Source organism: Paraburkholderia sp. LEh10 (assembly GCF_017814945.1).
Classification (GTDB): Bacteria; Pseudomonadota; Gammaproteobacteria; order Burkholderiales; family Burkholderiaceae; genus Paraburkholderia.
This window is the reverse complement of the sequence record NZ_JAGIPX010000064.1, coordinates 1-45058: the sequence shown is the minus strand read 5'-3', so window position 1 is coordinate 45058 and position 45058 is coordinate 1. Positions and strand designations below refer to the sequence as shown.

At 60.8% G+C, this 45058-nt stretch carries 38 protein-coding genes and 3 pseudogenes; 12 read left to right on the top strand and 29 right to left on the bottom strand.

Annotation, left to right across the window (positions count from 1 at the left end; genetic code table 11):
* The 11 genes from J8I87_RS35095 to J8I87_RS35045 all read right to left on the bottom strand — a co-directional run.
* On the bottom strand, nt 1-773 hold a 773-nt coding region (locus J8I87_RS35095; protein ID WP_209936890.1), incomplete at its 3' end, for a glutamine synthetase beta-grasp domain-containing protein.
* Nucleotides 774-775: 2 nt separating this feature from the next.
* Nucleotides 776-2401 (bottom strand): glutaminase A, encoded by a 1626-nt coding sequence (gene glsA / locus J8I87_RS35090; protein ID WP_209936889.1) that lies wholly within the window; start codon nt 2399-2401, stop codon nt 776-778.
* 11 nt (nt 2402-2412) lie between these two features.
* Complete coding sequence (locus J8I87_RS35085; RefSeq protein ID WP_280923130.1) at nt 2413-3771, bottom strand: ammonium transporter; 1359 nt, start codon at nt 3769-3771, stop codon at nt 2413-2415.
* Between the two features lie 45 nt (nt 3772-3816).
* Nucleotides 3817-4152, bottom strand: a complete 336-nt coding sequence (locus J8I87_RS35080; protein ID WP_209936888.1) for a P-II family nitrogen regulator — start codon at nt 4150-4152, stop codon at nt 3817-3819.
* Between the two features lie 544 nt (nt 4153-4696).
* Nucleotides 4697-5980, bottom strand: coding sequence for a phthiocerol/phthiodiolone dimycocerosyl transferase family protein (locus J8I87_RS35075; RefSeq protein WP_209936887.1), 1284 nt, complete (start codon nt 5978-5980; stop codon nt 4697-4699).
* A 258-nt stretch (nt 5981-6238) separates the two neighbouring features.
* A complete protein-coding gene (locus tag J8I87_RS45825; protein ID WP_209936892.1) occupies nt 6239-6424 on the bottom strand; it encodes a DUF3563 family protein in 186 nt (61 codons plus the stop codon).
* Between the two features lie 326 nt (nt 6425-6750).
* Nucleotides 6751-7422, bottom strand: coding sequence for an SDR family NAD(P)-dependent oxidoreductase (locus J8I87_RS35065; RefSeq protein WP_280923129.1), 672 nt, complete (start codon nt 7420-7422; stop codon nt 6751-6753).
* 60 nt (nt 7423-7482) lie between these two features.
* Nucleotides 7483-7665, bottom strand: a complete 183-nt coding sequence (locus tag J8I87_RS35060; protein ID WP_209936884.1) for a hypothetical protein — start codon at nt 7663-7665, stop codon at nt 7483-7485.
* Between the two features lie 242 nt (nt 7666-7907).
* Nucleotides 7908-8393 (bottom strand): hypothetical protein, encoded by a 486-nt coding sequence (locus J8I87_RS35055; RefSeq protein ID WP_209936883.1) that lies wholly within the window; start codon nt 8391-8393, stop codon nt 7908-7910.
* Nucleotides 8394-8493: 100 nt separating this feature from the next.
* Nucleotides 8494-9492 carry a TcdA/TcdB catalytic glycosyltransferase domain-containing protein gene (locus J8I87_RS35050; protein WP_209936882.1) on the bottom strand — a complete coding sequence of 333 codons (999 nt, stop codon included), beginning with the start codon at nt 9490-9492 and terminating at the stop codon, nt 8494-8496.
* Nucleotides 9493-9556: 64 nt separating this feature from the next.
* Entirely contained in the window at nt 9557-9865 is a 309-nt protein-coding gene (locus tag J8I87_RS35045) for a hypothetical protein (protein WP_313067797.1), read from the bottom strand.
* Nucleotides 9866-10544: 679 nt separating this feature from the next.
* Between J8I87_RS35045 and J8I87_RS35040 the strand changes: the two genes are divergently transcribed.
* A complete protein-coding gene (locus J8I87_RS35040) occupies nt 10545-11198 on the top strand; it encodes a hypothetical protein (protein WP_209936881.1) in 654 nt (217 codons plus the stop codon).
* Nucleotides 11199-11280: 82 nt separating this feature from the next.
* On the opposite strand, the pseudogene J8I87_RS46445 reads toward J8I87_RS35040, so the two are convergent.
* The 5 genes and pseudogenes from J8I87_RS46445 to J8I87_RS35015 all read right to left on the bottom strand — a co-directional run.
* Nucleotides 11281-11441: pseudogene (locus tag J8I87_RS46445) on the bottom strand (transglycosylase SLT domain-containing protein); the annotation flags it as partial.
* A 126-nt stretch (nt 11442-11567) separates the two neighbouring features.
* The gene (locus J8I87_RS35030) at nt 11568-12029 is read right to left on the bottom strand and encodes a cupin domain-containing protein (protein WP_209936880.1); all 462 of its coding nucleotides are present in this window, start codon (nt 12027-12029) and stop codon (nt 11568-11570) included.
* Nucleotides 12030-13017: 988 nt separating this feature from the next.
* A complete protein-coding gene (locus tag J8I87_RS35025) occupies nt 13018-13551 on the bottom strand; it encodes an RNA polymerase sigma factor (RefSeq protein WP_209936891.1) in 534 nt (177 codons plus the stop codon).
* 241 nt (nt 13552-13792) lie between these two features.
* Nucleotides 13793-14488 (bottom strand): NADPH-dependent F420 reductase, encoded by a 696-nt coding sequence (locus J8I87_RS35020; RefSeq protein WP_209936879.1) that lies wholly within the window; start codon nt 14486-14488, stop codon nt 13793-13795.
* A 45-nt stretch (nt 14489-14533) separates the two neighbouring features.
* Nucleotides 14534-15328 (bottom strand): SDR family NAD(P)-dependent oxidoreductase, encoded by a 795-nt coding sequence (locus J8I87_RS35015; RefSeq protein WP_209936877.1) that lies wholly within the window; start codon nt 15326-15328, stop codon nt 14534-14536.
* A gap of 183 nt (nt 15329-15511) precedes the next feature.
* On the opposite strand from J8I87_RS35015, the gene J8I87_RS35010 reads away from it, so the two are divergent.
* Complete coding sequence (locus tag J8I87_RS35010) at nt 15512-16414, top strand: LysR family transcriptional regulator (RefSeq protein WP_209936876.1); 903 nt, start codon at nt 15512-15514, stop codon at nt 16412-16414.
* Nucleotides 16415-16940: 526 nt separating this feature from the next.
* Here J8I87_RS35010 and J8I87_RS35005 read toward each other — a convergent pair.
* Both J8I87_RS35005 and J8I87_RS35000 read right to left on the bottom strand, forming a co-directional pair.
* On the bottom strand, nt 16941-18041 hold the full coding sequence (locus tag J8I87_RS35005; RefSeq protein WP_209936875.1) for a nitronate monooxygenase family protein: 1101 nt from the start codon (nt 18039-18041) through the stop codon (nt 16941-16943).
* Nucleotides 18042-18953: 912 nt separating this feature from the next.
* Nucleotides 18954-19709 carry an IclR family transcriptional regulator gene (locus J8I87_RS35000; protein ID WP_209936874.1) on the bottom strand — a complete coding sequence of 252 codons (756 nt, stop codon included), beginning with the start codon at nt 19707-19709 and terminating at the stop codon, nt 18954-18956.
* 146 nt (nt 19710-19855) lie between these two features.
* Here J8I87_RS35000 and J8I87_RS34995 point away from each other — a divergent pair, with 146 nt between their 5' ends.
* Complete coding sequence (locus J8I87_RS34995; protein WP_209936873.1) at nt 19856-21547, top strand: GMC family oxidoreductase; 1692 nt, start codon at nt 19856-19858, stop codon at nt 21545-21547.
* Nucleotides 21548-21904: 357 nt separating this feature from the next.
* Complete coding sequence (locus J8I87_RS34990) at nt 21905-22510, top strand: RNA polymerase sigma factor (RefSeq protein WP_209936872.1); 606 nt, start codon at nt 21905-21907, stop codon at nt 22508-22510.
* 98 nt (nt 22511-22608) lie between these two features.
* Here J8I87_RS34990 and J8I87_RS34985 read toward each other — a convergent pair whose 3' ends face one another.
* Nucleotides 22609-23406, bottom strand: coding sequence for an alpha/beta hydrolase (locus J8I87_RS34985; protein WP_209936871.1), 798 nt, complete (start codon nt 23404-23406; stop codon nt 22609-22611).
* A 224-nt stretch (nt 23407-23630) separates the two neighbouring features.
* Nucleotides 23631-23957 (bottom strand): hypothetical protein, encoded by a 327-nt coding sequence (locus tag J8I87_RS34980; RefSeq protein WP_209936869.1) that lies wholly within the window; start codon nt 23955-23957, stop codon nt 23631-23633.
* Between the two features lie 512 nt (nt 23958-24469).
* Between J8I87_RS34980 and J8I87_RS34975 the strand changes: the two genes are divergently transcribed.
* From J8I87_RS34975 to J8I87_RS34955, 5 genes are all read left to right on the top strand, one after another.
* Complete coding sequence (locus J8I87_RS34975) at nt 24470-25048, top strand: elongation factor P (protein WP_209936868.1); 579 nt, start codon at nt 24470-24472, stop codon at nt 25046-25048.
* Nucleotides 25049-25182: 134 nt separating this feature from the next.
* On the top strand, nt 25183-26199 hold the full coding sequence (locus tag J8I87_RS34970; protein WP_209936867.1) for a TGS domain-containing protein: 1017 nt from the start codon (nt 25183-25185) through the stop codon (nt 26197-26199).
* A 375-nt stretch (nt 26200-26574) separates the two neighbouring features.
* Complete coding sequence (locus tag J8I87_RS34965) at nt 26575-27831, top strand: polyhydroxyalkanoate depolymerase (protein ID WP_209936866.1); 1257 nt, start codon at nt 26575-26577, stop codon at nt 27829-27831.
* Between the two features lie 441 nt (nt 27832-28272).
* Nucleotides 28273-29436 carry a substrate-binding domain-containing protein gene (locus J8I87_RS34960; protein WP_209936865.1) on the top strand — a complete coding sequence of 388 codons (1164 nt, stop codon included), beginning with the start codon at nt 28273-28275 and terminating at the stop codon, nt 29434-29436.
* Nucleotides 29433-32240, top strand: a complete 2808-nt coding sequence (locus tag J8I87_RS34955) for an ATP-binding protein (protein WP_209936864.1) — start codon at nt 29433-29435, stop codon at nt 32238-32240. Before J8I87_RS34960 ends, J8I87_RS34955 begins: the two co-directional genes overlap by 4 nt.
* 136 nt (nt 32241-32376) lie before the next feature.
* Here the strand turns inward: J8I87_RS34955 and J8I87_RS46440 are convergent.
* Nucleotides 32377-32748, bottom strand: a pseudogene (locus J8I87_RS46440) (hypothetical protein); the annotation flags it as partial.
* Nucleotides 32749-32934: 186 nt separating this feature from the next.
* On the opposite strand from J8I87_RS46440, the gene J8I87_RS46435 reads away from it, so the two are divergent.
* Nucleotides 32935-33909 carry an NAD-dependent epimerase/dehydratase family protein gene (locus J8I87_RS46435; RefSeq protein ID WP_409518863.1) on the top strand — a complete coding sequence of 325 codons (975 nt, stop codon included), beginning with the start codon at nt 32935-32937 and terminating at the stop codon, nt 33907-33909.
* 434 nt (nt 33910-34343) lie between these two features.
* On the opposite strand, the gene J8I87_RS34945 is transcribed toward J8I87_RS46435, so the two are convergent.
* Genes J8I87_RS34945 through J8I87_RS34915 form a run of 7 tightly spaced genes read right to left on the bottom strand, consistent with a single transcriptional unit; the run spans nt 34344 to nt 41133 of the window.
* Nucleotides 34344-35390, bottom strand: coding sequence for an ABC transporter substrate-binding protein (locus J8I87_RS34945; RefSeq protein WP_209936861.1), 1047 nt, complete (start codon nt 35388-35390; stop codon nt 34344-34346).
* 20 nt (nt 35391-35410) lie between these two features.
* The gene (locus tag J8I87_RS34940) at nt 35411-36538 is read right to left on the bottom strand and encodes an FAD-binding oxidoreductase (protein WP_209936860.1); all 1128 of its coding nucleotides are present in this window, start codon (nt 36536-36538) and stop codon (nt 35411-35413) included.
* Nucleotides 36531-37973 carry an NAD(P)/FAD-dependent oxidoreductase gene (locus J8I87_RS34935; protein WP_209936859.1) on the bottom strand — a complete coding sequence of 481 codons (1443 nt, stop codon included), beginning with the start codon at nt 37971-37973 and terminating at the stop codon, nt 36531-36533. Before J8I87_RS34935 ends, J8I87_RS34940 begins: the two co-directional genes overlap by 8 nt.
* Complete coding sequence (locus tag J8I87_RS34930; RefSeq protein ID WP_245254374.1) at nt 37970-38287, bottom strand: (2Fe-2S)-binding protein; 318 nt, start codon at nt 38285-38287, stop codon at nt 37970-37972. The genes J8I87_RS34935 and J8I87_RS34930 overlap by 4 nt, the downstream gene beginning before the upstream one ends.
* Before the next feature lie 23 nt (nt 38288-38310).
* Nucleotides 38311-39105, bottom strand: coding sequence for an ABC transporter permease (locus tag J8I87_RS34925; RefSeq protein WP_209936857.1), 795 nt, complete (start codon nt 39103-39105; stop codon nt 38311-38313).
* 38 nt (nt 39106-39143) lie between these two features.
* Nucleotides 39144-40049 (bottom strand): ABC transporter permease, encoded by a 906-nt coding sequence (locus J8I87_RS34920; protein ID WP_209936855.1) that lies wholly within the window; start codon nt 40047-40049, stop codon nt 39144-39146.
* Nucleotides 40042-41133, bottom strand: coding sequence for an ABC transporter ATP-binding protein (locus tag J8I87_RS34915; RefSeq protein ID WP_209936854.1), 1092 nt, complete (start codon nt 41131-41133; stop codon nt 40042-40044). The genes J8I87_RS34920 and J8I87_RS34915 overlap by 8 nt, the downstream gene beginning before the upstream one ends.
* A 301-nt stretch (nt 41134-41434) precedes the next feature.
* Here J8I87_RS34915 and J8I87_RS34910 point away from each other — a divergent pair, with 301 nt between their 5' ends.
* The gene (locus tag J8I87_RS34910; RefSeq protein ID WP_209936853.1) at nt 41435-42295 is read left to right on the top strand and encodes an IclR family transcriptional regulator; all 861 of its coding nucleotides are present in this window, start codon (nt 41435-41437) and stop codon (nt 42293-42295) included.
* A gap of 36 nt (nt 42296-42331) precedes the next feature.
* On the opposite strand, the gene J8I87_RS34905 is transcribed toward J8I87_RS34910, so the two are convergent.
* Nucleotides 42332-43573, bottom strand: a complete 1242-nt coding sequence (locus tag J8I87_RS34905) for a cystathionine gamma-synthase family protein (protein WP_209936852.1) — start codon at nt 43571-43573, stop codon at nt 42332-42334.
* 1225 nt (nt 43574-44798) lie between these two features.
* Here J8I87_RS34905 and J8I87_RS34900 point away from each other — a divergent pair.
* Nucleotides 44799-45058: pseudogene (locus J8I87_RS34900) on the top strand (hypothetical protein); the annotation flags it as partial.

The window sequence follows — 45058 nt, the reverse complement described above, 5'->3', positions numbered from 1 at the left end:
TTCGGCATGAACGTCGCCGTCTTGCCGTACGTGTGCGCGACGTTGTGGATGATGTACTTCAGTTGCTGCGTCCAGTCGGCGCGCTGAACCAGCGTCGAGAATTTCGTGCCGATTTCGTTCTGGCCCTGGCCCGCCACTTCGTGGTGGTGAACCTCAACAGGAATGCCGATCTGTTCGAGCAGCAAGCAAATCTCCGAACGGATGTCCTGGAACTTGTCGACAGGTGCGACGGGGAAATAGCCGCCCTTCGTGCCCGGACGGTGACCCGTGTTGCCGCCTTCGAATTCCTTGCCCGACGACCACGGTGCTTCTTCCGAACCGATCTTGACGAAGCAGCCCGACTGGTCCGTGTTCCACTGGACCGAGTCGAAAATGAAGAATTCCGGCTCCGGGCCGAAGAAGGCCGTATCGCCGAGACCCGTGCTCTTCAGGTAGGCTTCGGCGCGCTTCGCGAGCGAGCGCGGGTCGCGCTCGTAGCCCTTGCCGTCAGCCGGTTCGACGACGTCGCAGGTCAGCACCAGGGTCGACTCTCCATAGAACGGATCGATGAAGGCGGTGTTCGCGTCCGGCACGAGCAGCATGTCTGACGCCTCGATGCCCTTCCAGCCGGCAATTGAGGAACCGTCAAAGGCATGGCCGCTCCTGAACTTCTCTTCGTCGAACGCCGACACCGGCACCGAAACGTGTTGCTCCTTGCCGCGTGTGTCTGTAAAGCGGAGATCGATGAAATTTATCTTGTCATCGGTGATCCATTTCATAACCGACGAGATCATGACTATCCTTGAATGTGTTCAAAAATCTCCGCTACGGCGAGATGCCCGCTGCGCTGGGCGTCGTCGAACGGAGTGTTTCCCCATCTGTCTTTTGCGTCGCGTTTCCCGCCGTTCTGCAAGATGTATTGCACCGAAGCAGCCTGGCCCTCGGACGCCGCGAGATGCAGTGCGGTTCGCCCGTCGTAATCGGCGCCGTTGATATCGACACCCGATGCGATGAGTCTTTGGATTTCTTTCGTGTCCCCCTTCGCCGCCGCCCAGCACAAGTCCACGACTCGTGCGTTCCTGACCGATACCTTGCGGCGAGTCGGATCTACTTTTTCCCCCTCAGCGCCCGTCACAATGTCGAAGTTGTGAAACGAATATTTCGACATCAGCAACTTGCAAAACTCGATGCCTCTGACACTATTGCCATGCTCGTCAAGTGGCGGCGACCAGACGCAAAAGCCCAGAACTTCGGGAACCACAACCATGATTCCGCCGCCGACGCCCGATTTCGCCGGCACACCGATCAAGAACGCGAACTCGCCGGAAAAGTCATACATGCCGCACGAATGCATGAGCGAGAGGCAGTTCTTGACCGTTTCGATCGAAAACACCCGCTCATTCGTCAGCGGGTTGACGCCGCCGTTGGCAAGGGTGGCGGCAGCAATGGCCATCGATTCGCATGTCATTTCCACCGAGCAGCACTGGAAATAGAAGTCCAGCGTTGCCGAGATACCCGTGTTCTTCGGGAACGCCGCGTTCTCCCGAAGGAAATACGCCAGTGCGAAATTCCGGTCCGCCGAATCCCGTTCCGAAAGGAATACGGTGTTATTGAACGAAACGTCGCCATCGGCCGTCAGGCGCTTCCAGGTCTCGAGCACATGCGCGAACCGCTCCGACGCGGACTTTTCGCTTTTGATCAGCGAGCAACTGACGATGGCGCCCGCATTGATCATTGGATTGTGCGGGCGCCGTTTTGGGTCCAGCGTGATGGCATTGAAGGAGTGACCGCTCGGCTCACGGCCGATGTGTGCGTGCAATGCCTGCGGCCCCACTTCCTCGGAGGCAAGGCAATAGCTCACTGTCTTCGAAATGGACTGGATGCTGAACGGATCCTTCGCATCGCCGTAGTGCACGCGTTGCCCGTCGACGCTGCATATGCCGAGTCCGAACTTTTCGGCGGGGACACTTGCCAGCTCGGGGATATAGGCCGCGACTTTCCCGTCGACCACGTTCGCCGCTTCCTGAAAGATGAGTGCGATCGACCTGCAGAATTCGTCCCAATCCGGAATCACGAGTGAGTCCTCTGCCACACGACGGATAAGGCTGGGGTTGAGGGCAAACAGTTCGTTGAATTCGCTAGAGGTTGCGATGGATCGTGCGTTCTTGTCCTGACCCATGCGATCGAATATTTCCCTCGCGCGCGGGTCATCGCTCAAAATACCTGCGGCGCGCAATCGTTCCGTAAGACCTTGGACGGGTAGCTCGGTCTGCCCCGCTTCCAGAAAGAGCTTGTAGAGCCCATGGTCCGGTGATTCCGTCAACTTTCGTGACGGTTGCGACGCTTGCGACGCGGGGTCCGGACCAGGATCGGATTCAGGTCGCTGTGACCGCCGACTGGCAACGATGGATGCTTTGTTCATGGCTGGCTCCATCAAACGACGTGTTCGCCGTGAAGCGCAATATCGATCCCTTTGCGTTCCTCTTCCTCCGTAACACGTAGGCCCACGACCATGTCGACGATCTTCAACAGGATGAAGCTCACGCAGCCGCTGTAGACCAATGTGAATAGTATGCCCTTCGACTGCAGCAGCAGGCTGCCGTCCGCGCCGCCGATGTCCTTGACGGCGAACACACCCGTCAGGATCGCGCCGACGATACCGCCGATGCAGTGCACGCCGAACGGGTCGAGCGAATCGTCGTAGCCCATCTTGTGCTTGAGCCACGTGGCCGACCAGAAGCACACCACGCCCGCGATCAGGCCGATGGCGAGCGCGCCGCCCACGCCGACGAAGCCCGAAGCCGGCGTAATGGCAACCAGACCTGCCAGAGCGCCCGACACGATGCCGAGCACCGAAGGCTTACCCTTCGCGATCCATTCGGCAAACATCCAGCCCAGTGCGGCCATGGCCGTTGCAACCTGCGTCGTCATCATCGCGAAACCGGCACGGCCGTCAGCGGCCACTGCCGAACCCGCGTTGAAGCCGAACCAGCCAACCCACAACATCGACGCACCGATCATCGTCAGCACGAGGTTGTGCGGCGCCATCGAGTCCTTGCCGTAGCCGGTACGCTTGCCGAGCACCAGACAGCAGACGAGGCCCGCGATACCCGCGTTGATGTGCACCACCGTGCCGCCCGCGAAGTCGAGGATGCCCGCGCTAGCCAGCCAGCCCGTCGGTTCCCAGACCATGTGCGCGATCGGCGAATAGACGATGATCGACCACAGCGTCATGAAGATCAGCATTGCGGAAAACTTCATGCGGTCCGCGAACGCGCCGGTAATCAGCGCCGGCGTGATGATCGCGAACGTCATCTGGTAGACGAAGTAGACCGATTCCGGGATGGTCGGCGCAAGGTGGCTGACGGTGAGCGTCGTCGCCTTGTCGCCCTTGATATAGGCCATGCCGTGCAGCATCACGCGCGAGAAGCCGCCGACGAACGAGCCGCCTGGCGTGAACGCGAGACTGTAGCCGATCACCGTCCAGATCACCGTCACGATGCAGGTGATCGCGAAGCTCTGCATGACGGTGGCAAGCACGTTCTTCTTGCGAACCATGCCGGCGTAGAAGAGCGCGAGACCGGGGATCGTCATGAACAGCACGAGGGCCGTCGAGGTCAGCATCCAGGCGGCATCGCCCGAGCTGAGCTTCGACGAATCGACGGAAAACGGTGCAGTCGACGCGGCGGGTGGCGCGGCCGCAACGGCCGCAGTGACCGGTGCAGCGGAAGTTTGCGCTCCGGCATCCGAAAACAGGCAATACGCCAGGATAACGAACGACAGGAACACCATCACATCCAGAAGCTTCTTTGCGAACATAGGTACCATCATTTCTCTTTATCCTTCAGTAACGAGTTCAGAGTTTCTGATCCGGACGCCACGGATCACATCCGAAACCAAAATGGAAATGCCGTCCGGCGCGGCCTTGTTGCATACTGCCAAAATCGCCCCAACGATTTCATCGACGATCGTCGCACTGACAACCGTCTCGAGCCTGATCTCCAACGCGTTCTCGAAGACGCACGCTCGCGAACGATCAAACTCCGGGTCCATCTCATCAAGTGACCGTTGTCTCGCTGGGGAAATCGTCATTCCCTTGATACCGATCGGTAAAAGCGTGTCGCGAAGATCGTCCAGCACGTGCTCCGGGATCGTGGCGGTAACGAGTTTCATGAGGTCGTGCCTCAGAGCCGCGCGGCCATTGCTGAATTCCTGTCATCAAGTCTGATTCGACACATGGCTGACCATCTCGCGCGCTTGTAATAGATCGGACGGCATCGGGCATCCATCTCTGCTGCGCGCGAATCGCGGCCAATCGGTGGCCTGCAAATGTGTGCCTCTTTGGCACTCTTGGCAGACTCACTAACAAAACAGTCGATCCCGCGAGTTATTCCATGGTCGAAGCCAAAGATCGACTCTTGGCGAATGGCCGGTACGCTTATCTACGGGTCAATGTCATGCAACCAGAGCGCGGCGTTGTATGCCGCCGACCCGATCATCAAGAACGCCCGAATACGAGCATGACTCCAGGGAAATTCGCCATGCCGATGTCCACTTCTCCGGCTTACCGTGATGGATATGGAAGAAGCACACCCCCAAACTCATCAGACGATGCACAAGTCGACCGGAAAATGGCAATGTGAGGAAGCCACTCAGCGAGCAGAAGTACTACCCGCCACGTCAGATGCTTACCGCTGGCAGGGTTTCGCGGGCGCGTCTAACAGCGCTTCGCCAAAGCAACCCAGAATTCGGCCAGCATCTCCTCGAGCAACCCCTCGACCGGCTCAAAGCTCGTATGGAGCAGGTGCAGTTGGTTATTAAATGTCACGGCACCGACTACTTGCTCCCCAACGACGCCCATACTGACAGCGGGCCCCCACAGTGACTCCAGTTTCAGTGGACCATACTGACGCGGAAGATTGACGACGCCCAGATTCGTCACAACGGCGTCCCTCGGAAACTTGTCGAGAAACAGCGCGCGGGCTTCGTCAGGTTCGCTAATGTTGGCGGCCATGCCGTCTGCGCCAAGCACCATTCCCGCCAGCACCTCGGGCGACTGAATACTCACGAACGCTTGGCCAAGATGACGTGCTCGCGCCCATAGGTTTGCATCGCGGGGACCGTCGTCCACGAGAACGACACCGCCTGTACAAAGGCCAAGATGATCGCTGTCATCAAGCAGCCGTCGCCGCAGGTCGACAGGCGATACGATGCGCATGTATTCCCGATCGACCCCTGGCGCCAGATGTTTCGATGCCATCGCGAGACACGCAGCCAGTGCCGAGTGCACGGTGGTGCCCTCCGCCCGGGCGCGGTTGCGCAAGTCGAGCGTCATGCTTGCCGTCAGAGCTATAGCATCGACAAGTGGCGTTGATCCATCAGCATACCGAAATTTGTTCTCTGCCCACTTCGCCACAGGCGCTTGGTGACTCGCCCATTCTAGTGTCGGCGATTGTGCAAGCATTGGTCCATACCTGCGTCCGATAAGGCGCTTAACCGCGGCGGTCTCCTGGCTCCGCACGAGTTTTTTCCCGGACAGCGCCCGCATTAGATCGCCGAGCAAATACGTTAGAGACAGACCGTCGGCGATAGAATGATGGGCGACAAGAATGATGATCGCGCGGTGCGTCTCGTGAAGTAACGTCGCGCGAAGAAGTGGTGGCTGAAGGTCATCAAATGGAAGCACGATCTGCCCGGCAGCTTCCGCGGTCCAGGCCAAGGGATCATAGGGGACGACGTTCAAGGGAATGGATTTCTGCGGCGCCTGCCGGAAGGCGGGGACGCCATAGATTTCCTGTTCAATTCGTGACCAGATCAGGGGTGAATGCCGCGCAACCCTGTCCAGACTGTCTTGCCATTGATCGACGCTCGTCGGACCAGTGATCTCGCCGACCACCGCGAAGTGATTCGGGTGCTTTTGATTAAGAAGAAAGAATAACTTTTCAAACCCGCCCAATGCACGTTCAGCGCGCTGGGTGAATGACTCTATCATTATGCTCATATCGGTTATACCTTTAGCGTTGGTTGGCCGCGGCGAGCCTCGCCTCGATCCAGCAGAACTGCACGGATCGTGGATGACACTCGGAGGCAACATTGGCACGAAGTATCCGGCTCAAAAACTGTCAATTCCTTCGTAGAACACGCCACTGCATATAAATATTCACCATTGTGTTTTAACGTTGGTCACTGGTTAATGCGACGTTCATTTCCGTGGGGTTTGCGATGTACCTGAAGAATGAAAGAGATGCTATTTTTAGTTTTACCCAATTGGTTTCTCTGCGCGGAATCCGATTGGTGTATAGGTATCCTGAGACGCGGGAATGCAACCCGGGTAGCCGTGGCGCTCGATCGAGCGCATGCGGCGTTCGAGTTCTCCCATATCCCTGCTCGATGCAAGATAGGCCTCCCGGCGACTACGCTCGGTCTTTTCAAACAACTCACCAATTTTCCTGCCAAGACTTGCAAGATTTACTCCATAACGTTGTATTCCTAAATATTACAAATATGATGATCCATACTGTCGCGATGATCTGATCCATCGTTTCACTGCTGTTTTTCTCAATAGAACAGCCGGGGGGCGTGAGTTATTCCACGCCATTGCCGGAAGTGTAAAATCTTCGTTTGATCATGCAATGGCTGTGCGCAAACGCAGCTCATGGAGGCGGCACCCGGTTGTCCTCATACGCATGCGTCCATGCAACAGCCCGGCCCGGCGCGTGACGGAAGACTTGCTCGCCAGATGCTATTTCGTGGCGACGACGTGTGTCGTTTTCATCGCGAAAGAGCATCGGCGAGACCGGCCACGTGCAACACGACGTCGACGATCCGCTGGATGGTCAGGTCCGGGGTCGTTCCGGCCGTCCCCGTGGTTTGCCGCGAAATGAAAGTCTCCGGTGCAATCAGGTTCACCATCACGTTGCACGGTGCGAGGTCGGCGGCCAGTGCACGCGTAGCATGGTCGACGCCTCCGGCCAGCAGCGAAGGAAGCTGCGTTGTGACCTGCTCTCTTCCCTGCATCGCGACGCTGGCCGTCACGCTGACAATGTGCCCGCACCGTCTCGCAGACATATACCGGGCAGCGTGCCGCGAGAGGTATACGAAACCTCGCAACGGTGCGGCGACCATGTATTCAAGGTCTTCATTCGAATAGTCGGCCAGCGGCTTCGCAACAACGCCACTCAAGTTGTTGATTAACACATCGACCCTGCCGAAGCGCTCGATTGCAGTATCGAACAACGTCCGGGTCGCCGCGGGCTTCGCGATGTCGCCCACGACGAACGCAAACTGGCCAGGATGGCCAAGCCTTGCGGATACCCGCATGCGCTCCGGAGTGAGCGCACTGCCCACGACATTGTGTCCGTGCATGAGACATGCGTGCGCGATCGAAAAGCCGATCGCGCTCGATACCTCCGTCACAATGACAGTCCGTTCTCTTGTGTGCATCGCATCTGAACCGATCGCCTTGCCGTCCGTGCCAATTGCTGCGCCCTTGTTGTTGCGCCTTTATTGCTGGGCCGATTTGGCGGCCGCCTTCGAATTGGCGGCGTCGGCCAGTACTTCTTTGTACGTGAACTGGGGATTCGAATGCTCGAATCCATCGATCAACTTGGTCACGAGCTTCACCACATTCGTATCACTCAATGTCGACAGAGTGGAAAATCCATCGTTGCTTTCGTCCGCCGGCATAGCTCCATCTCCCGGCGCGATGGGTGCGCCCCTCGAAAAACAGAACAGCCGGCCCCCGCTATCTATTCCTTCGCAAATCGAGGCTGATGCTTTGACATCGGCCGCATATCAGGCCTTCAGAAGATCTTTCCAATCGGCGAATTTGCTCGGGACATAGCTCACCTTGCCCCAGCTTCCTAAGATCCGCGCGAATCCCGAGTAGCCATTTCCGCACGAGACCGGTCAGCTCGGCCTTGACGAACTTATCCAGTTCGACGCAGCGCGCGCGGGCATCCTCGGTCTTCGGCGTACCGGCCCCGCTCGAGCCCTCCCTTGATATACGTCGCCTGAGCGAGCGGAGGATCGGAACCCTTGTTGACCAGTTGCCGCCAAGCGTCCATCGGGTCGGTCGCGCCAGTGCCTGTCGCCCACGCCATCACGGCGGCACCGAATTTGACGGCCTCTTCGCCGAATTTCGTCGAATTGGCATCGTTCGCGACCAGCGGATGGTCGTCTTGCGTGTCATGCATCAAGCCGATATTGACGTGATCCCGGATTTCCTTGAAGAACGTGTACAAGTATTCGAACCTCACCTTGAGGTTGGCATCGGCTTTTGTGATGTCGCCGCCACTGCCGCCGACCGCATCGAGCTCCCGCCCGCGTTGCGGATCGTCAAGCACGACAATTTCCCGGTAGATATTGGAGATGACTTTGTCGAACGCGTTGAAGACATGATTGCCTTTGGCCATGGTGTGTTCCGTTCAGATTGCCCGGTCGATGTAAAGCGCCGTTCAACGTGCCGGCGCTCGGGATTGAACGATCCGGTCGAGCGATAGATGAGATGAGCACTCAGAGCCAATCGTGAAAATAGCTATCCCTGACCTTGTGCATGGGGAAGTACCAGTTATCTCGCATGAACAGCCTGTTTTGCAGTTTCTGATCCGACGCCTCAGAACGGGCCTGCTCCATGAACATCCGGTTGCGGATCGCGTTGAACCCCGAACTCTCGGCTGCGGCTGTGGGCCCCGTCATTCTGATTGTGGAGCCGCGGAAATCATTCATGTATTCAGTTCGCAGATCGTCGCTCGTCTTGAGCGATTTGAATTTGCTGTGTATGAGCGATTTGTAGGACTTCAAACCACGGCTACCAACGTGGCCCGCAATGATGGAATTGCTGATCGGTGGTGGCTCGTCGCCTGTGATGTTGTTTGCCCACCAGACCGGATTCAGCCAGTCGCTCTCGCCCACGCCGTTACGCCAGGCGAAGTTTACGGCGGAGAAGCGCGGGTAAGACTGGTGGCAAATGATTTCGCCCAGGGGACTGACGCAACTGACGTCGGTATCGACATAGATACCGCCGTATTGAAGAAGAATTTCGACGCGCAGGATGTCGCTGGCTGAACCGAAGTTGGCTCCTCGATTGACCAGTTCCATTCGGTAAATAGCGGAATTCTTACCCATCTTCAGATCGCGTTGCACCTCGCGCAGTTTGAGCTTATGAGCCTTGCAGAAGTCCATGATCGAATTGATGTGCTTGACCCGCAGTCCTTGCAATGCCTCTCCACGCATGTTGAGGTACTTGTCCAGATATCTGATCGTTGCTGAATCGCCCCCATCTGCTCCCAAGCGCCCGGCCACTTCACTCCATTGCTGCGCAGAAACGTTGGCATTGTTTTGCGCGCTGATCTGGCGGCGACGTTCGCCTGTCAGTAACTGATTGGCGTCGATCCACAGATTCACCTCCCAATCCGGGTTCATCCTTGGAAACGTTACGATGCAATCGCGGTTTCGTTGCGGGATATCGCCGCCGATCCAGATAACATGAACGACCTTCGGAATGGCTCTCACGTTTCGAACTCCTTATACGTGTCAATTTCTTTGTATCGCCCCGGCGCGCGACCCGCCGGTTGCGCTACCGCGGAATGCCGGGAATCGCGACGACGGCCGGCGCACACTCGTCGAATCGATACGGAAAATCGCTATCCTCCACGCTCACGCGGACCAGCTCGATCGCGCGGCCGTCGATCATGCGCGCGAGAAACTCACGGCTGATCGACGGCAACATGGTGTTGGTCACAATCGCGTCGATCATCCGGCCACCCGATTCGCTCTCGGTACAGCGTCCGACAACCAGGCGCACGACCGCGTCGTCATAGTCGAACGCCAGGCGATATCGCTCCTCGACACGCCGTCTGATCCGACTCAGCTGCAGCGTGACGATCCGCGCGAGCGGACTCGATCTGGACGCGGGGTGCCCGATTCCGCGCTATGAATTTCTGACTGCTCTGCTTCGATGCCATGCGCGTGGTCCTTTGGGATACAAGAGGTTTCAGGGATTCGACGAAGTCGCGTGACCCAAAACCGGCCGGCCCGCCATGGACTTGTGCCGTTGCGCGACCGCCGTCCACGTTCACAGAACAGCGCAGCTTCGCAATCTATTCCACGTTTCCTCGATCGACTTGCATGGGCTTCCGGTCACGACTGCATCCCCTGCGCAAATCAGAACAACCAGCACGCGGCGAATATTCCGTGGCCCGGATCGGTGAATCGCAGTAAGCGCGATAGGGGACCGCGCATCGCACAGTGGATTCATCGACGCGAGAAGGAATAAATGCGCGAGGGTAGCTGTTGAGTCGGTATCAACGCCTTAGCCGACAGTGGATTCACTGCACCACAGGCGATGACACGTTTAGCAAAAACTTGATCGAATGCTCGCCGGAGCGCCACTTCGGCTCGTGCCGCTCGGCCTTCTGGCGTTCGCCTCGTACGCGCATGCCGACTGGACGCTCGTGAGTGCCGGCACGCCCGTCACCGCTATTCACGCAACGAGCGTGCATCAGATCGACGCCGGTCAGCGTCTTTCGCAGGACGACATCGTCGAGACACCGTCAAGCGGCGTCGTGCAGATCCAGGACGAGAACGGCAATACCGTCGCGCTCGGCCGCGACACGCGCGTGCTGCTGACACGCGATGCGCATGTCGCGTTGCTGCGCGGCTGGGTCAAGGTGCTGCACGCGTGCAGCGTGGCGAACTACGCGACACCCGTCGTCGATACCGAACGCACGCGGTTCACGCCGGCGGATGGCACCGCGCTGGTCATCGCCGCGGCGCCGCCCGGCTATGACAGCGCGGACGCGGTATTCTGCGAAAGCGGCTCGCCCAAGGTGCTAGCATTCGGCAAGTCGCGCAGCAAACCGGTCGAAGGCCGGATCGACGCACATCAGTTCGCTCTGCGTGCGAAAGCGAACGAGACGATCTCTGTTTCCGAAAGGCCCGATCCGAAGTTCGTCGCGGCGATGCCGGTCACGTTTCGTGACGCGCTGCGCCCGCTCCCCTCGCCGGCGAACATCCGCAATCTCCCGACCCACGACCTGCGCCCGGTGACCTACGACGACGTGTCTGACTGGCTCGGCAGTGCGCTCGCCGTCCGGACCGACCCGGCGACGCGCTTCACCGGTCGCTTCCGCGCGCGCCTTGCGGATCCGGTATTCCGCCGCGATGTGAGGCAGCACATTCGCGAGTTGCCCGAGTGGCGACCGCTCGCGTTTCCATAGCCGCGGCCGATGTCGCGCGCCGCGATTCTCGCGGTGCCTTCCGCTCACCCATCGATATCTGCTCGCCCATGAAGTGCAACGTCTGCATGAGACCGAAATCGACCGAACCGTTTGCGTTGACATGTACCGCATCGGGGCGATCGCGCGACTCCCGCCACGCGACCGCGCGCAAAATCGGCGGACTCATATGCCGTAGGCGGCGGCATCGTCAAAGGAATCCGCGCGCGGGTTCTTGCCATCCATACTGCAGCGCGACGCCCACAACGACGCCTGTCGGGACGGGCAACGATCTGGCATTCGACAGTACGAAACGACCTTGGAACGCCAGTTCGTCGAAACCCGCAACCCAGTTGGCTGGGATTTTCTGAACTACTTCTTGACGTCGTCCGGGTTGTACGTGACGTACATCTTCGTATAGCCCTTCGTATTGAAGGTGCCACTCCACCCTTTGGGGATCGTTACCGCTTCCCCCGCATGGACTGTCACAACGGAGCCGTCCGTGGAGGTCAGCGTGGCGCCGCCGGAAATGAAGTAAAGAAACTCGTTGTACGGGTAGTCCTTGTCGACCTCGTTCAGCGGGCCGGATTGGTACAGCCCCGTTTGAAATCCGGCGTCTTTCGATGTAAACGTGACGATGTCCGTTGTCGCATTGCCATCCTTCGTCTCATGCACGGCGTCCTTGCGTTGAAAGATCGAGCCGTGGATTTCAGGCTTCGTCACCTTGATCGGCTTGATGACGTCCGCCTGCGCGTGCACTGCGACGATGGAAAGGGCGCCAAACGCCAAAGCGGCACGCGTGGAGGCGATTCGATGCGTCCAATGTGTTCTCATACGCGATCCGGAATGTGAATATTGAAGAGATACTGCAACGAATGAAAAACCCAGCCCCGAGGGGCGGGGAATCTAAGAACGTCTCGCTTAAAACAGCGCGAACTAACTAATGATCTGAAAACGCTTCGCACACGCTATGTCGGCAAGCTCGCGCTGCGGATTATGTAACGGTCGTGGGCTCATTCCAAACCGACATGCGCGTGGTTCAAACGAAGGTGTTACATTTTCGAAACGCCGAATTCCATTGCCAGCGCCGCTCCGTTGATTTCCCGTGTAACCCAGAATCGACGTCTTCTGAACCACGCCCCGAAACATATCATCGCATCCTCGGCCCGCCGCGCCCCGACGTGGATGTGCGCCTTGCGTTTGTGTGCAAGAGATTAGCGCCGAAACTAGCAGGCCGACATTCCTTCCTGTACACCCGCGTTTGGAATTCGATTCATATATCCATCCGTTTCTCGATTTTACGAAGCGTTGGCATCCACTTTTTAGCCGACATCATAACGCATGAGGCTCTACTTAACGCACCTGTCAATACTTGGTGGGACATCAAGAAATGTATTCACTTGCGATACAACAGCCGGTTGTGCTGAAAGAGCAAATCGTGACTTGAGTTCGGATAAAGGCTCAACTGTGCGGCCGGAATATGCTCGAACAATGCGTAGGAATTGGCCGTCGGTACCATCGTGTCGTTGTTATCGCTCACAACAAGAACTGGCTGTGAAATCTCTTCTAGTTCGGCGTAATTCTGCGCCGCACTCTACCCCAGCCGATAATCGCTTTCAGTTGAGCTTGTGTGGTCTGATCTGATACCGGTGCCTCGGGGTGCACCTTATGGTGGTCAATACGCTTCATGAAGCCGGCGCCGGCCGCGCGTCCTTCGTCTGAATCTGGACCCGTTAGTTCGATGAAATCTGCGGGTTGACTACCGCGTTACAGTGTTGGAAGGAACGTAGACGCGCCACGCGTGTCTACGTCAACGCCCTGCTCACGGAGCACTGTCGACAGATTTTCGGCTTCGCCGACCCGGCGCGAAATGCGCGCCGATTGCCTGCCGCGCGCGCGATAGTCGGCTCATCACGGTTCCAATTGGCACGTTCAGAACCTGAGCGGCTTCCTCATAACTCAAGCCCTCCACAGCGACGAGCAGCATCACTGCGCGTTGAGCCTCTGGCAGTCGCATCACCGCATCGATAATCTGCCTGTTCATCAAGAACTGCTCCGGCGTCCTCATCGACTGATCGGTGACGTTCTGCACCTCGCCATCGTCCCATTCCACACTGGAACGCTCGCGCACATTGCGCGCTTGCAGTTCGTTGATCCAGGTCGTGTGGACGATTGAAAACATCCAGCTAAGAGGCGCAGTGTCCGGCTGCAATTGATGCTCTCGCTCTAGCGCCCGTATGCACGCACGCTGCACCAGATCCTCCGCGTCGTGCCTGTCGCGAGCAAGGCGCAGCGCAAATGCAAACAGGCGTGGCAGCATCGAAGGAAGCATTCCATGTAAATCCGCGCTGCTCATCCGCTGCAATTCCACATTGGTACCCAGCGCGTCGCACACTTCGCACGCGTGCGTTGTAAGGACGTTAGTGTGATGTGAGGGCCGCAGCAGCGCGAGAAACGAAATACTGAAAGTGTCTTGAGCATGTGTACGTCCACCCGAAGGGCCGTTCAGGGCCGGCTAGCAACGAATGTGTCGGCGCTAGCCCTGGCGGGACACTGACTGCTCGTCGCGCGCGGGCTCGGTTCATTCGGACATCACCTCAGGCCGGACGATCGAACGTGCCAGGACTTGAGTGCGTCGCCTTCCAGCTTTCGGTGCGCTCCGTCGTCGCCCGCGCCAGCGCATATTTGACGCCTTGTACATCGAAATCGCCCGTATAGACAGGCGAGCCGGGCTGCTGCCTCCATGAGTCAGCGATCGTGCCTGCGTCTACTGGATCGAAGCCGATCTGATCGACGAGTCTGAACACGACTTCCTTCGCCTCCGGGTTGTCGCCTGCCACGGGCAGCGCGATGCGTCCCGACATGCCAGCGGGCTTGCCCATCCCTTCGAGGTGCGCGGCGTAGATGTTGTTGAACGCCTTGACGACGGCGTGGCCGATCTGCTCCTCAACCCAGCGGCTTTCGGGCGCGCCCATCTCGATGCCGTCGATGCGCCCATCACGTTGACGAGGGTAATAGTTCCCCGTATCCACGACGACAGCTGACGGCTTTGCGTTCTCGAACAGACCTTTCGGCAAATTCGTCACCTTGGCTTGCGGAATCGTCACGACGATCACGTCCGCGTCCGCGACGATATCCTGCACGTCGCTTGCCGTCGCGCCTGTTTCCTTCGCAATCTCCCTCAACGATCCCGCTCCGCGCGAGTTCGCGATACGCACGGCATGCCCGTTTTCGACGAAACGGCGTGCGAGCACCTTGCCGATGTTTCCCGCTCCGATGATGCTGATATTCATGACGACCTCTTGAAAATGAACGAGCCGCGCGCCGCGCTGGAACCTTCAGGCGATGGAATAGCCCGCGTCCGCAAGCAGCGCATGACCGGACACATACGACGAGTCGTCGGATGCGAGGAACGCGACGACCGTCGCCATTTCCTCGGCGGAACCGAAGCGGCCCGCCGGCGTGCTGGCTGCAAACGCATGCTGCGCTTCGACCGACGGCCAGATGCCACGATGATGGAACGGCGTCTCGATCAGCCCCGGACATAGGGCATTGACGCGCACGCCGCGCCTGAACCATTCGATCGATGCCGTCTTCGTGATTCCGATCACCGCATGCTTCGTGCCTGTATAGAGTGACGCGTTTTCGAAGCCGATCACACCCCCCATCGACGCATTGTTGATAATGCTTCCAAAGCCCTGTTTCAGCATGACTTCCGCTTCATATTTCATGCTGTTGAAAACGCCACGCACGTTTGGTTCGAACACCATGTCAAAGCGTTCCTTGTTCTGTTCGACGAGCGGCGCAAAAATGCCTTCCGTGCCTGCGTTGTTGAACGCGATGTCAAGCTTGCCGTAAGTATCGACCGCAAGCCTCACCATCGCGGCAATGTCGTCCTCTTTCGTCACATCGACGACGAGCGAGGTCGCGTCGCTGCCCGCCGCCGTGATCGCGGCCACGACTTCGTCCAGTTCGGTTCGACGCCGCGCCGTGGCAATCACTTTCGCACCTCGTTGCGCGAGCAGGATCGCCGTTGCCTTGCCAATGCCAGAACTCGCGCCCGTAACGAGCGCGACCTTTCCTTCCAGTTGACGGAAATGGCCGCTATTTTTCGAGGCATCTGATGCGTTCATGATGATCTCCAGTTGAGTCGCGGCTAACCGCATGCAATGCATTATGCGCAGGACCGATGTCGAAGAGAACGGCCAGACGGGGCATTCAGAATTCCCTCACCAGGAATAATTGCAGCGGCGTTCTGCTGCGCTAAGATGCGTCGATGGCATCGACCGCATCGACGGACAGAAAACCGGCAGACCATGGACAACCAGATCGAACTCATCCGTATCTTCACCGCAGCGACGCAATCGGACAGTTTCCGCGAGACGGCGAGCCGCCTCGGCACGTCGCCTCAGGTCGTCACACGTGCAATCCAGCAACTCGAAGAAAGGCTGGGTGAAACGCTCTTTCATCGCAGCACGCGCAGCGTGCGCATCACGACGTTCGGGAAGACCTTTGCCGTGCGTGCGTACGCGCTTCTGCAGTCGGTCGACGAACTGTTCGAGGTGAACAGCGATCAGACGGGTTCAATCAGCGGCACGGTGCGCGTCACCGCGCCGGGCGGACTCGGCAGGCGCTATGTCGCTCCGGTGCTGATGCAACTGATGGAAGAGCAGCCTGGGATTGTGATCGACATGCGCCTGTCGGATACGCTGTCGTCCGTCGTCGACGAGCAGATCGATATCGGCGTGCGCGCCGGCTTCATCACGGATGGCCGCTTCATCGCGCGGCGCGTCGGCGCGCTGCCGATTCATACTGTTGCGGCACCGCGACTGCTCGATACGATCGGCGTCCCGAAGAGCGTCGATGCATTGCTCGGCATGCCGCTGACCGCGCTAATCGAGCGCAGCACCGGCCGTGCATGGCCATGGACGTTTCGCCATAACCGTCAGCTCGTCCCGCCGCTCCCGGCACTCGTCACCGACGATCCCGAGATTGAAGTGCTCGGCTGTATAGCAGCGCGCGGGATCAGCCAGTGCCCAGAGTACCTCGTGCGCGAACAACTGGCGGACGGCCGGCTCGTACGGGTGCTACCGCGCAGCGATCCCGATCCATGGAATCTCTATGTCTACCGGCCGCAGCGCGGTCCCGTGCCCAAGCGTGTGCGGAACGTGTTTGACGCGTTGGTCAGAGCACTTGCGATGACGGCCTGCACGAGTTGACTGGCACCTGTCTTATCGATGCGCACCACCGCTACGCACGCGCGTGTCACACTTCCGAAAGATGCGCCGCGGCCTTCGAGTTTGGCCGCGGGCATGCGCGCCACTGCGCCACGGCCGCTAGCAGATCACAGGAATCCACCGGAACAGCAGCTATAGCGATTGATGCAACGACGCCAAATACCATAGGGCCGCCAACTTCTGCCTGACGCGGTTGGCTCAGTTGGACCCTCTACGGCCGCTCAGGTCATCTTGACGGCATTTGCTGCTGCGGATGTGTTTCAGACGTTCACGCGCCCCCAGCATCCCCGATGCACGACGATCTCCTAAAAGTGTATGCCTGCGACAAAGCGCGGGTTATCACGGCAACGGGCACATCGGAGTGGCGGATCTGGCGATCGAGTCAATCGGTCGGCTTTCTGGATGTGACGAATGGAGTCTCGATAGTTTGTGTTTGCGGAGCGAATTCGATCAGTGCACAGCAGCCCTCATTTCGCATCGCATGCTGAACCCACTCAATCAGAGAAGTTCAGCGCGCGAATTCGTCCTTCAAACATCTGATAGCGTCGAAAGTCTCCCGCATCAGCAATGCCACGAGTTCCGCGGCGGGCATTGCTCGTGCGAGCTGTACGGCCGCTCCGGCCCATCGGACATCAAAGTCCGAACTGCCATGCGCTTTCGCTGCGCCAATTAGTGCTCTGGTGGCCTCAAAAGCGATTGGGAATTCGGGAATCGGCGGACAGGCCGGATCTTGTCCAAGACGCATGAAAGCGCTGTCAATACCGCGGGCGAGTCTTCCAGAAACCGCCTTGGTGAACACAGTGCGGCTCTGACGGTCGAGCAACGCGGCTCGATCGGCTGCACTGGCCGCGGACTCGTCGGTAACGACAAACGCGGTGCCAAGCTGAGCGGCCTGAGCACCTAACGCAAGCATGGCGGCAATGCCTGCGCCGTCCACGATTCCGCCCGCCGCAACGATTGGCAATGCACTTTCGCGCGCGAGTAATCGGACCAACGTCGCCGTCCCTAGCAGTTCGTCCGCGGCCGCAGGATCGAATGTACCTCGGTGGCCTCCCGCTTCCGAACCCTGAGCAACGATTGCGTCGATACGCGCATCTGCGATCCGCGCCGCATCGTCGAGGTTTGTTGCCGTCGCAAACAGCACGATTCCGGCTTCGCGCAATGCTGTGATAGCCGCGGGCTCGGGCAGTCCGAAGTGACAGCTGACCACGGCTGGCCGCTCCTCGAGCAGCATCGCCAAAACGGCTTCATCGTCGATGAATGTCGAGAAGGTGTCGCGCAACGTATCGGGCGGCCGCGACTGAAAGCGCGCAAAGTGCGGCTTGAGGTATTCGAGCCAACGTGCTTCCCGGGATGGATCGGATACCGCCCGTTTGTGGCAGAACACATTGACGTTGAATGGTTTGTCGGTGAGCGCACGCGTCGCACGGATTACTACGCGTGCGTCCTCTGCTTTCATCCCGCCTATGCCGACAGATCCGAGCGCGCCCGCATTGGATACGGCCGCGGCCATCGCGGGGGTGGCCCAACCGAGCATTGGCGCCTGAATGACCGGCATCTTGATCTTGAGCGTCGCCAGCAGGTTTCGTGACACGATTGAGGAGTTCATTCGTCTCGCTCCCGATATAAATTTGCACCATTAACGGCTCTTTGGCCTTCGCACTAACTGTGCAACGATCCGAGTATGACAACGCGCACAAAAACGAAGCGATGGACGTAGTCGCGAATTGTCAGGACCGGCACGCCATCAAGCGCAGTTCCGGTGTAAGAGCATGGGGCAACCGGCGCCTGGGCGCCAACGGTCTTTACACACTGCAGCAGCCCAGCGAAACCAGGGCGAGCGCGACACACACAACTGTGGCTCGAAACCCACAGCACAGCGGGATGCACGTAAGGCGCTTGATCGCACAGCCGCACATACCGTATGGCCGAGAGCACACAGCTCTATGCCAGTGCGCGCAAGCCGAAATGGAAGCTGGCAACGGCTGGACGCTCCTCCAACAGCATTGGCTGCATTGCGTCGCCATCGAGGAAGCTTGTACAAAGCCACAGCCGCAGCTCATTCAACGGCCCACGTAAAAGCCGGCATGCTGCCGATTGGATCTACATTGCTCCGTCCGATGCTCCTAGGGTGCAAGGTTGATCTTAGGCGCACGAGCGGTCCGCGTTTTCAGCCAAGGCGAATTGCGGTCCGCAATAGCGAAGCCCAATGGAGCGCTGAACCATCGAGTTATCATGTGCGGTGGCGGCCTCGTTCCGTACACTTGCTGCTGGCCTTGCGCCTAACTTGAATCGTGATCTGCAGCGGCCGGGCTAGTGTCAAACATCGCAACGTCGACGTCCCCATTCATGTAGCGGACCGTGTGCATTCCCATGGCGCCCGGGCTGACAAATCCGAGTCGCGTCACGTGCGTCTTCTTATACGAAGTTCTTAGATAAACCACGTATATCTTCTCGCCAGCCGGTCGACAATGTAACGCTTGTGTACCTCGAGTACCCGAAAAGGAAGGCAGTCAGACGGCTATGCAGACGGGTCGACGAAGGCAAAAGCTTCTCGCGCGCTGCCGACGAGATCGAGAAGCAGCGGCTTGAGCGAAGATCGGACCTCGCGCTGGGAGTATTCGTCAGTCGCGTAGCTGATGTTGAAGACGTACGGCGGCAAATGCTTCAGGCCAAGAGGTGACGCAATTGACGTGATTCCCATCTGCCAGGACACTGAGCAATAGCCCTCTCGATCAATCTCTGCAAGAGACCGATTGATTTCGGCAAGAATTTTTGTCCAATCGTCCGGGTGCCGCTCTTGCATCGAGATTTCCAGCGCGGCTCGATCTGTCGCGGACAGCGTAAAGAGATAAGCCCTGCCGAGCGATGTGAGTTCAATGGGCACACGAGAACCGCTTGCGACATGCCGGGAAAGCTCACGCCTGTTCCGGCGCACAGACTCCAGATACACCATGTCTGTCCGGTCCGCGACGGCGAGTCCGACATTGATGCAATGGTCTTCCGCCATCTTTCGCATTATTGGCAAAGCGTGGTCGAGCACATCGGAGTCGAGGCGAAAAGCGTGCGCAAGACTGAGCACGACTGCCGCCAGGCGGTAGCTGGCGCTCTCCATGTCGTAGTAGAGAAAGCCGCTCTCGACCAGCGTCTGCGTCAGGCGGCTGACGGTCGAGCGTGCGAGACCCGTTCGCTCGGCAAGCTCCGCGTTTCCGAGGCGCCCGATACCCGGTCGAAAAGCGCGAAAAATCAATAGGGCGCGCTGGACCGATCGGTTCAATGGTGAAAGTCGTGTTTCGATAGGACGAGTCGGCATCAGTGCGCCCCGCGCGGATGTGGAACAAGGTCGAGCGGCGACGTCGCGGAGGCATCGCTCGTCCATCAATTCCATGGAGTGGAATACAAGGGTATCGAAAGCCGAACCGCTTGCGCACAATCATCGCAGATGAAGTCCCCGACGGCTCGAACGTCTCGCGTTGCGATATCGGGCACTATCGACGTAGTCGTTGTGGTCAACGTAGTGCCAACAATCCTGTTTCGATGGAAACCATGAATACACGTCAGTACTTTGACTATATCATCGTCGGCGCCGGTTCCGCCGGATGCGTCCTCGCGGCCCGACTCAGTGAGAATCCGGATATCCAGGTCGCCCTGATCGAGGCCGGCGGACAAGACGACGCTCCCGAAATCAGCATGCCCGTCGCCTTCCCCTCTCTGTTCAAAACCCAATATGACTGGGACTTCTCGACAGAACCCGAACAAGGCTTGGCTGGCAGAAGGATCTACCTGCCCCGTGGCAAGACCTTGGGCGGAAGTTCGTCAATTAACGTCATGATTTATATCCGCGGCAACCCCGTTGATTTCGATGACTGGGCGCAGCACGAAGGCGCGCCAGGATGGTCGTACCGCGAGATGCTGCCGTACTTTATCCGATCCGAGAACAATGAACGAGGCCGGTCTCCCTATCACGGCGATGCCGGACCTCTCGCCGTGCAGGATGGGCGCTCCCTGCATCCTATCGTAGACCACCTGATTGAAGCGGGCATACGCGCAGGCCATCGCCCCAATGACGATTTTAACGGCGCTTCGCAACTGGGAGTGGGCCGCTATCAACTGACCCAGCGCAACGGCATTCGATGCAGTACCGCATCGGCCTATCTCCACCCCATAAAAGATCGAAAGAATCTCCACATCTTCACAGATAGCCTCGTACACAAGGTACAGTTTCACGGTGTCCGCGCGACGGGCGTTTCCTTTCAGCGATACGACGAGTACAGAACGCTGACCGCGGAAACGGAAGTCATCCTCGCGGCAGGTGCTTACGCTTCACCGCAAATTCTGATGTTGTCGGGCATCGGGCCAGCCGAAGAACTAGGTTCGCTGGGCATTTCCGCGATTGTCGATCTTCCGGTCGGCAGCAACCTGCAGGATCACCTGCTGCTTCCGATCTGCTACCTAACCGACGAGCGATCGCTGTTCGGTGCCGGTTCGCCTGAAGACGCGGCAATCTATCAGCAAGGTCGTGGGCCACTGACTTCAAATATCGGAGAAGGAGGCGTATTCCTCTCGACCTCTGGTGACACGCGCGTACCCGACTGCCAACTCATACTGGGCGCGGCGATGTTCCACGACGAAGGACTCTCGGCGCCTTTCGATCACGCCTATGCTGCGACGGTAACCGCACTGAAACCAACGAGTCGTGGGAAGGTGTCGTTGCGATCGGCGCGCCCCGACGCCAAGCCGCGCATTCACCACAACTATCTGTCAACGGAGGAAGATCGCACATCGATGATTGGCGGTGTGCGTCGGGCGGTGGAATTGCTGGGACAAAACAATCTCGCCGGACTGCGCCGCGCGCCGTTCTCCGTTCCCATGTCCGACGCGTACGACGACATCGCGGAGTTCATCGCTCAACATACCGGCTCGTGTTTTCACCCGACAAGTTCGTGCGCGATCGGTCGGGTTGTTGACACGACTCTCCAGGTTCTCGGCACTGAAGGGTTGCGAGTAGTGGATGCCTCGGTGATGCCGTCAGTCGTTAGGGGTAACACCAATGCAGCCGTCATCGCCATCGCGGAGAAAGCTGCTGATCTGGTGCTTGGAAAACCCACGGCTTGATCACCCTGAGATCTTTGAATTGTTCGCGGGACAGCGCGACACCCTAGGTTCGCACGGGCGTCTCGAAGCCGGCCCCGTTCGCTGGCACTTAAACTTGACGGCGGCCAGGAACGACGAGCCTCCGATTACCGCACGCTCTGTCGTCTACGCGGAATTGACTCGACACCGGACCTTGGAGCAAGCATCTGGGCATCTGCGACCTAAAAGGGAGAAGCGTGCGGGAGACAGCGCAAGAGAATCACCCGCGCTCGCGAACCGCGACCCGACGTTAGCCTCGGGCGGCCCGGCCACACGCCTCTCCGTCGACAGCGCTGCACGAGCCGGAACACTGCTTCAATCACAATTTGGGTGGACCAAATGACGGGCGCAGACCTTGCGCGGATGCTCCCGGATATGCTGCCACGATTGTGGTCTTTTGCACTGCGCCTTTCGGGCAACGCGCATGACGCCGAGGACCTGGTACAGTTGGCGTGCGCGAAAGCGATCGAGCACGCTGATCAAATGGAACAGAATTCCGCTCCACTCAACTGGATGTTTTCGATTCTGCGGTCCATGTGGATCACTGACGTCTGTGCAAGATCTGTACACTATTGCGAGCGCATCGATTTGGTCGACGATTTTTCGATCACAGTGCCTGATCCTGACACGACAGATTCACAAGAGCCAACACAAAACGCTCAGGTAATACGCGCGGTACAGCAACTGCCAGAGGAGCAACGAACTGTCATGTTGCTTGTGGTCATCGAAGGACTAAGCTACCAGGAGGCGGCAGACATACTCGCCGTGCCAATCAGCACCGTGATGAGACGTATGTTGCTTGCGAGGCAGACAATTGGCGTTAAGTTTATGACTCGGGACAACCACGCCAAGGATGCGGAAAATTCCGGGGGAAGAGAGGTGAGCCGAAACGGAGCCGTTTGCCCGCTTTGCGAGGAACACTATCCGGGACAACGCTCAAGGTAGCGACGTGTGAACGCCTTGCGACCCCCATCAATGTGCGGCGAAAGATCAAAGGACCTACAGCGTTTGCGATTGCGCGGGACGGTGCCGGGTTTCATTTTTCAATGAGGTTGCGTGAGCAGGAAGCTGATCGTCTCCTGCCACCAGGCCTCGTCGACGTGACCGATCCAGTCGTTATGTCCCGCCGCCTTGACGACCATCAGTTGTCTCGGACCGGCCAGCGCGTCATAGAGCGCCTTGCCGAAACGCGCAGGAACGATGCTGTCGCTTTCCGCCACCACGACGAGAACCGGGCGGTCGAACGACGCCAGGTGGGTCACGCTGTCATATCGATCGCGCAGCAGCCATTTCACGGGCAGCCACGGATAGTGGTGAGCGGCGACGTGCTCGAGCCGGTCCCATGGCGTGATGAGCAGCAAGCCTGTGACCTTGTCGCGTTCGCGCGAGCCAGCCGAGGCCGCTACGCCGGCCCCGAGCGATTCACCGATGAGCACCAGTGGCTCGCCGTATAAGCGATGCGCAAGCGCGATGGTCTGCTGGGCGTCGGCCAGGAGCGTCTCTTCGCCGGTCGCGCCGTCGCGTGGCCCGTAGCCTGGATATTCGGCGAGGATGACCCGCAGGCCCAACCGGGTGAGCACCCCGGCGTAGAACGAACGGTGTCCGGCGTGCCCTGCATTGCCGTGAAAGACGATGGCCGTGCCGCGCGCCTCTGAGGCCGGATCGGCTACGAGGCCCCGGAACGCCTCGGGCGTCGGCCAGGCGCGAAGCCCGCCGGAAACGAGGTCCTCGATTGCGGCTTTCTCGGGGAAGTAGAGAAAACGATCCTGCAAGATGTCCGCTCCCGCGAATACGATCAGGCACGCGCCGGCGAAATGCAGCATCGCCCTGGTGAATGTCATCGCCTCAAACCCGAATGATCGATCTCCGCTACAGCGACGCAATGAATTCGTTCCACGGCGTTATTTGCAGGGTCCCGGTGGCGGCGTGTCCGCAACTGCGGATGATAAGCGCCGCCAGTTCGAGAAATCAGATGGCCGCGCGGCGAGCGGAAGCGTTGCTGCGCGTCGTGGTACCGCTGAAGTGTAAATTGCCCCGGCGGGTTGGACCGGGGCTGTCGGTCAGGTCAGTGGAGTTGACGCTTCAGGTCCGCAAGTTCCGAATGCATCGAACTGACTGCGTCCTTGATCTTGGCGTCGAGACTACCGGCTTGTTGGCAAGCGCGCTCTGCACGATCGCCAATCCGTTCGAGATCGTCGACACACTGCCGCATCCGATCCTCATCGTTGGATGACATGATCTTCTTTGCCGATTTGCATTCCTTATCAAGTTCGTCCACCCAGTTCATCAAGTCTGCTGGGATCGTCTTGTCGGCATGGCATGTCCGTGATGCATCGCCGATGGTTTGCTGCAGATGAGTAAAGCGCTTTTGGATCTCACTAGCTTGCAACATGATGCCCCCCTTTCTTGAACATCAGTTCCAAATGAATTTCAGGCAGCAGATAACAGTGTGTTGCCCGTGCCATCGTCATTCGCGCTTCACTGGCTGCCAGCGACGTTGCATTGCGTCAAAGCGGCCCCGGGCACGCGAACGACGCTTTTCTAGTGTAGGCCATATTCTCCCCGCTGCATCGATGTGTCCCTAAGGCCAGCGTCGTGCTTTGGTTGATCCTTTGGGGCAGGAACACGCCAAACCCTGCATACGAACCGCACACCGGTTCACGAAGGAGGTGTGCCTTCCACAACGCCTTGCACCGCCGGGCGTGACCAGCCGAACTACGCCGTCCAACAGACGCTCATTGGCAAGCGTAACGAAGTAAGCTCTCTGAGCGATCGGAATGGAGACCGGTGGCCACCTCTTGACCCTCGTCTTCGTCTTCGGAATGATTTGCCCGTCGGTTGCTGGCGGTCCGCTGCAGTGCTAGGCTGAACGCGTCATCTTGCCGGTCAGGCGGAGGCAAGCAAATGGTCGAAGCTTCCGGACTGAAGCCGGGCATGGTCGTCATGCTTGAAGGCGAATTTCATAGCGTCACCAGCGCCGGGTACCACGCCGGCGGCGGCCAGCAGGGTAGCGCAGTCTTTGTCAGGGTCAAGAACCTGAAGACCGGCCACATCAAGGAGTTGCGGCTGCACCCGGGCGACAAGCTCGAAGAGGTCGCGCTCGATTACAAGGAGATGGTGTATCTGTACGCCGATGGTGTCGCCTTCTACTTTATGAATCCGGACACCTTCGAACAGATTGGTTTGCCCTCGGAAACCATTGGCGCATACGAAAAATTTCTTCAGCCCAACATGCGAATCCCGGTGCAGCTTTATGAGGGCGAGCCCGTCACCATCGCATTTCCCGCTGCGGTCGAGTTAAGCGTCGTGTCCACGCCGCCGGGGCTGCACGAGCATGAAACCTCCACCTTCAAGACCGCGACGCTCGATAACGGCATGGAAGTTCTCGTTCCTCAGTTCATCAAGGAAGGGGACACGGTGCGAATCGATGTCGGCTCTGGAAAATACCTGGAGAGGGTGAGGCGAGGGACGCGAAAGCCATGATTTCAGCGTTTCTCGCGCTCGACACGCATGTGCTGCGGGTCGCTAACCGCCAAGGCCTTGCCAGCCCGGCCAGATACGCGCGTGGCTCAAGCGGAGTACCGCAGCGGCAGAATGGTCTTCTGCACTGACGACCTATGCCAGCAAACCTTTCTCCCGAGTACAAGCGGGCCGAACAGGCCTACCGGCTGGCACGCCAGCCGCGCGAGCAGCTCGATTGCCTGAAGGAGATGCTCCGTGCCATCCCAAAGCACAAGGGGACGGAGCGTCTGCAAGCCGATATCAAGTCGCGGATCAGGGAACTCACTCAAGAGTCAGCGGGCCACGGGAAGGCGGCGCACAGAGGGCCGTCAAATGCCGTTCATCCTGAAGGCGCGGCCCAACTCTGTTTGGTCGGCCCACCTGGCGCGGGAAAGTCCAGCCTGCACGCACGGCTGACAGGAGCGAACAGCAAGCTTGGGCCCTGCCCGACCAGACTGCCGATTCCCGGCATGTTGCCGTTCGAGGACATTTCCTTTCAGCTGCTTGATCTGCCGCCTATCTCGATCGAATTCATGCAGCCAGGGCTCATCAGCACACTGCGCTCGACCGACGGCGCACTGCTCGTGATCGATGTGAGCCTGCCCGACTGCACAGAGCAGTTGGCGCTGATTCTGCGGCGGCTCGCCGAGACAAAGATTTTCCTGACGGAGTGCTGGCCGGGTCAGGCCAACAGCACCGCGGCGACGGCGTCGTTATTGTCGCCGGCCGACCCGTTCAACGTTTACCTCCCTACGCTGCTGCTGGCCAACAAGACCGACCTGGCCAACCCGGAAGACGCGGCCGTGCTTGAAGAACTGCTCGACGTACGCTTTCCGGCACTCGCAACCTCGGCAACCAGCGGACGAGGATTGGCCGAGATCGGCCCGTTCCTCTTCCGTGCTCTGGGCATCGTTCGCGTCTACACGAAGGCCCCCGGGAAACCCGTCGACGGGAGCCGGCCATTTACGATGCGCCGCGGCGACACCGTGCTGGACGTCGCTCTGCGGGTGCATCCGGATCTCGCACACACGTTCAAGTTCGCCCGCATTTGGGGGAGCGGTCAGTTCAGCGGCCAGCAGGTAGGCGCCGATCATCCGGTGGCCGATACAGATGTCGTGGAACTGCATTCCTAGCTCAAGGTGCCACTGTTGCAGCCGAGTTCCTAAGGCCGCTTTCTGGTGCAGCTCTCTTCGATTGAAATGGCGGACTCGATCAACATCGCCCCAACGTGAACGCGCGTCCATTCGATCGACAACTTGCCCTCGCCCACTGTGTCGCTATAGGGAAATCCTTACACAAAGTACAGGTCATGCGTATATCGATTTTCCGGCTATGCCGAGCGAGGCACTCAGGTCATATCGCGTAAGCTGCGTTCACGGTCGGTCAGGCGCTGCAGGCTCCGCAACCATGACACGGAGGCCTCGCACTCATGCCTGGCGCCTACTCTACGAGCCTCGCGATAACACGCAATTGCCGGCCCGAAACTTAAGGCTAAACGAGGCACTGACATGTTGTACGCGTGGCGTGAATGGCAAAGCACGATGTGGGCACCTGTGCTGCCCTGGTTGCAGGCAACAGCCGACCTGCTGGCAAAGATTGACGGCATACATCATGCAGCTCCATGCCGTCAATTCGCGGCTGGCTGCGACCTGCTGGTTCGCTTGATCAAGCACTATGACAAGCCGCAATTCGGTCTCACGCACACTGAAATAGCGGGCCAGCATATCGCGGTAAGAGAACGCATCGTCCTGGAAAGGGCGTTCTGCCGTCTCGTTCGTTTCGAGCGGGCAACTGAATGCAGACATCCTGTTGTACTCGTCGTCGCCCCGCTGTCCGGCCATCACGCGACATTGCTGCGCGATACAGTCCAAACGATGTTGCCGGACTTCGACGTCCATATCACAGACTGGCTCGATGCGCGTCATGTGCCGCTCGCACGTGGCACTTTCCATCTGGACGACTACGTCGCGTACGTTCAGGAATTTATCGAATTCCTCGGTCCAGAGGTCCACGTCGTGGCTGTCTGCCAGTCTACGGTGCCTGCGCTTGGTGCAATTGCGTTGTCGGCGGCGAAACGCCGATGCACACCCGCGAGTGTCACGCTGATGGGCGGCCCCGTCGACGCGCGTCAGAGCCCGACCGTTGTGAACGATCTGGCCGTCAGCAAACCCCTCGACTGGTTCGCGCGCACGTTAATCAACACCGTTCCTCGCCCTCACGCGGGTGCCGGGCGCAAGGTGTATCCGGGCTTTCGTCAGCATACGGCGTTCGTCTCGATGAATCCCGATCGGCATCTGAAAGCGCATGTCGAATACTTCCACGACGTATCGGCGGGCGATACGGAAGCGGCGAACAAACACCGGACCTTTTACGACGAATACAACGCAGTACTCGATATGGCAGCCGAGTACTATCTCGAGACGGTACGCGTCGTGTTTCAGGACTTCGCGCTCGCGCGCGGAACGTGGATGGTCGATGGCGAGCGAGTGCGTCCCGAAGCGATTCGCGACACCGTACTGATCACAGTCGAGGGCGAGAACGACGATATCTGCGGACAAGGTCAGACGCACGCTGCGCATGATCTTTGTACAGCGATAGAGTCTTCGCGCCGATTTCGGATGACCGTCGCGAAATGCGGCCATTACGGCATCTTCTCGGGAAGCCGCTGGAGAACACAGATCTATCCGCAGATTCGCGCTCTCATTCAGCGGTTCGACAAATCTTCTGCGCAAGGAAACGACAGCGCAATGGCCGCGCTGCGCTGAACTAACAACCGTACGCGAAGAATGCATGAGCCGTGCGGTATCGAGTGGATGAAGCTCCAGAACTGGCGAGACGACGGCGCCTCTGGTGCAGTGCTTCGCTGCTCCTTTGCACGGGATCTTATATCGCAACCCCGCGGCGCCTTACGCATGGCGTGACGCTGTGCGATTCCATGGCCGCTGCGCCGCCGGACTACGGCAAATCATCCAGGGCCCGTTCACGCTAATAGCGGGCTTGCGAACGCGCCTTTGCGGCCGCAGTGCAACGATCCGGCAAGTCACTGCCCGCCCGCGTTCGCCGGGCAACCGTACGAACAGCCGGCATGACCCCAGGGCTCGCTGAAACGCCCTGATTGCGGTGTACTATCGTGATCGCATGACCACTTGCGCACGATATCCATATACGTCTTCACGGACGTTCAATCGACCCCGACGGGGAACAGCATGAGGGGCTTGCTTCTGGCATGGGCAGGGGCATGGGCATGGGCATGCGCATGGGGGTGCATGCCGTCGATGGCCGCTGCGCAGGATCTCATCACGGCCGCTGCGCCCGGGGGCTCGGTCGCCGCGAGCGCGAGCAGCTTTCTGGCGGAAGCGAAGCGCATCGTCGACGCGGCGTCGCGGCCCACCACCCCGTGGAGCGGACCGCGCGCCGGGCCGCGCGCCCAGCCCGGCAAGCACATCGCCGTCATCGCCGAGGATTTGCGCAACGGCGGCGTGCTCGGCGTGGTCGACGGCTTGCTGGAAGCCGCAAAGGTCATCGGCTGGAGCGTGAAGGTCTTCGACGCCGACGGCCTGCCGGATCTTCGGCTGAAGGTCCTCGAGAGCGCCCTTGCCAGCCATCCCGATGGTCTGATCATTGCGGGCGCGGACGCCCACGCGCTGACACCCGCGCTGCGGCCATTCGCCGATCGGGGCATTCCCATCGTCGGCTGGCATGTCGCCGCCCGTGCCGGCCCCGTGCCCGGCACGCCCGTAGCGATGAACGTCTCGACCGATCCGCTCGAGGTGGCCCGCGTGACGGCGCTCGCGGCCATTGTGCAGTCTGGCGGACATGCGGATGTCGTCATCTTTACCGACTCGAACTTCCGGATTGCGCAGGACAAGGCCGATGCGATGGCCGCAGTCGTGCGCGGATGCAGCGGCTGCACGCTGCTCGACATGCGCGACGTCGCGATCTCGCGCAGCCAGGAGCTGATGCCGGGCACGACCCGCGCGCTGCTCGCACGCTATGGCAAGCGCTGGAACTTCGCGCTCGCAATCAACGACATCTACTTCGACTATGCCGCGCCCGTGCTGACCCAGGCCGGCATACCCGACGGCGCGCTGTCGATGCTGTCAGCGGGCGACGGCAGCGAGTCCGCTTTTCTGCGCATCCGCACGGGCACGTTCCAGACGGGCAGCGTCGCCGAGCCACTGAATCTGCACGGCTGGCAACTGATCGACGAGATGAACCGGTTGTTCGCCGGCGAAAGCGTCACGAATTACGTGGTGCCGGTGCATCTCGTGACGGCAGAAAACGTCAATGCGGACGGCGGCGATCGTCTGATCTACGATCCTGCAAATGGCTACCGCGACATTTATCGCCACATCTGGCAACGCCCATGAAACCCCTCCTTCCTCGATCGCTGACCGCGCAATTTGCGCTCGTGGCGTCATGCCTCGCGGCGCTGGTCGTCGCGGTCGGCGCCACGACCCTTTACTCGCTGAGCAGCTCGGCCCACGCGATCCGCCAGTTGGCAGAAGCGCGCCTCGCACGACTCGAGGATGCGCAGAATCTCGCGCAGGACACGCTGAGGATCGAACGCCTGGCGTCACAACTGTCCAGCGACAATAACGTCGACGCCGTGCGGGAGACGCATCGACATATCATCAGTCAACTCGCCTCGTTCGATGCCCTGGTGGACCGTCTCGCGTCCCCGACGGCGAGCGACGACGTCGGTGTCGACGCGCTGGCGCTGCATCGCTCGAGCCAGCGCTTTCGCAACACGGTCAACGTCGAGGCGCAGATGCGCGAGACCGCGCTCCTCACCGGGACTGCGCGGGCAAGCGTGCAGGGAGCCGCGCCGCGGCCCGGCACATCGCTCGCGAGCCTCGACGACGAGCTGCGCCGCGAGGCCGATGCCTTCTCTGCCGCGGCGCGCCAGCAGTCGGACTATCTGTCGCGCAACTATCGCGAAGCCGTCCAGGCGCTCGCCGGCGAGGCGGACCGCGCGCGTACGTGGGTGGCCGGCGAAGTGGCCGTGAGCCTCCTGATCGCGTGGCTGATCGCCCACGCCTTCCTCGGCCGCCATGTCGTGGCCCGGCTGCAGCGGGTGAGCCACACGCTGCGCCATGGCGATGCCGCGGGCGAGCAAGCTGGCGTGCCCGTGCACGGCGGCGACGAGATCGCCGACATGGCGCGCGCCGTCGAGCAGTTCCTCGAGGACCGGCGCCAGCGCCGCCAAGCGGAAGAAGCACTGAAAGAGCTCAACATCGAGCTCGAGGCGCGCGTCGCGCAACGCACGGCCGAACTCAGCACGGCGCTGGCTGGCCAGGCGGCCGAGATCGTCGAACGTCAGCATGCCGAAGAGTCCGCACGCGCGAGCGAGCAGTTCTTGAGCAGCATCATCGAAAACATCCCGGACACCGTCTTCGTCAAGGAGGCGGCGACGCTGCGCTTCGTGCGCGTCAACAAGGCCACGGAGACACTGCTTGGCTACGGGCGCGACGAGGTCATCGGCAAGTCCGTCCACGACCTGTTTCCGCCGCATGAGGCCGACTTCTTCGCGCTGAAGGATCGCGACGTGCTCGCGTCGAAGCAGATGGTCGACGTGCCCGAAGAGTCCGTCCATACGCGTCATGGGCAGCGCCTCCTGCATACGATGAAGATGCCGATCCTCGACGTGCGCGGCGAGCCGCAGTTTCTGCTCGGCATTTCGCGCGACATCACCGAGCACAAGCGCGCCGAAGACGAGCTGCGCCGCTATCGCGAGCATCTGGAAGTCATGATTCGCGAGCGCACGGCCGAGCTCGCGATCGCAAAGGAACACGCCGATGCGGCCAATCAGGCGAAGAGCGATTTTCTGGCGCACATGAGCCATGAGCTACGCACGCCGTTGAACGGGATTCTCGGTTACGCGCAGATTCTCCGGCGCGACAAGCAGCTCGATCAACGCCAGAGCGACGGGCTCGCAGTGATCCAGCGCAGCGGCGAATACCTGCTGACGCTCATCAACGACATCCTCGACATGGCGAAGATCGAGGCCGGCAAAGTGGAGCTCGACCCGACGGATGTGCAGCTCGACCGCTTCATCCATTTCATCGCGGAGGCGATCCGGGTGAAGGCCACGGAAAAGGGCCTCGCGTTCGCGTGCGAGATGGTGCCTCACTTGCCCGCAGGCGTGCGGGTCGACGAAAAGCGGCTGCGTCAGGTGCTGCTCAACCTGCTTTCCAATGCGATCAAATTCACCGACGAAGGCGGCGTGCAGTTGCGCGTCGCCTTCCTGCCGCCGGAGCGCCTGCGTTTCGAAGTGCAGGACACGGGCATCGGCATCGACGAAGCGCGTCTCGAAGCGATCTTCCGGCCCTTCGAGCAGGCGAGCGACACCCGGCACCGGTTCGGCGGCACGGGGCTCGGCCTCGCGATCAGCCGGCAGCTCGTGCGGCTGATGGGCGGCGATATCCATGTCGCGAGCCGCCGCGGTGCGGGCAGCACGTTCTCGTTCGAGCTGAGCGTCCCCGTGGTCGAGCCGCAGGCCGCCGATGCCGCGCCCGAATGGACGGTGAGCGGCTACAAGGGGCCGCGCAAGAGCGTGCTCGTCGTCGACGACGTGGCGGAAAACCGTGCCGTCGCCGTCGATATGCTCGGCCAGATCGGATTCGAGATGGCGGAGGCGGCCAACGGGCTGGAAGCGCTGGAAAAGACGCAGGCACTGCGGCCGTCGCTCGTGCTGATGGATATCGTCATGCCGGGCATCGACGGGCTTGAAGTCACGCGGCGTTTGCGGCGGATACAGGCATTCCGCGATCTGCCCATCATTGCGATCTCGGCCAGCGCGTCTGGCAGCGATGCGGCGAAATGTCTGGCGGCGGGCGCGAATGCGTTTTTACCCAAGCCGGTCGACTACCGGGCGTTGCTGTCGCAGATCGCGACGCTGCTGAATCTCGAATGGAGCGACGAGGAATCGGGCGCGCCATCGGAGATGGCGGGAACCCTGATCGCTCCGCCGCCGAATGAAATCACGGCGCTGCACCATCTGGCGCGACTCGGCGACATGCGCGCGATCGCGCAGCACGCCGCGCATCTGACCGAACTCGACGAGCGCTATCGCCCTTTCGCAGACCACTTATGCCAACTGGCGAAGAACTATCGCTCCAAGGTCATTCTCAGCTTTGTCGAGCACTATCTGGAAAGAAAGCCCGTTGCGTGACCATACAAGCCTATGAAGCGAACACACCTGGCCATGTTCGCGACGCCCGGCTCATTGAGGCAGGCGGATGTGCATCGATCGCGTCGGGCTTAGCGCCCCGGTATTTCGTGAGTGCATGGCGCGGTGCTTCATCCGCTCAAGTCGGCGCAAGAGCATCAAGCAATGCTTTGGCCTCTCGCAAGTCGGCGGTGTCGAAGCCCTCCGCAAACCAACTGTAGACCTCGAACAGCGCTTGCCGGGCCGCCGCGATTTTGCCCTCGCGCTGCCACAGCTGGGCCAGGCTCAACGCTGCGCGCAATTCAAGCGATCTCGCGCCCTGATGGCGAGCCACTTCGATCGCCTTGCGAAAGCAGGCTTCCACTTCGTCGCTGCACGCGGACCGGCAATCGTCATTGTTCAATGCACCGAGCAGTATGGTGCCCTTGAGCCGATACAACTCCGCCATGTAGCAGCGCTCCCCGGTTTTGTCCACGAACGCGAATGCCTCTTCGAGCATGCCGAGGGCAGCGACGTCGGTCAAATTGCGCGGTCGAACCGCAGTCGCAATGAAGCGATTGGGGCCCCCGAGGAGGACGCCACATATTACAGATGTGGAGGTATCGGTTGGCGGCGACCCGCGTCAAAATGGACGTCGAACCACCTTCCCTTCCTTTTTTCGCGATTTGCGCAAGGGTGTAAAGACTCCAGGACGAACATGGCGACCGTATTCCTGACCGGCGCGAGCGGATTTCTGGGCGGGCATTTGCTGCGCGAGCTGCGCGCGGCGGGCTGCGAAGTGCGTGCGCTGTCGCGTCGCGCGGAGTCGGACGACATCATCGCCGGTCAGGGCGGCATTCCCGTCCACGCCGACCTCGCGGACGTAGCGTCTCTGAAAACGGCGCTTGCCGGGTGCGAGGCCGTATTCCATGCAGCGGCCAGCACCAGCATGTGGCGTGCTCACGCAGCAGTGCAAACAGCCACCAACGTCCAGGGAACCGGCAATCTGCTGCGTGCCGCCGAGTCATTGGGCGTGCAGGCGTTTGTGCACACGTCGTCTGTGTCCGCTTACTCGCATCTCGAACACCGGACGCTCGACGAGTCGATACGGCAGCGCGGCGCCGAAAGCTGGATCAACTACGAGCGCACGAAATACCTGAGCGAAAAGGCGGTGCGCCGCTCCCGCCTGCCGTGGATCGTCGTCAATCCGTCGCACATCCTCGGTCCAGGCGACCGTCACAACTGGGCACGCCTCATCGTTTTGGTAGACCGCGAGAAGTTGCCCGGCATTCCGTCCGGCAGCGGGTCATTTGCCGATGTGCGGGAAATTGCCCGCGCACAGGTGTGCGCCTGGCAGCGGCAGCGGTTCGGCGAGGCGTACCTGCTCGGCGGCGAGCATGCGAGTTATGTCGATTTCGTGCACCGCGTGGGTGCCGCGTTGGGCAAGCGCACACCTCGGGGCGCAACCCCGGCGTGGGCATTGATGACGTTCGCTCGCGCCGCCGATGCATGGTCGCGGGTCACGGGGAAGGAACCCGACGTGACGCCCGAGGGGGCGGCGATCGTCTGCGCAACGCTGCGCGTCGATTCCTCAAAGGCAAAGCGTGAACTGGACTATGTCGAAACACCGCTAAGTACGCTGCTTGCCGATACCCTCGCCTGGATGAAACAGGAAGGCTTGATCGGGCGCTGAATGACGATTCGGTCGAGCTGCGCGGTCTGATCGACAGGCCGCTTTGAATCTCGTGCCTTCACGCTGCTGTATCCTGGCGGCCTGCTCTGAAGCCGGTCACGCAAAGAAGCCGCGACTATCTTCCGAATCCGATCCAGTTGCAGACGCATCCCTATGTGCCCGTCAACGCGCCCGCAATTGGCGATCTGTTCGACGCGTTCAATTTTCCCCGCACGCCGTAACGGTGTGAGATGGAGGACGGTGCCAAATTGACTCTGCTGGTCTTCGCCAGTCATTGATCAACACCCGTAAGGCGATCGGTTCGGCCGGCGGCCCGCATGCTGGATAAGCCCCTGCATATCCCGCATGCGGGTAGAACTTTTGTCGGTGAGCGGCAGCTTTGTGGCGCTCAGATGCCGCGCGTCCGCACTTGTTTCTCGCGAGGTTCTAACGCATCACTGCTCGATCTGCTGGTTCCAGCGTTGATCCCATTGCGCGCGATGCGCGTTGATCGAATCCCAATCGACGACCGTCACCTTCTTCACCAGGTCGTCTACATTGCCGAGGCTCTTTTGCATGCCGGGCGTCATCGTGGCGTGCCCGTTGGTCGGAATCTGCTTGCCGGCAGAAGCCGCCTTCGATTGCGCCGGCGCGGACAACAGGAACTGCGCGAGCTTTTGGGCGAGTTGCGGATCAGAGTTGTTCTTCACGACGCACAGATCGACCAGCAGCAACACGGCGCCCTCTTTCGGATTCGCATAAGCGACAGGAATGCCCTTGTCCTGAAGATCGCCGACAGCCGTTGGCGTCAACGGGAAGAGGCCGGCTTCACCCGTCTGCACCATCTCCGAGAGCTTGGCCGAATTCGGAATGTATTCGACGACGTTCGGTCCGACAGTACTCGACCATTTGCTGAATCCCGGTTCGACGTTCTGGTCGCTGCCGCCCATCAGGCGGTTGATCGCGAGAAACCCGTGCAGGCCGAACGTACTGCTCGACGCGGATTGAAACACGACCTTGCCCTTGTACTTCGGATTGGCGAAGTCCATCCACGAAGTCGGCGGCGCCCAGCCTTTCTCCGCAAACAGCTTTGTGTTGTAGCCGATACCCGTCATGCCCAGTTGCACGCCCGCGCCGATGTCGTCCTTCATCCGCGCGAACGGATACAGCTCTTTCAGCACGGGCGAATCGTCGAGTTTCTGGCACACGCCCATGCTGACGGCGCGCGCCATCACGCCGTCATCGAGAAACGCGACATGGATCTGCGGACTGTTGCGATTCGCGAGCAGCTTTGCCAGCACATCCGATGACGTGCCCGGCACCACGACCACCTTCACGTTGTTCGCTTTCTCGAAGTCGGGCAGCACCTGGCTCGTGTACGCCTTTTCCATCGGCCCGCCGTTCATGCCGATGTAGATCGTTTTGGTTTGCGACCAGGCGGGCGCGGCGGCGCCGACCGCGAACACGGCGGCCAGCGCCGCTACCGTGCTTGACAGCTTCATCGTGGGTCTCCTTGACATGACTAAAGAACAGCGGGAATGGCGCTTCGATCGAAGCGGCCGATTGCGAACGCATCGAGCGGCGTCGAAGTCTCGCCGTCGATGACCAGGTCGGCCAGCACCTCGCCGACCCCGGGTGCGAGCAGAAAGCCGCCGCCCGAAAAACCGAATGCATGCAGCAGACGCGGCACCTTCTGGCTCGCGCCGATCACGGGGTTGCTGTCGGGCGTCTCGCCTTCGACACCACTCCAGGTGCGAATCAGCAACGCATCGCGCAATCCGGGCAGCAACGCGCAGGCGTCTCGCATCACCGCACGCGTGGTTTGCGTCGACGGTTTCGCGTACTCGCCGTCGCCGTGTCCACGCCCGCCGCCGATCACACAGTTGCCGCGCTCGACCTGGCGCGCATAAACGCCGCCGCCTACCACGCCGAGGTTGTGCGTGACGAAACGGGGCAGCGGCTCCGTCACCCACATGTTCGGATAGATCGGATGCATCGGCACGGACTCGCCGAAGAAGCCCGCCACGGTATTCGCCCATGCGCCGGCGCAGTTGATGAGCCAGTCGGCCGTGATGTGCTCGTCGCCGGCGCGAATCCGGAAGCGCGTGCCGTCGTGCGCGATGTCGGTCAATGCCGTTTGCTCGCGCACCACCGCGCCTGCCCTTTGTGCCGCGCGCGCAAAGGCAGGCGACACGAGGCGCGGATTCGCATGCCCGTCGCTCATGCACAACGACCCGCCCAGCACCGCCTCGCCGAGCCACGGAAAGCGCTTGCGAAACGTCGCGCCGCTCATCAGCTCGGTTACGAGCCCATGCTCGCGGGCCATCGCGGCCCACGTCTCGAGCACGGCAAAATCGCTTTCGCGGCGCGCGAGACGCAGATGTCCGGACACGACCAGTTCTCCGTCGATGCCGATCAGTTCGGGCAAGCGGTCCCACACACGCCGCGCGCGCATTGCAAGCGGGAGTTGCTCGACGGGCCTGCCCTGGCATCGCACGCCGCCGTAGTTGACGCCGCTCGCTTGCGCGCCGCAGTAGCGCCGCTCGAACAGGCCGACACACACGCCGCGCCGCGCAAGCGCGAGCGCTGCCGACGATCCGACGAGGCCACCGCCCGCGATGACGGCCTGATAGTGCACGGCATCACTCATCGCGCGCCCCCTCGGGAATCGCCGCCACGTCGTCGTCGAACAGCATCGGAGAAATGGGAATCGGCTTGATGGGTGCCTGGCTGCGCAGACGACCGGCGCCCTCGAGCGAGCATCCCGTTTCGTCACTAAGAAGCGCGATGGCCGCCTCGCCGCACATGCGTCCCTGGCAGCGTCCCATGCCGACGCGGGTCAGTGCCTTGAGGCGGTTGATCTCGGTAGCCTCGCCGTCGCGAATGCATCGGCGCAGCGTGCCCGCATCGATCTCTTCGCAACGGCACACGGTCATGTCGTCGGGCCATTGCTTCGACGGTCGTTGCGGCGGCGCGAAGGCCGCTTCGATGCCCGTGCGAAACACGGCGATACGCTTGAGGCGCCGTTCGAGCGCCGCGGCATCGATGCCGTCCAGATGCAGTGGATGCGCGATGCCGAGATCCTCGAGCAGCGCGAGCGCTGCGCGGCGTCCCGCGAGTTCCGCCGCGTCCGCGCCTGCGATGCCCGCGCCGTCGCCCGCCAGATAAATGCCCTGTACCGAACTGCGTCCCGCGTCGTCGCGCTCGGGCAGCCAGCAGCGGTTCAGTTCGTCGAAGCGAAAACGGCAACCGGCAAGATCGGCCAGTTGCGTTTCCGGCCGCAGCCCGAAACCGAGGCCGACGGCATCGCAAGCGATCGAGTCGATGCGCGCGGTCGCCTCTCCTGCTTGCGACGCACGAAAGCGAATACCCTTCACGCCCTGCTCGCCATCGATGCCGACGAGCGTCACGTCGCGCAGCACTTTCACGCCGCGTGCCTTCAGCCATGCAACGTAATAGACGCCTTTTGCGAACATCGACGGCTGGCTCAGGAGCTTCGGCGTCGCGGCGACCTGCTTCGAGAAGCCGCTCGTGTCGAGCACGGCTTCGATCCGCGCGCCCGCCCTCACGTATTGATACGCAACCAGATACAGCAATGGCCCCGTTCCCGCCAGCACGACGCGCCGCCCGATCGCGCACCCTTGCGCCTTAAACGCGACCTGTGCGCCGCCGAGCGTATAGACGCCCGGCAAGGTCCAGCCTGGTATCGGCAGCACGCGATCCGTTGCCCCGCTCGCGATGAGCAGATGCGTGAACGGCACGCTGGTCTCGCGGCCATTGCACAGCGTTTCGAGCCGGCGCGGCTCGCATGCCCATACAAGCGTTTCAGGTCGATAGTCGATGCGCGGAAGAATCTCGCGCATCGCCTGATGCACGGCATCGGCCTTGCCGGACTCGAAACCGTAGAGCGCCGCCTTGGTACGCCGGAAGCCCGAATCCGCGGGCGGTTGACGGTAGATCTGTCCGCCCCAGCGCGCGTTTTCATCGAGGACGAGGGGCCTGATGCCCGCCGCCACCAGCGTTTGCGCGGCGCGGATGCCGGCAGGCCCCGCGCCGACGATCACCACCTGCTGTTCGCCGTTCATCGCGTGCTCCCTACGGCGGATGCCGCGCCGTTCGTCACGACGCGCATGCCCGGTTGAACGAGCGTCGAACAGGCGCGTATGCGCGCACCATTCTCGCAGCGCACCCAGCAATCCTGGCAAGCGCCGATCAGGCAAAAGCCCGCGCGCAGTTCGCCGCTGAACTCGCTGCGACGTACGTGACGTTGCTGCGTGAGCAGGGCCGTCAGCACGGTATCGCCCGTCAGCGCGCCGACCTCCACACCATCGATGAAAAAGGACACCGGCGCGCGTTCGGACTCGGCCACGCGGAGCAACTGGCTGTTGGGACTGGTCATGTGAGCGGTAGCGGAAGGAGCCATCAGTGCTGGCCGATCAGGATGCGGTTGAGACCGTAGACGCGGTCGAGCAGCAGCATCGCGCCCGCCGTGATGAAAATGACGAGCGCCGACACAGAGGCCATCATCGGGTCGATCGATTCCGTCGCGTACATGTACATACGCACCGGCAACGTGACCGTCTGCGGCGACGTGATGAAGACCGACATCGTCAATTCGTCGAAGCTGTTGATGAACGCCAGCAGCCAGCCGCCCGTGATGCCGGGCACGATCATCGGCAGCGTGATGCGGCGAAACGTGGTCCACGCATCCGCGCCCAGCGACGAAGCCGCGTGCTCGATGCTGCGATCCATGCCGCTCACCGACGCCAGCACGAGGCGCATCACGAACGGCGTGATCACGACCATGTGCGCAAGAATCAGCCACGCGAACGAACCCGTTGCGCCGATCAGCGCGAAAAAGCGCAGCATCGCGATGCCGAGCACCAGCCCCGGTATCACCAGCGGCGACAGCAGCAGCGCGTTCACGAAGTCGCGCCCCGGAAAGCGTGCACGGCCGATCGCGAGGCCCGCGGGCAGCGCGATGACGAGCGACAGCGTCGCCGACGCAAACGCCAGCTTCAGGCTATTGAGGAACGCGGTGATGAAGTCGGGGTAGTCGAGAATCGCGCGGAACCAGCGCAGCGAAAAGCTGTGCGTCGGCAGCGTGAGCGTTTCGTCGGGCGTAAAGGCGACGAGCACGACGATCGCCAGCGGCGCGAGCACGAAGAGAATCACGAGCGTATGGAACGCGAGTGCGATAGGGCCGTTCTTGCGCATGATGAGTTCGCCTGGTGTTGTTTGCCCGTCGATATCGGTCAGCCCATGCTGCGGGCGTAGCGCCGCTCCAGCACGCGATAGTAGGTGAGCATCACGACGAGATTCGCGACCAGCAGCAGCACCGCGATCGTCGCGCCGAGCGGCCAGTTCATCGAACTCAGGAACTGGTCATAGACGGCCGTGGCCGCCACCTTCAGGCGGCGTCCGCCGAGCAGGCCCGGAATCGCGAACGCGCTCGCCGACAGGCCGAACACCATCAGGCCGCCGGACAGGATGCCGGGCACGAGCTGCGGCAGGACGATGCGGCGCAGCGTCGTCGCGGGCGACGCCATCAACGACAGCGCGGCGTTCTCCGTCTGCGGATCGAGCCGTTGCAGCGCGGTCCAGACGGGAATCACCATGAACGGCAACATCACGTGCACGAGCGCGATGACGATGGCGAACGTCGTGTATTCGAGCTTGTACGGCCCGAGCCCGAAGAGCGCGAATGCCTGATTCACGAGGCCGTTGGTATTGAGCAGCATGCTCCAGCCGAACGCGCGCACCACCACCGATACCAGCAGCGGCGCCAGAATCACGAGCAGGAAGATGGACCGCCAGGGATCGCGCATGCGCGACAGCACATAGGCTTCGGGCGTGCCGATCGCGACGCACAGCACCGTCGTCAGCAACGCGATGCCGAAAGTGCGCAGAAAGATCGTATGGAAGTACGACGAGCCGAGCACCTCGACGTAGTTGTGAAGCCCGAACGCCGCAATCGGCCCGCTTGCGGGATCGAAGAGGTAGAAGGTCAACGCGAACGTCATCGCCAGCGGCACGAGAACGAGGGTCGCGAAGAGCAGCATCGCGGGCGCGCTCATCAGCCAGAGCGGCACGAACGCGCGCCCCGGCGCGCGGACTGCGCGGCGGCTTGCGCCTTGCGTTACGCGCAGCGTGCTATCCATTGGCGCGCTCCTCTCCGATCAGGCGCATCGCGCCGCTATGCCAGTCGATACCGACTTTCGCCCCTTCCGCAAACGGCTCGTTGCCCTCGTTCTGACAACACACGAGCATTTCGCCGATGCGGCTGTCGAGCCGGTAAAGCCACTGGCTGCCGAGAAAAAAGCGGCTCGTGACATTGCCCGCAAGACGCCCTGCATCGGGCGCGCACAGGCGCAGTTTCTCGGGGCGGATGCAAAGCGTGACGTCATCGCCGACATCGATCGCCTGGCCGTGTGCCGACAGTTGCGCGAGGCTCCCCGTCTCCGCGAGATCGTGGCCGAGGTGAATCCGGATGGCGTCGCCGTCGCGCGCGATCACCTTGCCCGCCAGCATGTTCGCCTTGCCGATGAACTGCGAGACGAAGCGGTTCTCGGGCCGCTCGTAGGCGCGATACGGCGTATCGATCTGCGTGATGCGCCCCGCTTCCATCACGACCACGCGATCACTGATCGACAGTGCTTCGGACTGGTCGTGCGTGACCATGATCGTCGTCGTACCGATCTTGCGCTGGATCGCGCGCAACTCGAACTGCATGTCCTCTCTGAGCTTCGCGTCGAGATTCGACATCGGCTCGTCGAGCAGCAGCACGGGCGGCGCGATCACGATGGCACGCGCGATTGCGACGCGCTGCCGCTGCCCGCCCGACAATTCACGCGGAAAGCGATGCGCGAGCGTATCGAGCCGCACCAGCGCGAGCGCTTCTCGCACGCGGTCCTCGCGCTCGGCTTTGTCGACGCCGCGCATTTCGAGCCCGAAGCTCACGTTCTGCGCGACGCTCATGTGCGGAAACAGCGCATAGCTTTGGAACACGATGCCGAGGCCGCGCCTGTTCGGCTTCATGTGCGTGATGTCGCGGCCATCGAGCGTGATGCGGCCGCGCGTCGTGTCGATGAAACCGGCGATCATCTGCAGCGTGGTCGTCTTGCCGCAGCCCGACGGGCCGAGCAGCGAGACGAACTCGCCCTTTTCCACCGACAGGTTGATGCCCGTGACGGCATGCAGCTCGCCGAACGACTTCGAAACGTCAGTCAAAGTGAGGAACGACATGGTCTGGCCTTTCGGTGCGCTGGCACCGGCTGAATCGACGGGTGTCTGTTGAACCGACTCTAGCTAGCCAAATTCCCGACCGTCAATTCGAAATTCCGATGAATGATATAAATGTGCATTTTCTTTCATTCAACGGAATATTTGTTGGCTTGGCGCCCAGAAATGTTCCGCGGTGCGTTGTCAGTGAAAGCACTGAATTTCGACTTGTCGCGGATTCTGTGCGCGTTTCCGGCCGGGCTTTGTTTTCCGGCACGAACTTCGGTTAGTATTCCGTTCAGTGGAATCCTAATCGAGATCGTCGATGAAACCTTCGAAGGAGCCCGGCACCGCGCAGCCCGACGCGCCCGGCGCGGGCATGTTGCAGCGTGCGTTCGCCGTCATCCGCGCGTTGGGCGAGATTCAGCCCGAAGGCGGCCGCGTGACGCGCATCGCCAAAGCCGTCGGACTCACGCAGGCCACGGTGCACCGCATCCTGCATGCGCTGATCGCGGAAGGTGTGGTCGAGCAGGACCAGAACACGAAGCTCTATCGGCTCAGCGTCGACTTCTTTGCGCTTGCGGCGCAGGCGGGCAATCCGAGCGGGATGCGCGCGCTGTGCCGTCCCGCGCTGCTGCGTCTGTGCGCGAGCCTCGGCGACACGATTTTTCTGCTTGTCAAAAGCAGTTTCGATGCCGTGTGTCTCGACATGTGTGAAGGGCCGTTTCCGATTCGCTCGTTCACAGGCGATATCGGCGGGCGCGTCGCGCTGGGCGTCGGACAGGGCAGTCTTGCGATTCTGGCGTTCCTGCCCGAAGCGGAGCGCGAAGAGATCATTCGCTTCAATGTGCCGAGGCTACGCAGCTATGGTGTGCTCGACGAAGTCTATTTGCGCACGGAGATCGAGCGCGTCAGGCAGCTCGGCTACGCCGGACGCAACAGCGGCGTACTGGAGGGAATGGCGGGCGTCGCGGTGCCAATCATCGACAGAACCGGTTGCGCGGTTGCCGCGCTGAGCGTCGGCACGTTGTCCGCGCGACTGGGCGAAGACCGCTTGCCGATGGTCGTCGAGTTGCTGAAACGACAGGCGGATCTCATCGGTCCGCAGGTCAATCCGTTCGATGTCGCGATGCGCCGGCCGATGCACGGACTCACGCGTGCAATGACGACCGAGCCGATCGCTTGACACGCGATCCGGCTCGGTCTGCCATGGCTCCAAAAGTTACGTCGCAATCTTCAGCGCTTGCGAGAAATCCGCGATCAGGTCGTCGATATCCTCGATACCCGCCGACAGCCGCAGCATGCCGTCGGAAATGCCCATCGCCTTGCGCGTTTCGGGGCCGGCTTCGAAAAAGATCGTCGGCGCGACGGGAATAATAAGCGTCCGCGTGTCGGCGAGACCGGTCGCCTTGATCGGCAGCTCGAGCGCGTTGACGACTTCGATCATGCGCTCCGCGTCAAGCAATTCGAACGACAACAGCCACGACGCGCCCTTGAACAGCGCTTGCGCGATCCCGTATTGCGGATGGCTCTTCAGGCCAGGATAGAACACCTTGCCGATGGCTTTGTGTCCTTCCAGAAACTGCGCGAGTGCGAGCGCGTTGTCGCTGCTTTGCTTCACGCGCAAGGCGAGCGTTTCCGCGCCCATCGCGATGGAATGCGCCTGCTCCGACGACAATGCCGCGCCCATGTCGCGCAGCCCCTTCTTGCGGATCTGCAAAAGCCCCTGCTCCTTCGCTGCCGAGCGCCGATAATCATCGGCGATGTTCGGATACGCGCTCCAGTCGAACAGGCCCGTATCGGTCACCGCTCCGCCGAGCGCGGCGCCATGGCCTGCGATCGTCTTCGTCAACGAGTTGACGACGAGGCTCGCGCCGACCGCCTTCGGCTTGAACAAGGCTGGCGAGGTAATCGTGTTATCGACGACATACGCGATGCCGCGATCACGGCACACATCGCCGATACCCTGCAAATCGGGAATCTGCGTGCCTGGATTCGCGATGGTTTCGACGAACACCATGCGCGTATTCGGCCGGATTGCGTTCTTCACGTTCTCGACGGCGCATGCATCGACGGTCGTGACTTCGACGCCGAGCATCCGCAATGTGCCGAACAGGCTGTTGGTGTTGCCGAACACATAACGGCTCGATACCAGATGATCGCCCGCGCGCAGGAGCGTCAGGAACGTCGCGGTGATCGCGGCCATGCCGGTGCTGAAGCAGACCGTGCCGACACCTTCTTCCAGGCTCGTGATCTTGCGCTCGAGCGCGGCGGTCGTGGGTGTGCCCTGCCGCGCATAGTTGAAGCCGCCCTTTTTCGTGCCCTGGAACACGCCAATCAGGTCTTCGACGCGCTCGAAGCCATATTGCACGGACGTATGAATCGGCTGATGCACGCCACCGTGCTCAGTGCCCGCGATTCTGTCGCCGTGAACGATGCTCGTGGTGAAGCCTTGCTTGTCCATCCCTTCTCCGCCTCTCAAGTCGAATGCTTCCGGCCGATTATCTCCCGACTCATGGCCCGCGAAATGTTCAACGCCGTCCCCTGAATTCTCGAAACTCGCGAACGGCAAAAGCGAATGGGCTCGGCCGGAAGGCGAAGACGAATTGTAAACAGAGCGTTAGCGTCAGCGAAGTGATATTTGTACCGTGCAGCGTGCTCCATTGCCACATGGGCTGCTAATTTAAATGCACACATCAAAGCGGCTCGATCCGCCGCTGTCGCGTCGATCGACGGCGTGTCGGCGCCTTTCAGATGGCTTTGTAGGGATAGTCCCAGGGCGGGAAGGTGTGCTGTCGCCGCTGAAGTAGCGCGTGAGCGCAAAACGCGCATGCCGCTGCCAATACAGCCGCACGCGTACGCCCATCCTTGAGCATTCGCGGGCGTTGTCCCGCGCCTTAGGTCCCTTATCCGACGTCAGGACTCTAAAGCAAAGTTTAATGGCCAACCAGATATCCTAATTGGGAAGCCGTCCAGATCGATAATCAGACTCGCAGGTTAGTTCAATGTACCGGTCGTTGACAGCACCGAGCGAAGCTTGTGCAATGGCGCGGTGCTTAACAGCACCCCGATGGGCTTTGCGAGAACTTCCATTATTCCCCTCCCGTTCAACGCTATCCCATAGATAGATGTAAGTCGGTCCCATGTGAGCGCTACTTCGAGCTCGTACGACTGCACATTGTCTTTTGACTCAAACGAATACGCGGGCGCGTTCACAACGTTGAGTAAGCCAAATTGCGTGTTTATTTCTTGCACTTGAAATTGTCGTCCGTCGAGGTAGGTAGGATTGTCGACGATTCATGCATCGACGTCCAACGACCGCTTGTGGCCGATAGGACCAGTTCGATGAACGTGATGCCAAACCGACGTGAAGTCGCTAAAGGCCGCTTCGAGCGGTTGTGTGAACGCGTACTGCCAGTTGCGGCCAGTGAATTCCGTTTCTATGCGGTCAGTCGAGCGTTCGCCTACAGCCAGGCAACGGTCATCTTCAGTCCAGCGCCGCACGTCGCAGCGTCGCCCCAGCAGCACGCAATCGATCGCCGATTAATGTGGAGCTGGCCCCATAGCGAATTCAATCGGATTGTCTCGCAGCGAGTTGCACACCAGAGCTTACGGTCCACCGAAAAACCCTAGTTTGCCAGTCCACCAGCGTGAAGTAAGCTCCCGTTATCAGACTGCGGAGCGCTTCCATGAAAGAATCCGTTAATAGTGGATTGCGCCGCAAATTGCTGGTGGGCGCTGCCGGAGCAGGCTCACTCGCGGCGCTCAGACCTCTGACAATTTTGGCTGCCGAAGCGGGCAGCTCGGTTGCGTTGGGATTCGCCGAGATTCCCGCTGGTGCGCTTGCCGAACAGCATCTGTACGCGTTGCCGGGCAAGGTGCCGCTGATCAAGAAGACTTATCGGCCGCCCAACTTCGAGACGCCGATCGAGTATTTCCGCACACCGAT

What these genes read in the sequence shown, in the direction of transcription:
- glsA (WP_209936889.1), bottom strand. Translation starts at nt 2,401, where the DNA reads ATGAACAAAGCATCCATCGTTGCCAGTCGGCGGTCACAGCGACCTGAA.
- J8I87_RS35085 (WP_280923130.1), bottom strand. Translation starts at nt 3,771, where the DNA reads ATGGTGTTCCTGTCGTTCGTTATCCTGGCGTATTGCCTGTTTTCGGAT.
- J8I87_RS35080 (WP_209936888.1), bottom strand. Translation starts at nt 4,152, where the DNA reads ATGAAACTCGTTACCGCCACGATCCCGGAGCACGTGCTGGACGATCTT.
- J8I87_RS35075 (WP_209936887.1), bottom strand. Translation starts at nt 5,980, where the DNA reads ATGAGCATAATGATAGAGTCATTCACCCAGCGCGCTGAACGTGCATTG.
- J8I87_RS35065 (WP_280923129.1), bottom strand. Translation starts at nt 7,422, where the DNA reads ATGCACACAAGAGAACGGACTGTCATTGTGACGGAGGTATCGAGCGCG.
- J8I87_RS35060 (WP_209936884.1), bottom strand. Translation starts at nt 7,665, where the DNA reads ATGCCGGCGGACGAAAGCAACGATGGATTTTCCACTCTGTCGACATTG.
- J8I87_RS35055 (WP_209936883.1), bottom strand. Translation starts at nt 8,393, where the DNA reads ATGGCCAAAGGCAATCATGTCTTCAACGCGTTCGACAAAGTCATCTCC.
- J8I87_RS35030 (WP_209936880.1), bottom strand. Translation starts at nt 12,029, where the DNA reads ATGAGAACACATTGGACGCATCGAATCGCCTCCACGCGTGCCGCTTTG.
- J8I87_RS35025 (WP_209936891.1), bottom strand. Translation starts at nt 13,551, where the DNA reads ATGAGCAGCGCGGATTTACATGGAATGCTTCCTTCGATGCTGCCACGC.
- J8I87_RS35020 (WP_209936879.1), bottom strand. Translation starts at nt 14,488, where the DNA reads ATGAATATCAGCATCATCGGAGCGGGAAACATCGGCAAGGTGCTCGCA.
- J8I87_RS35015 (WP_209936877.1), bottom strand. Translation starts at nt 15,328, where the DNA reads ATGAACGCATCAGATGCCTCGAAAAATAGCGGCCATTTCCGTCAACTG.
- J8I87_RS35010 (WP_209936876.1), top strand. Translation starts at nt 15,512, where the DNA reads ATGGACAACCAGATCGAACTCATCCGTATCTTCACCGCAGCGACGCAA.
- J8I87_RS35005 (WP_209936875.1), bottom strand. Translation starts at nt 18,041, where the DNA reads ATGAACTCCTCAATCGTGTCACGAAACCTGCTGGCGACGCTCAAGATC.
- J8I87_RS34990 (WP_209936872.1), top strand. Translation starts at nt 21,905, where the DNA reads ATGACGGGCGCAGACCTTGCGCGGATGCTCCCGGATATGCTGCCACGA.
- J8I87_RS34985 (WP_209936871.1), bottom strand. Translation starts at nt 23,406, where the DNA reads ATGACATTCACCAGGGCGATGCTGCATTTCGCCGGCGCGTGCCTGATC.
- J8I87_RS34980 (WP_209936869.1), bottom strand. Translation starts at nt 23,957, where the DNA reads ATGTTGCAAGCTAGTGAGATCCAAAAGCGCTTTACTCATCTGCAGCAA.
- J8I87_RS34975 (WP_209936868.1), top strand. Translation starts at nt 24,470, where the DNA reads ATGGTCGAAGCTTCCGGACTGAAGCCGGGCATGGTCGTCATGCTTGAA.
- J8I87_RS34970 (WP_209936867.1), top strand. Translation starts at nt 25,183, where the DNA reads ATGCCAGCAAACCTTTCTCCCGAGTACAAGCGGGCCGAACAGGCCTAC.
- J8I87_RS34965 (WP_209936866.1), top strand. Translation starts at nt 26,575, where the DNA reads ATGTTGTACGCGTGGCGTGAATGGCAAAGCACGATGTGGGCACCTGTG.
- J8I87_RS34960 (WP_209936865.1), top strand. Translation starts at nt 28,273, where the DNA reads ATGAGGGGCTTGCTTCTGGCATGGGCAGGGGCATGGGCATGGGCATGC.
- J8I87_RS34955 (WP_209936864.1), top strand. Translation starts at nt 29,433, where the DNA reads ATGAAACCCCTCCTTCCTCGATCGCTGACCGCGCAATTTGCGCTCGTG.
- J8I87_RS46435 (WP_409518863.1), top strand. Translation starts at nt 32,935, where the DNA reads ATGGCGACCGTATTCCTGACCGGCGCGAGCGGATTTCTGGGCGGGCAT.
- J8I87_RS34945 (WP_209936861.1), bottom strand. Translation starts at nt 35,390, where the DNA reads ATGAAGCTGTCAAGCACGGTAGCGGCGCTGGCCGCCGTGTTCGCGGTC.
- J8I87_RS34940 (WP_209936860.1), bottom strand. Translation starts at nt 36,538, where the DNA reads ATGAGTGATGCCGTGCACTATCAGGCCGTCATCGCGGGCGGTGGCCTC.
- J8I87_RS34935 (WP_209936859.1), bottom strand. Translation starts at nt 37,973, where the DNA reads ATGAACGGCGAACAGCAGGTGGTGATCGTCGGCGCGGGGCCTGCCGGC.
- J8I87_RS34930 (WP_245254374.1), bottom strand. Translation starts at nt 38,287, where the DNA reads ATGACCAGTCCCAACAGCCAGTTGCTCCGCGTGGCCGAGTCCGAACGC.
- J8I87_RS34925 (WP_209936857.1), bottom strand. Translation starts at nt 39,105, where the DNA reads ATGCGCAAGAACGGCCCTATCGCACTCGCGTTCCATACGCTCGTGATT.
- J8I87_RS34920 (WP_209936855.1), bottom strand. Translation starts at nt 40,049, where the DNA reads ATGGATAGCACGCTGCGCGTAACGCAAGGCGCAAGCCGCCGCGCAGTC.
- J8I87_RS34915 (WP_209936854.1), bottom strand. Translation starts at nt 41,133, where the DNA reads ATGTCGTTCCTCACTTTGACTGACGTTTCGAAGTCGTTCGGCGAGCTG.
- J8I87_RS34910 (WP_209936853.1), top strand. Translation starts at nt 41,435, where the DNA reads ATGAAACCTTCGAAGGAGCCCGGCACCGCGCAGCCCGACGCGCCCGGC.
- J8I87_RS34905 (WP_209936852.1), bottom strand. Translation starts at nt 43,573, where the DNA reads ATGGACAAGCAAGGCTTCACCACGAGCATCGTTCACGGCGACAGAATC.